Source organism: Williamsoniiplasma lucivorax ATCC 49196, from assembly GCF_000518285.1.
Lineage (GTDB): Bacteria > Bacillota_I > Bacilli_A > Mycoplasmatales > Mycoplasmataceae > Williamsoniiplasma > Williamsoniiplasma lucivorax.
This window is the reverse complement of sequence record NZ_JADH01000012.1, coordinates 1-49,125: the sequence shown is the minus strand read 5'-3', so window position 1 is coordinate 49,125 and position 49,125 is coordinate 1. Positions and strand designations below refer to the sequence as shown.

43 protein-coding genes, 6 tRNA genes and 1 riboswitch are annotated in these 49,125 nt (G+C 30.9%); of the genes, 39 read left to right on the top strand and 10 right to left on the bottom strand.

The annotated features are described in order from the left end of the window. Window positions 1-142: 142 nt before the first annotated feature. The 3 genes from P695_RS0103645 to P695_RS0103635 are packed head-to-tail and all read right to left on the bottom strand — an operon-like array spanning window position 143 to window position 4,694. Entirely contained in the window at window positions 143-2,266 is a 2,124-nt protein-coding gene (locus tag P695_RS0103645; RefSeq protein WP_028126897.1) for a PTS transporter subunit EIIC, read from the bottom strand. A 2-nt stretch (window positions 2,267-2,268) separates the two neighbouring features. Further along, complete coding sequence (locus P695_RS0103640; protein ID WP_028126896.1) at window positions 2,269-3,717, bottom strand: glycoside hydrolase family 1 protein; 1,449 nt, start codon at window positions 3,715-3,717, stop codon at window positions 2,269-2,271. Between the two features lie 2 nt (window positions 3,718-3,719). Continuing rightward, the gene (locus P695_RS0103635; RefSeq protein ID WP_028126895.1) at window positions 3,720-4,694 is read right to left on the bottom strand and encodes an ROK family protein; all 975 of its coding nucleotides are present in this window, start codon (window positions 4,692-4,694) and stop codon (window positions 3,720-3,722) included. 216 nt (window positions 4,695-4,910) lie between these two features. Between P695_RS0103635 and P695_RS0103630 the strand changes: the two genes are divergently transcribed. The 15 genes from P695_RS0103630 (at window position 4,911) to P695_RS0103560 (ending at window position 21,387) form a co-directional block, all read left to right on the top strand. After that, entirely contained in the window at window positions 4,911-5,873 is a 963-nt protein-coding gene (locus P695_RS0103630) for a glycosyltransferase family 2 protein (RefSeq protein ID WP_028126894.1), read from the top strand. Window positions 5,874-5,891: 18 nt separating this feature from the next. Further along, window positions 5,892-6,617, top strand: a complete 726-nt coding sequence (locus P695_RS0103625; protein WP_028126893.1) for an RDD family protein — start codon at window positions 5,892-5,894, stop codon at window positions 6,615-6,617. After that, the gene (locus P695_RS0103620) at window positions 6,610-8,781 is read left to right on the top strand and encodes an ATP-dependent helicase (RefSeq protein WP_028126892.1); all 2,172 of its coding nucleotides are present in this window, start codon (window positions 6,610-6,612) and stop codon (window positions 8,779-8,781) included. The genes P695_RS0103625 and P695_RS0103620 overlap by 8 nt, the downstream gene beginning before the upstream one ends. Window positions 8,782-8,857: 76 nt before the next feature. After that, a complete protein-coding gene (locus P695_RS0103615) occupies window positions 8,858-9,127 on the top strand; it encodes an HPr family phosphocarrier protein (RefSeq protein ID WP_028126891.1) in 270 nt (89 codons plus the stop codon). 68 nt (window positions 9,128-9,195) lie between these two features. Continuing rightward, window positions 9,196-10,173 carry a CPBP family intramembrane glutamic endopeptidase gene (locus tag P695_RS0103610; protein WP_028126890.1) on the top strand — a complete coding sequence of 326 codons (978 nt, stop codon included), beginning with the start codon at window positions 9,196-9,198 and terminating at the stop codon, window positions 10,171-10,173. 9 nt (window positions 10,174-10,182) lie between these two features. Continuing rightward, a complete protein-coding gene (locus P695_RS0103605) occupies window positions 10,183-11,082 on the top strand; it encodes a pseudouridine synthase (RefSeq protein ID WP_028126889.1) in 900 nt (299 codons plus the stop codon). A gap of 29 nt (window positions 11,083-11,111) precedes the next feature. Further along, window positions 11,112-13,097, top strand: coding sequence for a hypothetical protein (locus tag P695_RS05565; protein ID WP_051437379.1), 1,986 nt, complete (start codon window positions 11,112-11,114; stop codon window positions 13,095-13,097). Between the two features lie 71 nt (window positions 13,098-13,168). Continuing rightward, window positions 13,169-15,187: an NAD-dependent DNA ligase LigA gene (gene ligA / locus P695_RS0103595; protein ID WP_035026431.1), complete on the top strand. Its 2,019-nt coding sequence runs from the start codon at window positions 13,169-13,171 to the stop codon at window positions 15,185-15,187. Continuing rightward, window positions 15,177-15,479 carry a hypothetical protein gene (locus tag P695_RS0103590; protein ID WP_035026450.1) on the top strand — a complete coding sequence of 101 codons (303 nt, stop codon included), beginning with the start codon at window positions 15,177-15,179 and terminating at the stop codon, window positions 15,477-15,479. The genes ligA and P695_RS0103590 overlap by 11 nt, the downstream gene beginning before the upstream one ends. Next, complete coding sequence (locus P695_RS0103585; protein WP_035026428.1) at window positions 15,479-16,933, top strand: amidase family protein; 1,455 nt, start codon at window positions 15,479-15,481, stop codon at window positions 16,931-16,933. Before P695_RS0103590 ends, P695_RS0103585 begins: the two co-directional genes overlap by 1 nt. 2 nt (window positions 16,934-16,935) lie before the next feature. Beyond that, window positions 16,936-18,366 (top strand): Asp-tRNA(Asn)/Glu-tRNA(Gln) amidotransferase subunit GatB, encoded by a 1,431-nt coding sequence (gene gatB, locus P695_RS0103580; protein ID WP_028126885.1) that lies wholly within the window; start codon window positions 16,936-16,938, stop codon window positions 18,364-18,366. A gap of 165 nt (window positions 18,367-18,531) precedes the next feature. Continuing rightward, window positions 18,532-19,410 (top strand): Fic family protein, encoded by an 879-nt coding sequence (locus P695_RS0103575; RefSeq protein ID WP_028126884.1) that lies wholly within the window; start codon window positions 18,532-18,534, stop codon window positions 19,408-19,410. Window positions 19,411-19,474: 64 nt separating this feature from the next. Then, window positions 19,475-19,633, top strand: a riboswitch (cobalamin riboswitch). Between the two features lie 166 nt (window positions 19,634-19,799). After that, window positions 19,800-20,381: a hypothetical protein gene (locus P695_RS0103570; protein ID WP_028126883.1), complete on the top strand. Its 582-nt coding sequence runs from the start codon at window positions 19,800-19,802 to the stop codon at window positions 20,379-20,381. Then, the gene (locus P695_RS0103565; RefSeq protein ID WP_028126882.1) at window positions 20,350-20,859 is read left to right on the top strand and encodes a DUF4430 domain-containing protein; all 510 of its coding nucleotides are present in this window, start codon (window positions 20,350-20,352) and stop codon (window positions 20,857-20,859) included. Before P695_RS0103570 ends, P695_RS0103565 begins: the two co-directional genes overlap by 32 nt. A 39-nt stretch (window positions 20,860-20,898) precedes the next feature. Continuing rightward, a complete protein-coding gene (locus P695_RS0103560; RefSeq protein WP_028126881.1) occupies window positions 20,899-21,387 on the top strand; it encodes a hypothetical protein in 489 nt (162 codons plus the stop codon). A gap of 78 nt (window positions 21,388-21,465) precedes the next feature. On the opposite strand, the gene P695_RS05560 is transcribed toward P695_RS0103560, so the two are convergent. After that, on the bottom strand, window positions 21,466-22,242 hold the full coding sequence (locus P695_RS05560; RefSeq protein WP_084331607.1) for a potassium channel family protein: 777 nt from the start codon (window positions 22,240-22,242) through the stop codon (window positions 21,466-21,468). A 107-nt stretch (window positions 22,243-22,349) separates the two neighbouring features. Between P695_RS05560 and P695_RS0103550 the strand changes: the two genes are divergently transcribed. From P695_RS0103550 to P695_RS0103525, 6 genes are all read left to right on the top strand, one after another. Next, window positions 22,350-24,008, top strand: coding sequence for a TrkH family potassium uptake protein (locus P695_RS0103550; protein ID WP_035026426.1), 1,659 nt, complete (start codon window positions 22,350-22,352; stop codon window positions 24,006-24,008). A gap of 9 nt (window positions 24,009-24,017) precedes the next feature. After that, window positions 24,018-24,869 carry a bifunctional 5,10-methylenetetrahydrofolate dehydrogenase/5,10-methenyltetrahydrofolate cyclohydrolase gene (locus tag P695_RS0103545; RefSeq protein ID WP_028126879.1) on the top strand — a complete coding sequence of 284 codons (852 nt, stop codon included), beginning with the start codon at window positions 24,018-24,020 and terminating at the stop codon, window positions 24,867-24,869. Window positions 24,870-25,014: 145 nt separating this feature from the next. Continuing rightward, a tRNA-Asn gene (locus tag P695_RS0103540) sits at window positions 25,015-25,090 on the top strand. Between the two features lie 7 nt (window positions 25,091-25,097). Then, window positions 25,098-25,173: transfer RNA gene (locus tag P695_RS0103535), tRNA-Glu, on the top strand. A gap of 5 nt (window positions 25,174-25,178) precedes the next feature. After that, a tRNA-Val gene (locus P695_RS0103530) sits at window positions 25,179-25,254 on the top strand. Between the two features lie 16 nt (window positions 25,255-25,270). Then, window positions 25,271-25,346: transfer RNA gene (locus P695_RS0103525), tRNA-Thr, on the top strand. 93 nt (window positions 25,347-25,439) lie between these two features. Here the strand turns inward: P695_RS0103525 and P695_RS0103520 are convergent. Together P695_RS0103520 and P695_RS0103515 are read right to left on the bottom strand one after the other, a co-directional pair. Next, window positions 25,440-26,414 (bottom strand): hypothetical protein, encoded by a 975-nt coding sequence (locus P695_RS0103520; RefSeq protein ID WP_028126878.1) that lies wholly within the window; start codon window positions 26,412-26,414, stop codon window positions 25,440-25,442. A 347-nt stretch (window positions 26,415-26,761) separates the two neighbouring features. Then, window positions 26,762-28,015, bottom strand: a complete 1,254-nt coding sequence (locus tag P695_RS0103515) for a hypothetical protein (protein ID WP_028126877.1) — start codon at window positions 28,013-28,015, stop codon at window positions 26,762-26,764. 173 nt (window positions 28,016-28,188) lie between these two features. On the opposite strand from P695_RS0103515, the gene P695_RS05555 reads away from it, so the two are divergent. From P695_RS05555 to P695_RS0103475, 8 genes are all read left to right on the top strand, one after another. Further along, window positions 28,189-29,205: a fructose-bisphosphatase class II gene (locus P695_RS05555; protein ID WP_051437378.1), complete on the top strand. Its 1,017-nt coding sequence runs from the start codon at window positions 28,189-28,191 to the stop codon at window positions 29,203-29,205. 297 nt (window positions 29,206-29,502) lie between these two features. After that, a tRNA-Lys gene (locus tag P695_RS0103505) sits at window positions 29,503-29,578 on the top strand. A gap of 3 nt (window positions 29,579-29,581) precedes the next feature. Continuing rightward, window positions 29,582-29,665 (top strand) — tRNA-Leu (locus P695_RS0103500). A 117-nt stretch (window positions 29,666-29,782) separates the two neighbouring features. After that, entirely contained in the window at window positions 29,783-30,625 is an 843-nt protein-coding gene (locus P695_RS0103495; RefSeq protein ID WP_028126876.1) for a Cof-type HAD-IIB family hydrolase, read from the top strand. A 2-nt stretch (window positions 30,626-30,627) separates the two neighbouring features. Then, window positions 30,628-30,939 (top strand): thioredoxin, encoded by a 312-nt coding sequence (gene trxA, locus P695_RS0103490; protein ID WP_028126875.1) that lies wholly within the window; start codon window positions 30,628-30,630, stop codon window positions 30,937-30,939. A 378-nt stretch (window positions 30,940-31,317) separates the two neighbouring features. Next, window positions 31,318-31,632 carry a thioredoxin family protein gene (locus tag P695_RS0103485; RefSeq protein ID WP_035026424.1) on the top strand — a complete coding sequence of 105 codons (315 nt, stop codon included), beginning with the start codon at window positions 31,318-31,320 and terminating at the stop codon, window positions 31,630-31,632. Window positions 31,633-31,718: 86 nt separating this feature from the next. Next, on the top strand, window positions 31,719-32,519 hold the full coding sequence (locus P695_RS0103480; protein WP_028126873.1) for a pyrroline-5-carboxylate reductase family protein: 801 nt from the start codon (window positions 31,719-31,721) through the stop codon (window positions 32,517-32,519). A 1-nt stretch (window position 32,520) separates the two neighbouring features. Continuing rightward, window positions 32,521-33,363, top strand: coding sequence for a Cof-type HAD-IIB family hydrolase (locus P695_RS0103475; protein ID WP_028126872.1), 843 nt, complete (start codon window positions 32,521-32,523; stop codon window positions 33,361-33,363). 41 nt (window positions 33,364-33,404) lie between these two features. Here the strand turns inward: P695_RS0103475 and P695_RS05550 are convergent, their stop codons facing one another. Genes P695_RS05550 through P695_RS0103460 form a run of 3 tightly spaced genes read right to left on the bottom strand, consistent with a single transcriptional unit; the run spans window position 33,405 to window position 37,320 of the window. Next, window positions 33,405-35,669 carry a PTS fructose transporter subunit IIABC gene (locus P695_RS05550; protein ID WP_084331606.1) on the bottom strand — a complete coding sequence of 755 codons (2,265 nt, stop codon included), beginning with the start codon at window positions 35,667-35,669 and terminating at the stop codon, window positions 33,405-33,407. Window position 35,670: 1 nt separating this feature from the next. After that, window positions 35,671-36,615, bottom strand: a complete 945-nt coding sequence (pfkB, locus tag P695_RS0103465) for a 1-phosphofructokinase (protein ID WP_028126871.1) — start codon at window positions 36,613-36,615, stop codon at window positions 35,671-35,673. Further along, a complete protein-coding gene (locus P695_RS0103460) occupies window positions 36,616-37,320 on the bottom strand; it encodes a DeoR/GlpR family DNA-binding transcription regulator (protein WP_028126870.1) in 705 nt (234 codons plus the stop codon). Window positions 37,321-37,431: 111 nt separating this feature from the next. Between P695_RS0103460 and P695_RS05910 the strand changes: the two genes are divergently transcribed. Further along, entirely contained in the window at window positions 37,432-38,574 is a 1,143-nt protein-coding gene (locus tag P695_RS05910) for an AEC family transporter (protein ID WP_051437377.1), read from the top strand. A gap of 179 nt (window positions 38,575-38,753) precedes the next feature. Here the strand turns inward: P695_RS05910 and P695_RS0103450 are convergent, their stop codons facing one another. Further along, on the bottom strand, window positions 38,754-39,770 hold the full coding sequence (locus P695_RS0103450; protein WP_028126869.1) for an NAD(P)-dependent oxidoreductase: 1,017 nt from the start codon (window positions 39,768-39,770) through the stop codon (window positions 38,754-38,756). 1,119 nt (window positions 39,771-40,889) lie between these two features. On the opposite strand from P695_RS0103450, the gene pyrR reads away from it, so the two are divergent. From pyrR to P695_RS05540, 9 genes are all read left to right on the top strand, one after another. Beyond that, entirely contained in the window at window positions 40,890-41,405 is a 516-nt protein-coding gene (pyrR, locus tag P695_RS0103445) for a bifunctional pyr operon transcriptional regulator/uracil phosphoribosyltransferase PyrR (protein WP_028126868.1), read from the top strand. 31 nt (window positions 41,406-41,436) lie between these two features. Continuing rightward, window positions 41,437-42,357, top strand: coding sequence for an aspartate carbamoyltransferase catalytic subunit (locus P695_RS0103440; protein WP_028126867.1), 921 nt, complete (start codon window positions 41,437-41,439; stop codon window positions 42,355-42,357). Then, a complete protein-coding gene (locus P695_RS0103435) occupies window positions 42,357-43,637 on the top strand; it encodes a dihydroorotase (protein ID WP_028126866.1) in 1,281 nt (426 codons plus the stop codon). Before P695_RS0103440 ends, P695_RS0103435 begins: the two co-directional genes overlap by 1 nt. 1 nt (window position 43,638) lies before the next feature. Then, window positions 43,639-44,577 carry a dihydroorotate dehydrogenase gene (locus tag P695_RS0103430; RefSeq protein ID WP_028126865.1) on the top strand — a complete coding sequence of 313 codons (939 nt, stop codon included), beginning with the start codon at window positions 43,639-43,641 and terminating at the stop codon, window positions 44,575-44,577. Next, a complete protein-coding gene (pyrF, locus tag P695_RS0103425) occupies window positions 44,559-45,257 on the top strand; it encodes an orotidine-5'-phosphate decarboxylase (RefSeq protein ID WP_028126864.1) in 699 nt (232 codons plus the stop codon). Before P695_RS0103430 ends, pyrF begins: the two co-directional genes overlap by 19 nt. Continuing rightward, window positions 45,250-45,870 carry an orotate phosphoribosyltransferase gene (gene pyrE / locus P695_RS0103420; RefSeq protein WP_028126863.1) on the top strand — a complete coding sequence of 207 codons (621 nt, stop codon included), beginning with the start codon at window positions 45,250-45,252 and terminating at the stop codon, window positions 45,868-45,870. Before pyrF ends, pyrE begins: the two co-directional genes overlap by 8 nt. A gap of 76 nt (window positions 45,871-45,946) precedes the next feature. After that, the gene (locus P695_RS0103415; RefSeq protein WP_051437376.1) at window positions 45,947-46,897 is read left to right on the top strand and encodes an alpha/beta hydrolase; all 951 of its coding nucleotides are present in this window, start codon (window positions 45,947-45,949) and stop codon (window positions 46,895-46,897) included. A gap of 195 nt (window positions 46,898-47,092) precedes the next feature. Further along, on the top strand, window positions 47,093-48,649 hold the full coding sequence (locus P695_RS0103410) for a hypothetical protein (RefSeq protein WP_028126861.1): 1,557 nt from the start codon (window positions 47,093-47,095) through the stop codon (window positions 48,647-48,649). 253 nt (window positions 48,650-48,902) lie between these two features. Beyond that, window positions 48,903-49,125, top strand: a 223-nt coding sequence (locus P695_RS05540; RefSeq protein ID WP_035026416.1) for a hypothetical protein, incomplete at its 3' end; no start/stop codon positions are given.

Below are 49,125 nucleotides of genomic sequence, written 5' to 3'. Positions count from 1 at the left end.
TTACCATTGAAATACTCTTTAGCTATTTTTCTTTTAAATTCATCCGAATATATTTTTCTAATTTTCATTTTTCCTCCTTACGCAAAAGGACACCTCCTTTTTCAAGGTGGTGTCCTTAACATACTCTAATCTGATTGAATTTTTAATTTCTTCCCTCTTTTATTTTCATATTTTTCTTTTCTTCTTTGATCATTGTTGATAATTGAATTTCTTCAAGAAGTGGCTGCTCATGTTCAGCTTTATATACTTGATTAATAATATTGGTGTAATTATTTTTCAATTTTTCAAGTGATGCATGCATTTTTTGATCATCAAAAAGTCTATTAATTAATGTAATTGTTTGATTATTAATTGGTGTAATTTCTTGATGTTTCACAACTGCTTGTTGTTTGCATTCTGCAATTTTAGTATTCAACATTGCAATTTTTTCATTTAACTTATTAATTGCTTCTGGTTTTTGTTTCTCAGCTTCTTTTAGAGTTTCTAGTTTAATTTCAGCTTTGTCTAATTTGGCAATTAAATTATTAAGTTTAATATCATTTCTTAAATATTCTTGTTGATTTTTAATATGAGTTTTATCAGCTTGCAACATTGCAATTTCATTTAATTGAGTTTTTAATGTTTCTGGGTCATGATTAACATCTTTTGCCATTCCCACATATTTCAACATTGAATTAGTTACTTTTTTCATCTTCTGTTTAGTGTCGACCTTACCATCTCGTCCATACAAGAAGAAAGTAATTCCGAATGCGGCAGCTGCTGCAATTGCAAATGTTAATAATGTGTAAAGAATTTCTAGCACACCACCATTATTTGGTGATAATGTTCCAGTAATTGTATTCATTAATGCTAGAATTCCCATTCCCCCTTGGCTAAAGTAAGGAACTTCCATTAGCCCAAAGAATAGTCCTCCAGCAGCAGCTCCAATACATCCAAAGATTAAAGCTTTAATTCTTAATAAAGTTACCCCAAAAATCATTGGTTCAGTTACTCCGAACACACAAGGGATAGCAGCATCTAAGGCTGTTTTTTTCAAAAGACGATCTTTAGTTCTGAAAGCAATTCCCAGTCCTGCTCCCATTTGTCCAAAGGCAGCAATTTGGCTCCCCATTAACATTGGGATTGAAAGTTCCATTCCTAAAGTTGGATTCATAATTCATGGCGCCATCACTAACATGACTAAAGCAATATGTGCTCCAGTTATCACCATGAATTGTCAAGCAAAAGCATAGAACATAACACCTAATCCAAATGGGATATCTGCTAGTAAACTTACGGCTTTTCCTAAAATATTTTCAAAAATTCCGATAACTGGACCAAGTGCGACAAACACAAGCACAGTTGTAATAAATAAGGCAATTGCACCAGCAAATAAGTTGTTTAAGGCATTAGGAACAACTTTATCAACACCCATTTTTACATATTTAAATAAGAATGCTGAAGGGACTAAGACAAAAATACTTCCCATGATTGGTCCCATTTTAATTTGTAATCAGCCATCCAATTGACTAACTAAAGGAATGTTTCATCCTTGTACAAGCATTGATGGAGCACAGATCATTAATCCTAACACTGCTCCAAAAACCGGGTTTAATTTTAAGTATTTGAATCCATTGATTAAAATTAAGACCCCGACAAATTGCATGGCTCCTGTTCCACCAATATAGAACATAAGTCCAATAATGAATGTTACTTGACTACCACCTTTAGCAAATCAATCTGCTTGTTGTTGTAAAAAGTTATTGGCTGCAATGATATGCCCTTGATAATTCACAACACTCATTGGTTGAATTGCTGGAATAGCTTTGGTTAACACCAAAATAGCTTGGATTGAAATAATAATTCCTAATCCAATAACAGCCGGCACCATGGGTAGCATAAACCCTTTTAGACAATCAATAACTTTATTTAGTTTACTGATATCTTCAGCTGGTTGTTTGTTCTCGATTTTGAATTCTCCAACCTCATTTGTTGTTGCAGTTGGACTAGAAATGGTTTCTAGATATTTGTTGAAAGCATCAAATACTTTCGGAACTTCCATTCCGATAATAACTTGTAATTCATTACCAAGCCAATTGATCCCTTTCACAAGTCCTTGTTTCTTTTGAGCAATTAGTGCGGAATCATTGACTTTACTTTTATCAATGATTTTAAAACGTAATCTGGTTACACAATGATAAATTTCACCAAAGTTTTCCTTTCCACCAACTGCTTCATATGTTGTTTTTAAAAACTCGTCATATTTATTGTTGGTTTTTTTCGCCATAATTAAATTTCTCCGCTCTCTTTAAATTTTTTAAATCAAGTGAATGATTTTTTCTTGAAACGATCACCAGTTCCTTTGTGATAATCATCATAATCCACATAAACTAGTCCATAGCGTTTTGACATTTCATTAGTTCCAGCAGACACTAAATCGATAACTCCTCACATAGTGTATCCAAACACATTAACCCCATCATCAAGTGCATCTTGGATAGCGACAAAGTGTTCTTTCATATAATCGATTCTGTAATCATCTTCGACAGTTTTTTGATCATTTAATTTTTCATCATGACCAACACCATTTTCAGCAATGAATAATGGTAAGTGGTAACGGTCTCATAAATCGTTTAAAGTAAAACGCAATCCTTGACCATCAATTTGTCATCCTCATTCATTAGCTTTTAAGAATGGGTTTTTCCCCATGCCCATTAAGTTACCATTTGCTTTTTCAATTTCAGCTTTGGAAACTGTTCCAGTCATGTAGTAACTAAATGATAAGAAGTCAACAGGGTTATTTTTTAAAATTGCCATTTCTTGATCATTTGTATCAATTTTGACATTTAATTTTTCAAATAATTTTAACATGTAAGTTGGGTATTCCCCTTTTGCCACCATGTCAAAAAAGAAATAACGCGCAATTTGTTGTTGTTTTTGTCATTCAATCACATTGACTGGATTACAGTCGATTGGGTATGAAGTCATGTTAGCCACCATACATCCAAAGTTTTTCTTTCCTAACATTTCGTGTCCTAAAGCAACAACTTTTGCTTGGGCAATAAATTGGTTATGTAATGTTTGGAAACGTAATTGGTCATAACTTACCCCTGGATGATCTTCTGGGAAGGTTGCACTCATCATTGGTGCAAATGATGAAATATTGATTTCATTAAATGGTAATCAATAATCAACAACATCACCAAATTCTGTAAATAAAGTTTTTGCATATTTAACAAACATGTCAATGACTTGTTTGTTCATTCATCCACCATATTTTTTTCCAATTGGGTATGGTGTATCAAAGTGATGCATTGTTGTCATCACTTTGATGCCTTTTGATTTACAATAGTTAAACAAGTTATGATAAAACTCTAAACCTTTCGCATTTGGTTGGTCTTCATCTCCATTGGGGAAAATTCTTCCTCATGAAATTGACATACGATAAATATCCATTCCAGCTTCAACAAGTAAATCGATATCTTCTTTATAACGATTATAGTGATTTGAACCAAAACGTTTTGGATAATGTAATCCTGCTTTATTTTCAATTGATTTTTCAATATTTGCTCTTGTGAAAGAAGCTAAATTCATCGGCATTGATGCACGATCTTCTAGTGGTGTATAAGGGATCATTTCTGCAACATTTAATGATTTACCATCTTTGTTGTATTCTCCCTCAAATTGATTGGCAGCAGTTGCTCCCCCTCATAAGAAATCTTTTTTTGTAAACTTCATATTTATTCCTCGATATATTCTTTTTCTATAATTGCTAGCATTCCATAACAAGCAGCATCATTTGTCAGCTTGCAAGATTCTAGATAAATTTTTGGTAAAACAGTGTAATCTATTTTTTCCACCTCTTTTTTCAAGGCATCCATAAATATTTTGTTGGCACTAACTCCACCCCCGATTAAAAATTTTTCAGGGTCAAACATATTTAGGTTGATTAAAAAGTTGGTTAATGATTTCACTCAATTATCAAATAACTGGATAGCTAATGGATCATTTTTTTCAACTAGTTCAAAAAATTTAAATCCATCAATGAATTCGCTTGTTTTACTCATCATTTTATATGCCATACAAACCATCACTGTACTTAAAGTTGAGACGGCCAAATTGGAAATGTATGATGTATGTTTATTGATATTTGCAAGAGTTTTTGAAAATTCTCCGGCTTGCAAGTGTGAACCTTTATAAACTTTTTTGTTAATAATGATTCCACCACCCAACGCTGTTCCAACTGTTAAAATAATGGCATTGGTAAGTTTGTTATCTTGTCCATAAACCATTTCTCCAATTGCAGCCGCCTTTCCATCGTTTTCAATGACGATTTCATCAACTAATTTTTGGTTTTTGAAAAAACCTAAAATATCGACATCAACTTCGCAAATTGCTGATTCAGTTAAAACTTTATATTTTTTGTTATCAACAACTCCAGGAATGGAAATTCCGATTTTGACTTTTTCATTTAGTTTTTCAACATAGTTATTGATATTTTCTAAACATTTTATGAGCGGTATGCTTTTGATTAAGTCAGAATCAATTTTAAAATCTGGCAATTCTTGTTTAAGTTTATCCATATCAGAAGAAGCAAAACTGTATTTTTTTGTTCCAATATGGTCAAGCTTATCTCTTGAAACTATTTCATTTTTTTCATTGAATGTGATTACTTTGATAGAAGAACCACCAATGTCAAAACATATTTTTTTCATATTTTTATCTTTCTATATTATTTATTTTATAAGAGCAACAAAGTAAATTACTTTCTAATTTGCGTTCCACTTTCCAAAATTTCTTAAATTTGTAAGAAATTTTGGAATTTTTTCTAATCCAAAAACCCAAAAATTAGTGAGTAAAAAATAATTTTTCAGAGGAAAAAATTAGAAAGTGATAAAATAAAAGATATTAAATAGATTTACGAGGTCACTATGCTAATTAGTTTTATTATTGCTTCACAAGGGAAAGAAGAAAGAATTTTCAAAACTATCAATTCTTTAAAAAAGCAAACAAACAATGATTTTGAAATTTTGTTGATTAATGATGATCCGAACATTGAAAAAGAATCATTATATTTTATTAGAGAACAGTTTGAACAAAATGAAAATGTGACACTTGTTTTAAATAATAAATCACAAGGGTCATCTTCTGATTGAAACACAGCTTTACAATTAGCAAAAGGTGAATATTTTGCCATCATTAAAGAGGGTGATGTTTTAGAACCAATTTTTGTGGAAACTATTCACAATGTTGTGGCAAAAGAATCAAAAAAATTGGACATTATTCAATTTAAACAAGAACTTTTAGGCATTGCTCAAGGTTACAATAATAATGATTTGTTAGAATCTGATCGTGTGTATGATTTGACAAACGAAAAAGAAGTTTATGCTTATATCAATCAAGAGTTATATGGAAAAGTGTTTCGCTTACAATTCTTAAAAGATTTCCGATTAAATTTTAGAAGTTGAAATCGTTTTGATACTTTATTTATTTATCAAGCACTAGGGCATGCGAGAACTTTTTACCAAATTTCTGAAAAGCTAAATACTCATCGTCGAAATGTTTTGAAATACTCTGCCTTTGATTTAGTGAACCAATGACCACATATTTTAAATTATTATCGTCGCATTGGTGCTTATAAAGAATTAAAGGATGAATTAAATTATGCAAATATTTATGGTTTAACTTTTCACTTCTTAAAAATGGTTGCCAAGTTTGATAATAAACAATTGTACAAAAAAGCATTGAAATATGTCAAAACAAAAATGGAAGGTAAATTAATCCCGTTCACCACTGAAAATAAAATCTTTTTAGACCAAAAGAATGAAGAATTTACTAACTACATTTTAGAATTTAATACATTCATTAATAATGAAATTAAAAAAAATAAATAGTGAGGAGTGGTTGGATAGATGAAAAGTCAGCACAATAAATTTACAAAAGATAATACATATGCTGAAAAGCAATATGAAATCGCTAACATCTATCGTGTGTTTTTTGCCAGACTTTTTGATTTATTTTTATTAGCCATTCCTTTTATTGTAGTTAATGCTGTTTGTAAACCAAAACAAGGTGAATGAATCCCATTAATCATTATTGTCAGCTCATCATTTGTTTTTACCGTGATTTACTTCATCATCATTCCTTATTTTTTAAAAGGTAACACGTTGGGTAAATTATTGTTGCAAATTCGCTTGAAACAAAAGGGAAAAAGAAAACCCGATTTGCTACCGCTGTTTTTAAGAGAAAGTTACTTTCTTTTAATTCCTTGACTTGTTGCTTTAATATTTCAAATTATCACTGTTTTGCTTTTGCAAAACAGTGATAAAAATTCTCAATATACAATTTGGATACTGCTTTTGTTAAGAAATGTCGGATTCATCTTTTATGGATTGTGATTGTTCTTTGTCGGGATTAGTATTAAATTACAAAAAACTCAACAAGCGAGTATTGATCTTAAATTTCATATTTATGTTGTTTACAAAGAAGAATTTAAAGGTTGAGTTAAACCAAATAAAGATAAGGTGATGACCAACCAAGACACCCACGTTTCATTAAAAGCACAACCAGGAAATTTAAGCAAAGAGCAAATTGAAGAAATTCAAAACATAGAACACAAAGGAGAGACCAATGAATAGTTTATTAGATAGTTTAAATGAACAACAATTACTAGCTGTTAAAACTACAGATAATCCTTTAAGAATTATTGCTGGAGCAGGTTCTGGGAAAACCCGAGTTATCACAACAAAAATAGCATATTTGATTAATGTCAAAAATATCTTTCCTCGTAAAATTTTGGCGATGACTTTTACCAATAAAGCAGCTAAAGAGATGAAAGAAAGAATTAAAAAAATGTTGGATAATGATAATGTTAATCCTTTCATTTCAACATTTCATGCTTTTTGTGCTCGTGTTTTAAGAGAAGAATGTCAAGCAATTGGGCTTGATAGTAAATTTTTAATTTTGGATGGTAATGACCAAAGATCAATCATTAAGAAAATAATTAAAGAGATGAAATTGAATGATGATGGTTCATTAAATAAATTTGATCGTAAAGCTTTATCAAAAATTAGTTTTTGAAAAAATGAATTAACCGAACCAGACGAAGCTTTAAGTAATTATGAAAATATTGAAGAAAAAGCTTTTGCTAAAATTTATGAAAAATATCAAGAACATTTATTAAAACACAACTCAGTGGATTTTGATGATTTGCAAATTCTGGTTTATAAAATTTTTCGTGATCACCCAGATGTTTTACAAAAATGAAGAGACCGCTTTGATTATGTCATGGTCGATGAGTTTCAAGATACTAATGAAATTCAATTTGATTTAATTAAATTTTTAACCAACGGGAAAAATAACCTAACAGTTGTTGGTGATCCTGACCAAACTATTTATTCATGACGTGGAGCGAAAATCCAAATCATTATGGATTTTCACAAAACTTATGCTAATGCTGTGACTGTTGTTTTAAACGAAAATTACCGTTCAACCAAACAAATTTTAAATTTAGCCAATGATTTCATTGAACATAATAAACAACGTGAAAAGAAAACTATTTTTACGAATAATGCTGGAGGAGAAAAAGCAAAATTAAAAGAATTTGCTTCAAGATATGGTGAGGCTAAATTTGTGGCTAATGAAATTAATCGTTTAGTGACTGAACAAAATTATCGTTTTGGAGATGTTTTTATTCTTTACCGGATTAATGCTTGATCACAAGAATTTGAAAAAACTTTGGACAATGCCAAAATCCCTTATCAACTAATTGGGAGCATCAAATTCAGAGAACGTAAAGTCATTAAAGATTCAATTGCCTTATTAAAATCAGTAGCAATTCGTGATGATTTATCATTGGAAAGAGCACTTAAATTAACTCCCAAAGTTGGTGGAGTCACTATTGAAAAAATTTTTAATTTAGCATCTGAAAAACAACTCCCACTTTTTGATTTAATTATTGATGAAGAAAATAGTATCAAACAAGTTACTAAAAATTTAGATAAGTTAAGAAACACATTTATCCATGCTAAAACAATGTTTGAAGCTAATGAATCAGTTGTCAAGATTTTAAAATATTTAATCATTGAATCAGGTTATGAAACTATTGTCAAAACCTTAGATGATAAAGATCGCAATGAATGAAAAAATATTGAAGCCTTATTTGACCAATTAGAAAACTTTGAAAAAAGTTTTAATCCTGAACTTTATGGTGAAGAAAATATGACTCTGGCTTTCTTACAAGAAGAAAGCTTAGCAAGTAATGAAGATGATGAAACAGAATCTAATCGCGTTTCCTTATTAACAATTCATTCAGCAAAAGGTTTAGAAAACAAAGTCGTTTTTGTAGTTGGTTTAAATCGTGATATTTTTCCATCAAAAAACTCAATGCTGACAATTTCTGAATTTGAAGAAGAACGCAGAGCATTGTATGTTGCTTTAACAAGAGCAAAAGAAGTTTTATATATTAGTTACATTAAAGGTGAGTATTCTCACTTATCAAGCGGAACATTAATTGAATCTAAATTTGTAAAAGAGTTAAATTCTGATCTTTATTCATATGAATCAAATCTTTTTGTCCGCCATGATGGTTCTGTTTTTGGTCAAAACAGAACCAAATTATCCCAACCACTTGAAGAAGTGGTTGAATCAAAGATTAAAGAAAATGATTTAGTGACTCACATCATGTTTGGTGATGGAGTGGTGATTAAAAAATTAGGTAAACAATTACAAATTGCTTTTAATGATCCAAAATATGGTGTGATGGTGATTGCGGCCAACAACCCTGTTTTATCAAAAAAATAAATGTGTATAACATCTTTTACTAATGATACATACAATGTATAATAAGATTGTTGTATAAAAAAGGAGAACTATTAAAATGGTAAAATTTACTGCCAAAATCACTGACCCAGTTGGACTGCATGCAAGACCAGCAGGAATCATGTCGACAGAAGCTTCAAAATTCAAAGCTGACATGACAATCATTTCAGAAGGCCGAAAAGGAAACATTAAATCAATTATGAATCTCATGTCTTTAGCAATCAAAAGTGGTACAGAAATCACTATTGAAACAAATGGACCAGATGAAGAGCAAGCTTTAGCAGGTATGCGTGAAGTGATGATTGCTAATGGAATAATCACCAAATAGTAAAGCAACGCAAAAGTGTTGTTTTTTATTTATGTTAAAATAATTAAAATACATTGAGGTTTTTAAAGATGAACAAAAAAAACGTTTGGGATCAAATATCCATTCCGAGCTCAGAAACTAATGAAAAATATCCATTTTATTTTAAGTTATATAATCCAGCTAACGATGGGATTATTTTTATTGTTACTAGTTTACTGATTCCTTTGCTTTCTTTATTTATGTTTAGATTTATTGGTGGGATGTCAACTAACCAAATTAGTAAAGAAGATAATGCTTTATTAAGTACATTGCATTTTCTAGTGCTTTTGGTTTCAGCACTGATTGGTTTTATTATTTTATTAACCAAAGACCGTAAACTTTTTATTAAATCTGGTTTATTCATTTTTTATGGGTTTCAATTATTTGTTCCATTGTTAGGTTTGGTTTTTGGTAATTTCACTAATTTATTGAATGTTAATCAAGACTGAAATCAAATCATTTTTTTATGATTACAAATTATTGCTGAATTAATAGTAATTATTTTTGCTTTTAAATGAACAATTGATTTAAAGGAAAAAATCATCAGTACATTTAAAAAGGATTGATTAAAACTTTTAATTATCACCATCATTGTCACTGGGCTTTTGATTGGGATTGGGAGTTTTTTATATAATTATCTTGTCCAAGGCACACCACTAGGAGGAACTTCGGCCAATCAGGATGAATTAGTAAAATTAATTCATCATGATGATGTTGCGATTAGAGTGATTTATTGTATCTCTTTATTTGTTTTAACGATTTTAATGGCTCCCTTACTGGAAGAATTAGCTTCGAGACATGCTTGAAGTGTTGGTTGTGGTAATCGCACAGTTGCTTGAATCACGAGTGCTTTATTTTTTGGAATGATCCATGTGTCTTCTGGAGATGTTGAACATATTTTAGGATACATTTTAGCAGGTTGTTTTTTTGCCACAACTTTTAATTTAACAAGAGGTAATGTGACTTACACTTGAATAGTGCACGCTAGTAATAATGCAATCGCTTACATGTTATTGTTTATATCATAAGGAAATAAAATGAGAAAATTTGAAATTAAAAAAAATGATGAAAACCAAACCATTTTAAAATTCTTAAAAAAAGTTTATTCACTAACTCCACTTTCAGTGATTCATAAATGATTACGTAAAGGTGATGTCAAAATTAATGGACAAAGAATCAAGGATAAAACCACAATTTTAAAATTAGCTGATCAAGTGGAAGTTTATGATTCTAGTAAACCAGTGTTAAGAGATAATTTTAAAATTGTGCAAGATTTGAATTTAAAAGTGGTTTATGAAGATGATAATCTTTTGGTTGTTGATAAACCAGCCAATGTAGAAATGCATTCACCAATCAATGAATCATTAGATGATATTGTTAAAACATATTGTTTTAACAAAGGTGAATATAATCCACAAGAAGAAAATTCTTTTGTGGTTTCACATGTTCATCGACTTGATAAATTAACAGCAGGATTAGTGATTTATGCTAAAAACAAAATATCACTTGATATTTTGTTAGAAGCATTCAAGAATCATGATTTGATTGATAAATATTATTTGGCCCAAGTTTATAAACGACATTGAACTGGTGATTTTACTGCTAAAGGTTGAATTGATTATGATCCAGAAATCCAAAAATCACTTTATAGTGAACGTAAAAGAGATTTTTTTAAATCAGCAGAAACTGTTTTTAAATTAATTAAAGAAGAAGGTGATATTCTTTTGATTGAAGCACATTTAATCACTGGGAGAAAACACCAAATCAGAGCTACTTTAGAGTATTTCCAATTACCAATCATTAATGATTTTAGATATGGTGGTCACAAAATCAATCATGATAAAATGATTTTTCTCACAGCTTATAAAATTGTTTTTGGTCAGCTTCCAGGTCAATTAGCATATTTAAACCACAAGGTGGTTGAATTAAAAATATAATAAAATAAAAGAAAAGTAAGGAGGTTAACATGAAAAATAAACATGGCGGATTTCAAAGTGTAATGAGTGCGATGATGGGCGCAATGATTTCAATCGTTGGTGCAATCATCCAATTTTTAATGATTTATTGAATTTTGAAAGCATATGGTTCATCTGTCAATGGGTTTATTCGGATTTCAACTTCTTTATCACTAGCGGCTGCAACTGCTGAAGGTGCTTTGGGAATTTCGACTGTCATTTTATTAATGCGACCAATGGCTAATTCTGATTGAATTTCAGCCAATGAGATTATTTCGACTGCTAAAACCAAATATCGTAAATCAATTATGACGGGAGTTTTAGTGATTGCCTTAATTTCACTTTTATACCCATTAGAAATGGCAGTTGTGCCGAGTATTTTAAATGGAACACCGGTTGGTATTCCAGAAATTATTGCAACTGCTCCACAAGTTCCGGGGGGAATTGTTAAAATTCAAATTTGAGAAATGTTGGGAATTATTTGAATTTTAGGATTTAAACAAATTGTAACTGGTAGTTGTTTTGGAATTTATGAAAACATTATCATGGCCGATCAAAAAGCGGGGATGAAAAAAATCATTATTCTTTTTGCTGACATTGTTGTGTATGGTGCTCTATTTTTAATTTTAAATCGTGCGATTGATAGTCACGAATTTATTCATCCGATTATTCCATTTTTAGTTTTATTGATGTATGGTCCGATTCGTGGATTCATGATGAAATTTTATGTCAAAAGATATTACACTTGAATTAAGTATTATCCCGATTTTAATAACTATGCATTAATTAATTCCACAAATAAAATGTTTTGATCAAATCTTGGTCAAGATGTTTTAGCGAATGCTGATATGATTCTATTATTTGTTGTTTTAGGAACATCGGGATTTAAAATCACTTCATCTCTATCACTTTATTTATTAATTGGAGTGAATCTAAGAGCCACATTAACTAGTTTGATTGTGTCCTTTCGTGAGTACTATGTTTCTGTTTTATCAAAAAATGGAAGGTTAGAATGAGAAGCATATTCTAAATATGAATTGTATACTTTTGTGATTGCTGCCTTTGCTTTTATTTTTATGAGTATGGGAGCTCCTTATATTGTTACTGGGTTGTATGGTCAAATTGTGGCTGGTGATTTTATTGCAACACAATTTTCAACTCCGATGATTGCTGAAAAAAAAGCTGTTGAATTTATTTTCACTAGTCCAGTTTTCTCTGGAATTTATGCTGCCACAATTTCCTTTATTCTTTTATTTCAAGGACAAACTTCTTTGATTCAAGCCAAAGGTAAATTCGGGGAAGTAGGTAAGTCAATCAATATTATTGCAATCTCGTTTATAGCAACAGAATTACTCATTACATTTTTAGTTATGACTTTAACCAAAGCGGAAGATGTGCATTATATTGTGAATACTTTAAAAGCATTTTACATTGTAAAATTAACTTTTATGACCATTAACTATATTTATTTATTACAATATACATGGCGTTTTGTTACTTATAATTCAACAATTAAATACGTTTTTTCTAACTTTTTATCATTAATTTTCCCAGTGATCGCTTCAATTCTTGTTAACATCTTTGTGGTTTCAAAACAGTTTCCATTAGTTTTATTTAATGAGTCAGGGGCTTTTGTAAATGTTGTGACTATTTCTATTATTTTAGGAATCTTCTTAGTTGTGGGAATTATTGGTTTTATTTCAACTTTAATTTTGCCGATTATTTTACGACCACAAGTCGGATTATCGATGTTAATGAGTTTACCAATCTTAAAACAAATTCGTCAAAGTGCGAAAGACCGCTCAAAATTAAAAAGATATTTAGAAGTGGAAATTCACAATCTTGATTTATTAAAAGAACAAAGTGAATTAGTGAATCCAGAATTAGAAATTCATAAAACCAAAAAGAAAAATGTCAAGAAAAATGACCAATTTTTTGAGGAATACACTTCATTTGATAAACCAAAGATTTATAAGATTAAAAGTAGAGCTAAATAGCTCTTTTTGTCTAGCAATTCAAGAAAAAAAACAAGACTTGATATAATCTAATAATAGAAAGCGAGACCTTCATGGAATTAGTTAAAAAACAATTAGAACAATTGAAGAAAAAAATTAACAAATGATCAGAAGAATATTATGTTATAGATGCACCTAGTGTTGATGATGCTGAATATGATTTAGCGATGCAACAGCTAAAAGCACTCGAAGCTCAACATCCAGAATTAATTACCCAAGATTCACCAACGCAAAAAGTTGGTCATGTGGTCAGTGAAAAATTTGCTAAAAATACTCATAAAATTCCAATGTTATCACTGGCTGATGTTTTTAGTTGAGCAGAAGTCGAAAATTTTAATAAACAAATTGCTAAAGTGACGGGCACTTTAGACAACGTGTATTATGCTGAGCTAAAAATTGATGGTCTATCAATTTCTTTAAATTATGAAAATGGTCACTTAATAACAGCCACCACACGTGGGGATGGAGTTGTTGGTGAAAATGTGATTAATAATGTTAAAACTATTAAATCTATTCCCCATCTTATCCCTGACCAAAGCCACATTGAAATTCGTGGCGAAATTTTTTTAGCTAAAAAAGAGTTTGAAAAAATTAATGAACAAAAACTGATTAACCAAGAACCACTTTTTGCCAACCCAAGAAATGCTGCGGCAGGAACTTTGCGTCAACTTGATTCAAGTGTGGTCGCTAGTCGTAATCTTGATGCTTTTTTATATTATTATTTTTCATGAGATGACCAAAGCAAAATTTTAACCCAAAGCGATGCTTTAAAAGAAATTTCCGCACAAGGCTTGAAAATTAATCAAGAAGGTCGTCTTTGCCACAATTTAGCTGAATTAAAAGCATATATTGAAGAGTATACTCATAAGAGAAATGCTTTAGATTATGAAATTGATGGAATTGTTATAAAATTTAATGATTTTAGTTTGTATGATAAAATAGGTTATACAGTCAAAACACCGAAGTGGGCAATTGCTTATAAATTTCCAGCTGAAGTGAAAGAGACTAAACTATTAGATATTTTTCCGACAGTTGGAAGGACTGGGAAAATTACTTACAATGCCAAAGTTGCTCCAGTGCAACTAGCTGGAACAAAAGTGATGGCGGCCACTCTGAACAATGCCCAATGAATTGAGGCAAAAGATTTACGCATTGGTTCACTAGTTAAAATTAAAAAAGCTGGTGATATTATTCCGGGAATTATTGGAGTTGTTGAAAATGAAACTTTTCAACAACTACCAAAATGAAAAAAAACTGAATTTTGTCCAGCTTGTGGAACTAAGTTAGAAAAAATTGCGAATGAAGTTGACCAATTTTGTGTGAACTTTTCTTGCCCCGCGCAGATTTTGAGATCACTTGAACATTTTGCATCTCGCGGGGCAATGGACATTGTTGGGATGGGTGGTTCAACTCTAAAAAAACTTTTTGATGAAAAAATTATTCGTTCGATTGATGATATTTACAAAATTGAAAAGCATAAATATGCCATTATCAATTTTGAAAAAATGGGTGAAAAAAGTTATGCCAATTTAATCCAATCAATTGAAGCATCAAAAAACAAATCATTGGAAAAAGTTTTGTTTGGTTTAGGAATTAGGCATATTGGGGCGAAGATTGCTAAAGTTTTAGCTGCCACCTTTCACAATATTGACCAATTAAGTCAAGCGGACTTTGAGACCTTGTCACAAATTGATTCCATCGGAGAAGTTTTAGCAAAATCACTAGTTTCTTGATTTGAAATCAAAGAAAATATTAATCTCATTGAAGAGTTAAAGGCAGATGGTGTCAACTTCACTTATCAAGGCAACAAAACTGAATTCAATCCCTTAATGGCAAATAAAACATTTGTCATTACTGGTACTTTATCTCAATCAAGAGATGAGTTTAAAAAATTGATTGAACAGTATGGAGGGAAAATTAGCAGTAGTGTTTCAACTAAAACAGATTATGTTTTAGTTGGTGAAAATGCTGGTTCCAAACAAGAAAAAGCCCAAGCCCTCAATGTGAAAATTATTGATGAAACCGAATTTAATCAAATGATAGGAAAGGATGAAGAACAAAATGAAACATAAATATGAATTAACCGAAGAAAACATCATCGAATTAGCAGATGATATTATGCTGGAATTGAATGAAGAAGAAATTGAAGATATTGCATCAACAAATGATTTAATGAAACAAAAATTTTCTAAAGTTTTTGACATTCAAACGATTGGTGTGAGCGCCATGCATTATCCCTTAGAACAACCACACACATTTTTACGTGAAGATGAACCAGCAAGAAATATTGACCAAAAATTTGTGTTAGATAATGCCCCACAAGTGAGTGGAGATTTCGTTGTGATTGAAAAGGTGGTTAAATAATGGATTATCGTAAATTAAATATTAGAGAGTTACACCGATTACTCAAAACTAAAAAAATCACAGCTGTAGAATTAACCCGAAGTGTGATTGAACAAATTCAAAAAGATGATCAACCGAATTTTATGATTACTTTGCCAACAGAACAAATGTTGGAACAAGCACGTTATGTTGATGAACATTTTGATCCTAAAAATTGATTATGTGGAATTCCTTATTTTGCAAAAGATAATTTTTCAACCAAAGGAATTAGAACAACTGCTGGTTCAAAAATTTTGGCTAATTTTATTCCTAATTATGATTCAACAATTGTTGAATTGTTGAATCAAAACCAATCAATTATGGCTGGTAAAGTTGCTTTAGACGAATTAGGAATGGGCGGAACTGGTCTGCATTGTGCATATGGTGAAATTGCCAACCCTTATAATAAAAATCATCAAGTTGGTGGTTCTTCATCTGGTTCTGTTTACGGGGTGGCTAAAGGTTTAGTTCCATTTGCTTTAGGAAGTGATACTGGTGATTCAATTCGTAAGCCAGCCAGTTTTAATGGTGTGGTTGGATTTAAACCAACATATGGAGCGCTATCTCGTTATGGGGTAATTCCTTATGCTCCAAGTTTAGACCACGCTGGGTTTTTTACTCGTAATGTGGAAGATGCCGCGATTTTAGCTGATGCGACATTTAAAAAAGATGATAAGGATTTCACTTCTTTTCAAACTAAAGATGAAAACTTTTATAAAGATATTCATGATTTAAATCCCAAAACTAAATTTGCTTACATCAGAGAAGTTCATGAACATTTACCAGAAAAATTAAGATTAGAATATGAGGCTTTATATGCTAAATTAATTGCTCGCGGTTATGAAGTGAATGGTGTCAATTTTGATCTTGCTTTACTAAATACGATTGGTCCAGTTTACATGATGATTTCTTATCCAGAAGCAATTTCATCACATGCAAATCTTTCAGGAATGGGATTTGGGATGCGTGAAGATGGTAAAAATTATACTGAGATTATGATTAAATCAAGATCGAAATATCTTGGTGAAATTGTCAAACGCCGTTTTGTCATTGGTTCATTAAATTTAAAACAACAAAACCAAGATTTATACTTTTTAAAAGCTAAGCGTGTGCGTCGCTTGATTGCCAATGCTTTAAATGAAATTTTAAAAAATGATGATATTTTAATTCTGCCGCCATCATTTGAACCAGCACCATTAATTGAATCGGCTTTAGAAGCTGATGAACAATCTGAAACTGATTTCTTACATGATGTTTTAGTGATGGGAAATTTTGCTGGAATTCCTTCAATTACGATCCCGTTTACCAAAGAAAACGGGATGCCAATTGGAATCAACTTAAATGCAGCGGTTTATGAAGATAAAAAAGTCTTACAAGCTGCTAAACTTTTAGAAGATATTCTTCGTGTGAAAAAAAGAATTGCAGGTGATGAATAATGATTAATAATTTTGAAGTGATTATTGGAATCGAAAATCACGTAGAACTAAAAACTAAAACCAAGATGTTTTCTTCAGCTGAAGTTGGGTTTGGGGCAATCCCAAACACCATGACTAATGAAGTTGATTTAGGTTATCCCGGGGCAATGCCAACAGTGAATAAAAGAGGGATTGAATTAGCCATCTTAGCTGTGCATGCTTTAAAGATGAAACTAAATCCGTTATTAAAATTTGACCGTAAAAACTATTTCTATCCAGATTTAGTAAAAGGATTTCAAATCACCCAACAATACGACCCAATTGGAACTGAGGGAAGTTTAGAAATTGAAGTTGATGGTGTTAAGAAAAATATTGAAATCGAAAGATTACATATTGAAGAAGACACTGCCAAGCAAATTCATAAAGATGATTTAACATTTATTGATTACAACCGTAGTGGCATTGGTTTGGTTGAAGTAGTGACTAAACCAGTCTTAAGAAGTGCTGATGAGGCAATCGCTTATGTCAATAATTTAAGAGAAATTTTATTATTTTTAGGTGTGAGTGATGTCAAAATGAATGAAGGATCATTACGTTGTGATGTGAACATTTCCCTGCGTCCGTATGGTGCTTATGCATTTTCTAATAAAGTCGAAATTAAAAATTTAAACTCATTGGCAAACATTAAGAAAGCGATTGAATTTGAAATTGAGCGCCAACAAGCAATTTTGCTAAAAAGTGAAACTGTGGTGCAAGAAACTCGCCGATTTGATGAAGCTAGTCAACAAACAGTTGCAATGCGTTCAAAAGTTGGGGCTATTGATTATAAATATTTCACCGAACCAAATATTGCACCAATTCAATTAGACCAAAATTGAATTGACCAAATTATTGCTAATTCCCCAGAATTACCAAATGTGAAAAGACAACGCATGGTTGAACAATTGGGTTTAGATCTTCATGATGTCAATATCATTTTATCAAGTTTAGAATTAACCAACTTTTTTGAAGCCACTTTAGCCTTAACCAGTGATGCCAATAAAGTGATTAAGTTTTTAATTGGTGATGTTTTTTCTGAATTAAACAAAGATAATTTGACCATTGACCAAATTAAATTAACACCACAAAACTTAGCTGATTTAGTCAATCATTTAAACAATGGCATCATCTCTTCTAAACATGTTAAAACCATTTTACCAATCATTATGAATGATGATACAAAAACTGTTGATCAAATTATTGAAGAAAACAACTTAAAATTAATTAGTGATTCAGTGGAAATCGAAAGATTATTAAAACCATTATTAGAATCAAATCAAGAATTATTAAAACAATTTGATGAGCGTCCAGAACGTGTGATTAAAACCATTATGGGATTACTGATGAAAGAAACTCAAGGTAATGTTAATCCAGATATTGCTAACGAAATTCTCTTAAAACATTTAGGTAACTAACAATTTAATTACAAAAAATCTGAGTTATTGCTCAGATTTTTTGTACTTTATTTTTTCATTTTTATTAAACAAAATTGGGGCTTTCGCTTAATAAATAATCAAGGTTTTGGTGTTGTGAAAATGGTATAATTAAACTATAAAAAAATTAGAAAAAAGAGGTTCATTTTGAAACAAATTAGTCATCAATTAGTAAGGTTTTTTGAAAAAGAAATCGGCTATAACACAAATAAAATTGAAAATGAAAACCTAACTTTAAAAGCATATAAAAATTATTATTATTCATCACCCATCCCCGATGTTTTGGACCGAACTATCCTGGAAACATTAAATATTGATGAACTTTACCGTTTTTTTAATAAAATAGAAATTCAAAATTACAAAACAATTATTACTCAAGATTTTGTTAATTTTGATTTTGATCAAATTCAAGTGACCAAAGATTTTAGTATTCAAATCAACAAAAAACTATTAAACAACTTAACAATTTATCCTTTTAACCAATATTTCACTAAAGCATTTGCCCAATATTTAGACAAGCAAGATCAAACTTTTAAAACACACAATGTTTTAGGTGAATTAAGAAAAAGTGATTTATGAAAAGAGATTGATGGGGAATTAATCAAATTTTATGGTTATCAAAATCTTGAACATCAAGTTGATGAAATTTTTCAAAATTTAAATAAAGATTTACAGGATGCTAAAAGGGATGAAGAAAAATATCAAGCCATTAATTTATTTCATTTAAATTTTGAATTGTTACATCCATTTGCTGAAGGGAATGGGAGAACGGGCAGAATTTTAGTTGATATTTTATGTCTTCAAAATAATTTATTTCCACTTAATTTTTCTGGTGCTAATAATGACGAAGGTTATTTTTCTAATATTAAAAACATTTTATTTGTTAAACAACAAAAACAAGATTTTGCATTATTTAAAACAGAACCTTTAGCCTGAAAAGATTACAGAAAAAAAGTTTATCAAGAAACACTGTCATTACTGAAAAATAAATATAACATAACATCTGTGATGCAAATGTTTTCATAATATAGTAAAAGCGTTTCAGAAACTTAGGTTTTATTTTGACTTAAAATGTGAGAAAATTAAGCAGTAATAAAAACAGAAAACTAGTGTTAAGGGAATTTGGTTTAAAGCCAAAACTGTGCCAGCAACTGTAAAGAGGATTGATTATCAAAACCATTGGGCAACTGAGAAGGTGATAATCGAAGTGAATCTGAGTCAGGATACCTACTACTTTTCTCAATTATTCTTTTCCCTGGTCAGGAAAAGTTGGTTAAATAAACTTTTACCAAAAAACGACCACGATTTATTCAAATCGTGTTTTTATTTAAGAAATTTAAAGTGATAAATTTTATAACAATGGTTTTGATTCATTTTTATTTTTTATGTGGAGCAAGAAAGGATCAAAGGAGCTTATGAATTATAAATTAACAACAATCAGAATTGCTTTTATTGGTGTCTATATTGCCTTAATTTATGGATTGAAATTGGCTTTATCCTTTATTCCTAATGTCGAAGTTGTTACTTTACTAATGACGATGGGGGCAGTTTATATGCCTTACTGAGCCGTTATTCTTTCTGTAATGAGTTTTAATTTGTTAGAACTAGTCACTTATGGATTTGGTGATTGATGAGTCTTTTATATGTTAGTTTGACCATTACTAGTCACTATTTGTTCTCTTTTTAAAAAAAGCATTTTAAAACACTGATGAATTGCGGTGATTATTATGACATTATTTGGTTTCCTTTTTGGAACATTAAATACAGGAGTGAGAATGTTTTTTTATGGCTTTAATGGAGCAATGGCTTATTGAGTTGCTGGATTTACTTTTGATCTTGTTCATGGGGTTGCAAACATGTTGGTTGGTGTTGCTCTCACAGTTCCAGTGATGAAGGTGATGAATATTTATATGCCAAGAATTTTTAATAAACCATGAAAAATAGAAAAGAAATGAGATATCGAAAATGACAAACCCGCCATCGAACAAAGGACTTAAAATTGCTGTCATTATTATGGCTATCATTCTTGTGATTGGATTTGCTTTTACAGCCTTTGGTTTTATTCAATTTCAGAAATTTAAATCGCAAATAAAAGACAGAAGCCCAATTAAATTAGTGATGAGAAGTCATAAAAAATTTAACAAACAAGGCAACCCAACAAATTATAAAGTTCGTATTTTAGAAAATGAACCAGGATATTTAGAATTTAGTGAAACATTAGATTCTAAGTGATTTGGTGAAACTGCTGCAGATTATTTATGAGAAAACAGAACCGATGAAAAAATCAAAATGAACCTTAGATACCCTGTTATTGGGTTATTTCTAGATGGGATTAATGGTCTTGAAACAGATAGTAAAAACAAAGACTATTGAATGTATGAAAGCAATGTGGCTGGTATGAAATCTTTGAATGACACCTTTCTTGTAGATTTTATTTTGATTGATTTCACATATGAAAGATACACCCCTTCTTAAAACCAAAGCTAAACAATAAATAAAAAGGAACTATAAAAAATGATAGCTAAATCAACTCAAACATCATCACCAACAAGTGATACACCACAACAACCAGCTAATAAAAAATTTAAAATTGCCATTATTATTATGGCCGTTATGCTTGTTATCGCCTTTGCTTTATCAGCATTTGCGTTTATAAAATATCATAATTTAAAATCACAACTAAAAGATCGTCAAACCAAATTAGTCTTAAGAACATTTAAAAAGGTAGATGTAAACAATCAACCAACTAGTTTTGCAACTCCAATTAAAGAGGGAGAGGATGGTTATCTAAATTTTAACAAATTGTTAGACTCTAAATGATTTGGTGAAACAGTTTTAGATTACTTTAAAGCAAATAAAGAAACATTAAAAGTGGGTTTTGATAATTTTGGCATGTGTCTACAATTAATGGGCTTTCAAGCAAAACTGGGCCAACTAGTCCACCAACATGAGGAATCTTTTGAGAAGTGGATGCTAACACAACTGGAACTAGCGTTGGATTAGGAGATATTTTTCTAGTAGATTTTGTAAATATTGATTTCACATATACAAAATGAGCATCATAAAAAAAATCCATTAGGATTATTTTTTTCTTGTATCTTCAAGAATGACTGTTTGGTAACCTTCACCAAGAGCAATTGAAGTTGTTCTTCCAGAAAGAGTTGGTTCTTGCATTTCACCTTGAATTTTTAGGGCTAATTCATTAATTACTCCCGGTTTAGAAAGAATAACTACAATATCATCTAGTTTTAAAACTGTGTAATCATCAGGAATTAAAATTTTCCCCTTACGTTTAATTTGAATAATGATGAAATCTTTAGAAGCTGACAAGCCAGCTTCTTGTAATGTTTTACCAATGATTTCATAAGATTTAATGAATAAACTTGTTGAAATATATTCATCATCAATTGATTGCACTTCAATATCAGCATCAATATCAAATGTCGCACGAGTCGCAACAATTTTTCCAGCAATAATATCTGGAGTAATAATTTGGTTTTCATTTAAACCTAAGGCCATTAAAATACGTTTATGTTTTTCATCACGAGCTTTAACAAAGATTTTTTTAACTTTTAAATCAACTAAGTTTAAAACAGTCATTAATGATGATTCAATATTTGAACCAGTGGCAACCACCACCCCATCAAATTGTGAGATTCCTTGTTTGGCTAAACTATTTTTATTTGTTGAGTCCAAAATGATTGTGTCAACATCATCAAAACCAAAAATGGCTTTTTCCAATTTCTCAGGGTCATTATCAAAAATGGTCACTTGTTGTTTTTTATTAGTTAAAGTTGTTAAGACTGAAATTCCAAAATTAGAAGCACCAATAATGGCAAAACTTTTTTTCTTAATCATATAAACCTCCGTTTATTTCCGAATATAATTATACCAAATCTCTAAATATTGTATAATTATCTATTATATAATTAACTAGATTCCATATTTTAGAAAGGAGGCAATTAGTGAAAACTTCTAAACCTTCCAAAAAAAGCAAGAAAAGCAAAAACATCCAAATTGATGAAGAACAGCATAAACTTTATAAAATTAATGAAGCCGAAAAAGAAATTCTTCACGATGAAAGAAAGAGCCGCAACGAACTACTTTTTAGAAAATTAAAAAAAGCATGACCATTATCAAAAATTTCTGGACGTATTTTTTTAATTTATTTTTTGGTTGTGATGCTGGGTGGATTTTTATTAAGTATTCCTGGTGTGCTTTCTAACACCGGATCAAGATATAATTGAAATTTTCTTTTAGGAGTTTTCACAGCTTCATCTGCCTTTTCAGATACTGGTATTAATATTTTAAATGTCTCAGCTGATTACTCATTTTGAGGACAATTAATCACTATCATTTTAATTGAGGCTGGCGGAATCGGAATTTTAACTTTTAAGATTGTCTTGTTCTTAGCGATTCAACGTAAAATTTCTTTAAATGACACAATCATTGCTAAAACTGAACGTGGTTCATCAACAACTTCTTCAACCATTGAAATTATTCGTGATGGGTTTATTTGGTTAACTATTGTGCAATTAACTGCTGCTTTTATTTTGTTCTTTGCTTTTTTCTTTGAAGAACCAGCCAACATTAATGGAGTAGTTTCACCATATCATAATTTTTCTAAATCATTGTGATTTGCAATTTATCATTCAACATCAGCTGTTAATAATGCTGGTTTTGATATTATTTCAAATGCTTCACTCCAACCTTATAATGTTGCTGGACACCATTCATATTTAATTCAAATTGTTTTCTTGCTTGAATGAGTAATTGGGGGGCTAGGTTACCCAACATTTCACGATATTCGTAAAAAAATCAAAGCAAGAAAACAAGGGCGCAAAGTTCCATTTAGTCTCTTTACTAAATTAAACTTTTGTATTTATTCGTTTTTATTTGTCGCAGGACCATTAATGATTTTTGCTAGTGAATTTGCTAACCAAGAAACTTCATTTATTTTCCACCCCGCAAAAGATAATGTTGTTGATCCAACTGTTTTTAAACCTTGATGAGAATCAATGATGGATATCATTTTTAATACCACATCATCTCGTAATGCTGGGTTTTCAACTATTCCAATCAATGATTTCAATGCTGGTTCAAAAACCATTTTATCAATCTTAATGTTTATTGGTTCAGCTCCATCATCAACTGCTGGGGGAATTCGAACCACAACTTTTGCAATTTTATTACTAGCGACTTGAGCTGTTGTACGAAATAATAATAAAACCACCGCTTTCAAAAAAACCATCCCTGAAGATACTGTCAAAAGAGCATTTGCTGTTTTATTCTTGTCCCTTTTCATCGTGTTGTTGGCTGTGATTATGATTTTCATTGATTCATGACAATCATTAAAAGCGGTGAGTGATTATGGACCTGAAAGCGTTGGTAACGCCACAATTATTGAAATTCTCACCTTGATTACATCCGCTTTCGGAACCGTGGGAATGAATCCATTTAACACAGAACAAATGTTGTATGGATTAGGAACATTGTCTAAAATCGTAGTGATTGTGGTCATGTTTTTAGGACAATTAGGGATTTCAAATACATTGCTTGTTTTTGTGAAACCTTCGCAAAAGAAAAACTATGGTTATCTTGATGAAGAAGTTGTGATTGGTTAGGTGAGAGTTATGCAAATTTTAGATGGGAAAAAAATCGCTGCTAAGCGTCGCGCAATCTTAAAAACACAAATTAGTGAAGATTTTAAGACATACCAAAGAGCTCCCAAATTGGTGATTCTTTTAATTGGTGGTGACGAACCAAGTTTGATTTATGTGAAACACAAATTAGTCGCTGCCCAAGAGGTGGGAATTGAAGCTGAATTGCTAACTTTTGATGCAAAAGTTAGTACAACAACCATTTATACTGAAATTGAAAAACTTAACAATGACCCAACTGTTGATGGCATTCTTTTGCAATTACCAATTCCCAAAAAATTTAATGAAGAAGATTATTTACAAGCAATTGACCCATTAAAAGATGCTGATGGTTTTAACTACCAAAACCAAGGTAAAATGTTACAAGGTTATGATTCAATTTTTCCATCAACACCACTTGGGGTTATTAATTTATTAAGTGAATACCAGATTGATGTGCAAGGGATGAATGCAACTGTCATTGGAACTTCAAACATTGTTGGTAAACCATTGTGTGTGATGCTTTCTAATTTGGGGGCAACTGTTACGATGTGTAATATTAATACTAAAAAGATTCTTGATCATACAATTAATGCTGATTTAATTATTTCAGCTACTGGCAGCAAATTTATTGTCAAAGAAAAAATGGTTAAAGTAGGTGCTGTTGTTGTGGATGTTGGTATTATTCGTGACCAAAAAACTCAAAAATTAGTTGGTGATGTTGATTTTGAACATGTGGCGCAAAAAACTAGTTTTATTACCCCAGTTCCTGGGGGTGTTGGGCCAATGACTATTGTGACATTGTTGGAAAACACTCATAAACTTTACTTGAAACACGTAAAATAAATAAAATATTTTAAAATAGTTTCTAAACAATGTTAAGTTAAATTAGTTCTTGTTTGTTAAGCTGAAAAAAATGAAAATAAACAATTTACAAGAACCTAATCTTGTGTTATTATCTTAAAGTCTTAAAAGATAAAAGCGTAAAAATGGCTTTTTAGCTCAGTTGGTAGAGCAACCGGCTGTTAACCGGTTTGTCACAGGTTCAAGTCCTGTAAAAGCCGCCATTTTTATGGCCTGTTGGTGAAGTGGTTAACACACACGGTTTTCATCCGTGGATACACGGGTTCGAGCCCCGTACAGGCTACCATTTTCGGAGTATTAGCTCAGTTGGGAGAGCCCCTGCCTTACAAGCAGGTTGTCGGCGGTTCGAGCCCGTCATACTCCACCATTTTTTTTATTATTATGCTGACTTAGCTCAGTTGGTAGAGCAACTGACTTGTAATCAGTAGGTCGTAGGTTCGACTCCTATAGTCAGCACCATTAAAAAACTAAAAACAACATTTCAAATGTTGTTTTTTTTGTTGTTAAAAAAGCTTCCAAAAAATTAACAAGAAAGTAGGTTTTTTTAAGCTTTTAAATATATAAAATATATGTTTCCCTTCCGAATGCAACTAATTTTTGTGTTCAATCATGAGCCCATATTTTAATTGAAAGTAAATATTTTTTGTTCTCTTGTTGAGTTAAAACTAAATCATAATTACTTTGCAGATTTGTTTTAAAATTATGCTTTCTAATTAAAGTTCCTGCTTGGTATTTATCTATGGCTGGCAACTTGATCAAATTAGTTTGATAGAACTGATGATCAAGTTCATTTTCAATTGCATAATTTTCAATTTCAATTTGTTGTTCTAATGCTTGTCGATTAGCTTTTAAAATTTCATCAAAAGGTATATTTTTTTGGTCAGTTAGCCCGAATGTTCTTTGGAACATAAATTTTTTAGTTCCATTCATCAGAAAGTTTTTTTGTTGTTCTAGAATTTGTTCATAATTTTTCACTTCTTCTAAATTGAGTAATGATTTTTGTTTATTTATCTCGTCAATACTTATTTCATTAATATCGATTGTGTCCAAAGCCTTGCTTTTTAAATCTGCAGTCAGTAATTCTTCGTTTTTTAAGTTTTGAACTGCAATATGATGAATTAAATTATGATTGCCAAACACGACTGTACCAACCCCACCAATCAAGGCAAAAAGCAAGGAAACAACTAGTGTTAATCAAATTGCTCATTTTCATTTGGTTGATTTTATGGTTTTAATTAATTTGGTGCAATGAATTTTGCTCAATCAACTTTTATTGATAACTAGTGACATTTTAGTGCTTCATAACATAACAATTATGAAGCACGGTGTTAGACCAAGAATGATAAAAACAATTGAACTAGCCTCTCAAAAATCAAAATTGTTATATAAAATTATACTTACTCAAACCACGGCAATAATTCCAAAAATGACGATTGCCAATAAAATGATTGTTAAAAGCATCATCAAAACTTGGGTGATGATTTTTTTAAAATGGTTTTGCTTTGGTTGCTGATTAAGTGGCTGCATATAAACATTCCGTGTGTTTTAACCAAAAGGTATTATAGTGTTCTTGATCAATAATGTTGAAATTGAAATTTCAACAAAAATGCTTGTTTTGTTGTTCTATAAGGAAAAACATCTGACTTAAATCTTTAAGTCAACTACTTATTTTTTTTAATAATTTTCTCTTCATTTTTTTCTTTTTAATTGTTCCCGCAATAAATACTATCACTAAAAAAATTTTTAAAACAAAAAAAGTTAAAAATGTGAAAAAAATATCTTTTTCAATGCAAAACCAATAGTTTTTGCATTTTTGGAAGATAAATTTTACAAAAACCAACCCTTTTAGATTGGCTTAAAAGTTGGTTTTATTTTTAGATGTATAAAATAAATAATTCTCCACCCACAGCAACAGTTTTTTGAGTTCAATTATTTGGTGAAACTTTAATCAATAAACTGTATTTTTTATTTTCTTTTTGTTCTAAAAGGAAAGTGTATTTATTTTGCATATCTCATTTAAAGTTATGTTTACGAATTAAAGTTCCGACCTTCGTGCGATCAGTTGTCGGCATTGTTTGGAAATGTGTTTGATAAAACATGCTATTCAAATCATTATCAACTTTGTAATCCTCAATTTCAATAGAGTTTTCCAAAGTTGTGCGATTATCTCGAATAATTTGATCTGTTATACCCGAAGAGTCTCTTGGATTTTGCGTTAAAACTTGAGCAGAATTTTGATGTGTTTGAATCTCTGCTCGAACATCTTGCAATTGCTTTTGGAGTTTTTCGATTTCTTCAATAACAGCAGCAGTCATTTGTTTTGTTTGTTCTTCTAGAATTTTTTGAAAAATTACTAAGCTTTTAGCTTTTAGAAGATTTGCTCTTTGAATAATCCCATCAATTGTTACTTTAGTAATATCAAGGGAATCAACGGCAGGCACTCTAATGTTGGCAGTCACAATTTGTTCATTTTTTAAAGTTTTGTTAGTTACGTAATGAATTAAGCTATTGTTACCAGTAATAATCGTTCCGCCCCCACCAACTAAACCTAATAAGATGGTGGCAATTAATAGTAATCCAATTCATAATTTTCATTTGATGGCTTTGATTTTTGCTTTGTTTTCCATTCAATTGATGTTGATAAACATTTGCTTACTTCAATTAAAAAGTATTTTAACAATTAAAAAGAAACTAATCATTAAAAGTGGTGACACACCAATAAGTAAAAAAGCAATTGAACTGGCTTCTCAAAAATCAAAACTACTATATAAAACAATGGAATATCAAATGACTGCAATTGGTCACAAAATAGCAAAGATAAATAAACTTGTCATCAGCAAAATAATTAATGGTTGAAAAACTAAAGTTATTCAACCAAGAATTTTGGCTTGGCGAGTAATAGTGTCAGTATAAACAACACCATATTCTTTACAATTTTTTTCTGCAATCAAATTAATTGGTTCTAAACTATTTAAAATTTGCACACAATTTTGTCCTTCAGAGATTTGTTTTTGAAATGTTTGTTTGTATGTGGCAACAATTTGTTTGCGCTCTTTTTTCAGTAAAAAAAGAGCTTGGCTTAAATCTTTAAGTCAGTTATTTAATCTTTTTGGGATTTTGTTTTTCATTTTCCGTTTTCTCTATTAGTCTTCTCAAAATAGATACTATCATTTAAAAAATTCTGTGTTTTTAAAACACTTAAAAAATTAAAAAATATTTTTGCCTTCAAGTTTTTTAAAACAGGTGGAGAAACTTTATATTGTTGAGAAAAAATGCTTTAATTTAACTAAAGCAGGTAACGATGAATAAAGACATTATTTTATTAAGAACAGTAGAAGTAGCAGCAATTGCTTCGTATAAATACATTGGTAAAAAGGACAAAAACACTTTAGATGGAGCAGCTGTCGAAGCAATGGAAGTTGTTTTAAAATCAGCTGAAGGATTTAGTGTGAAAGTGATTAATGGTGAAGGGGAATTAGATGAGGCGCCAATGTTGTATTCAGGACAAATTCTAGGTGACCAAAGCAATCAAAAACATATGTTTGATGTGTGCGTTGATCCAGTTGAAGGAACTAATCCAGCAGCTTATAATTTTGCTGGTTCAATTGCCACAATTGCGATTAGTCGTTTAAATACAATGTTAAAACTTCCAGAAATGTACATGGAAAAACTCTTTGTTTCTAGTCAATTTAAAGATTGTGCAGATTTAAAGCAAGGGATTATTGCTTGTGTGGAAAAAATGCAAGCTAAATCACAAAAAAAAGATTTAAAAGCCATTGTTTTAGATAAACCAAGACACACAGACATTATCAAACAATTTGATGAACTTGGTGTGATTGTGCGGTTGATCAAAGATGGCGATGTGCTAGCAGCAATTGATGTGGTGAACGGAGAAGCTGATTTTGTTTATGGGATTGGAGGAGCTCCTGAGGGTGGTTTGATGGCATCACTAGCGATTTCATCAGGATGTAAAATGGTGGCTAAATTAGTGAGTTATAACCAAGTTTGACCAAACGAAAAAGAAACTGCCACCAGAGTCCAAAAAGAAAGTGAAGCATTAGCTCAAGCCAAGTTATCATTTGGTCAAATTTTAACTGATATTGACTTAATCAATGACCCCAGAACCAGGTTTTTTGCAGCTGGAATTACTGCTGGAGGAACTTTAAAGGCGATTGACTATCTCAATGGTAAATATTATGTTTCAGCATTCATGAGCAGTCATGGAGTGATTAGAAACATTAAATCAATTTATGATATGGATCAAATTAATAGTTTAAAACCAGAAATCAAATATTTATTTGATAAATACAAAAGATAAAACTTTTGGGTTTTATAACACAAATTAAATTATTTTTTCAATCAAAAAAACACTCTGATGAGTGTTTTTCCATTAGTAAACTTATAAGAGGAACAACAACATTAATATTGTTAAGAGTTTTGTGAGAAAAAATGATAATAACCCACACTTTCAATATATCATAAAAGTTCTTTATTGGGGTTGAAAAACTCAGATAAATTTCAAGAAATTGTTTCAGACCCGTTCCATTAAAAAAACCGCACTTTTTTTCTTTTTTATGCTTTTAGAATATGTTATTATTTAATAGGTCTCTTATTTGACTCGTTAGCTCAGCAGGTAGAGCAACTGGCTTTTAACCAGTGGGTCCGGAGTTCGAATCTCCGACGAGTCACCATCTGCGGGATTGGCGGAACTGGCAGACGCACTAGACTTAGGATCTAGCGTCTTTGACGTAAGGGTTCGACTCCCTTATCCCGCACCAATTAAAAATCAAACCAACCTCAAGGTTGGTTTTTTGCTCTTATTTTGTTAAAATTGTATAAATTATTAAAGTCAGATATTGTTATAATAGTATTAGTTATATGAGGAGGCAATATTAATGTCATATAATAAAAAAGCACTAGTTTTTTCCGACTTAGATGGAACTTTGTTAGCTGACAATCACTACTTTTCTAGTTTGACTAAACAAGTTGTGAAGAAAATGTATGACCAAGGAATGATGGTTATCATTGTGACCGCGAGACAAACCAACGATGTACTTCAACAAGGCCGTCGCCTGGGAATTGATAAATTTGGGGGTATCGTTGTTGGAAATAATGGCTCACAAATTTATAACTTTAAAACCCAAGAATGAATTTTGAACGAATATGTTCCAAGAAATATTATTGAAGATGTTTTTACAAAACACTTCAATAAGTTCAAAGCCAAATTGCATTTCTATTCTGACACATCAACTTATGTGTTTAATGAAGGAAAAAATTCTTTATATTGAGCACAAGTACAAGGGAGCGATTATGTTGTTGCTCATAATGTGGAAGAAATTAGAGAAGAAATCACACATTTTACAATGGTTTTAAATAGCAATACGACCGAAGCAGAATCAGAAGCTTTTGTAGAAGAAGTGAAAAAATCATATCATGGTCAAGTTGAAATTATTATTTACACTGATCGTGTGATTGAAATTGCACCTTTAAAAGTCAGCAAAGGAAATGCTGTGAAAGTGATTAATCAATATTTACAAGTTGATCCAAAAATCACAAAAACTTACGCTTTTGGTGATAGCTATAATGACTTTTCAATGTTTATGGCAGTTGATGAAGCAGTGGCAATGGAAAATGCCGTTCCGGAATTAAAACAAATTTCTCACAATATAACTCGATTTAACAATCAAGAAAATGGGGTTGCTCATTATATCTTAGACAATATCCTAAAGGAGGACTAAAAATGTCAAAAATTATTACAGTTACATCAAAACAACAATTTGATGAAATTATCGCTAACAACAAAAAAGTGTTAGTTGATTTTAAAGCAGTGTGATGTGGACCTTGCAAAATGTTACACCCAGTTCTAGAACAATTAGCAAGCAAAATTACAGATGCTGTGATTGTTGAAGTTGATGTTGATGACAACAAAGACTTAGCATTAGAACACAAAATCATGTCAATTCCGGCAATTCACATTTATGAAAACCAACAATTAAAAACACAAAAAACTGGTTTTATGCCAATGGCACAATTACAAGAATTACTTAAATAAAACAAAAAACTAATCCCAAACTCAATCAACTAAAGAGTTTGGGATTAGTTTTTTATTGGGGATTTTGTATAAGTTTGTGTCTTTCATCTAATAATGTTTCTGGTTTCTCATAAAACTTATGGATTACTTTCTGATTCTGCAAAGCTAGGGTTTACAAAACATATGCTAAAAATGGTTTCAACATTTATAAAATAAGTATTAATTTGTAATATTCTCAATCATGGTTTAACATTTCAAGCCTTGAGATTGATATAATATTAATAGTTATATGAGAAGTAAAAAAGTCATCATACAACTTAAAATATCTTTATCAGATAACTAAAGTAATGTATTAAAATGATACTAATGCGATAATTAGTAGATTTTCAAGGAGACAATATGTCAAAAATTATCAAAATTTCATCAAAAGATCAATTTGATGAAATCATTGCTAAAAACGAAAAAGTTTTAGCAGCTTTTAGAGCCACTTGGTGTGGAACTTGTCAAATGTTAAAACCAGTTTTGGATCAATTATCAGATAAATTAGAAAAAGATTTAATTGTGATTGATGCTGATGTGGATGAAAACCCAGAATTAGTAGCAAAACAAGAAATTATGGCCACTCCAACTCTTTTACTTTTTGAAAAACAAAATTTAAAATGAAGAAACACAGGCTTTGTGCCATTAGCAAAACTTGAAGAAATGGTAAAATAAGTAAAGCAACAACCAAGGAAAAATAAATTTGAAATTTATTTTTCCTTGTTTATTTAAGCTTTATTTTTTATGAGGGAGAACAGAAGATGAAAATTGGTTTTATTGGTTTAGGACATATGGGTGGTTCAATGATTAAGGGGATAAGTAATTGTGAACAAATCATTGGTTATCACTATGATGCTGATAAAAGCAAAGTTTTATCAGCCAAATTAGCAATTGAAGTGATCACAGATTTAAATAATTTTGTCGATCAAGTCGATTTAATTGTTTTATCAGTGCGCACAAATATTGTTGAAACAATGATTGCACAAATCAAAAAACTTGTTCCACACAAAATTATTTTAAGTGTTGTTTCGGGTTTAACCATTGAAAAAATGCTGGAGATGTTTGATAATTCCCAACAAAAAATTGTTCGTATTATGCCTAATTTAAATGCTGAAATTCAAATGAGCGCCACTGGTGTTTGTTATACTGATAATTTCAGTAAGATAGAAAAAGATACCATTAATAACTTCATTAAAAACTTTGGTAAAGTTTATGAAATCCCAGAAGAGCAATTTGAAATCTTTACCATTCTTGGCGGAGTGAGTCCCGCTTGATTTTTCAAAATAATTAATGTTATGGAAGAAATTGGAGTGCAACATGGCATGGATAAAACGCTTGCTAAACAAGTCGCTGTGCAATCAGGAATTGGTAGTTTACAAAACTTAAGTCAAAATTCTGCGTCTTCAATTGAACTTGTCAATCAAGTAGCTGTGCCTGGTGGGATCACTATTGAATCTTTAAAAGTTTTAAACGAACATCATTTTGATGAGATAATTAAAAAAGCAGCAAATAAAGCTTTAGAAAAAGAACACCAAACTTTTTCTAAAAAAAGAGGAAATTAAGATGATTAAAATGATCGTAGTTGATATTGATGGAACAATATATAATAAAAGAAAAATTAATGATATTGATAAAAAGGCCATTGCTGATGCTCAAGCAAATGGTTTGTTATTTACTATTGCCACTGGGAGAAGTGTGAGAAATATTCAACCAATTACTAAAGAATTAGCTTTAGAAAATTTTGATGTCCCAATCATTGGTCATAATGGTTGTCAACTTTACAAGTTTCATAAAAATGGTACTTTCGAAATTATTTATGATTGTAATTTTGAAAAAGCAGAAGCTGATCAACTTTTTGCTTTAGCAAGACAACATAAAGTGCATATTTATGCATATAGTTGTAATCCTGATATCGCTTATTTAACTAACGCCTCTAATCCGATGTTTGTGCCTTTTGCGATTGCATCAAAAAGAAAAAGTTATACATATAATGAAAAAACATTTCATTTATCACCAGTTTCAAAATTAATTGTCTTTGGTAAAAAAGCGAAGATGATTGCTTTTAGAAAAGATGTGGTTGCTCTAGGATTTCCAACATTTTCTTTTTCACAAACAACTAATGCTCGACAAAATATTGAAGTGGTTCCGAAAGGGGTTAACAAAGCTAAAGGGATTGAATTTGTTGCCAAACAATTCAATATTAAACCTGAAGAAATTATGTTTTTTGGCGATGGTGAAAATGATGTTGATGCCTTAAAATGAGTTGGGGTGGGTGTTGCTATGGGTAATGCCAAACCAGAAGTGCAAAAACATGCTAATAAAGTGACTGACACTGTATTCAATGCTGGTGTTGGCCAAGAAATTAATAAAGTATTAAAGCTACATAAAAAGCATAACCAAAAATAAAAGACTATCTTCTCATCATAGAAGATAGTCATTTTTTATAATTAATTTTGATTAGCTTTGATTGCCTTTTTCTCGGCACGAATTCTTTCTTTTTCAAGCATTGTTTGTTGATGCAATGTTTGTTTTGCTTTTAATTCCAATTCAAAATTTTTGTATTTTGTAAGTTTTTCTTTTAAGTTTTTTAGTTTTTCTTCAGCATTCTTTAAATCAAGATTGCCTTGGAAATGTTTAATTTTTAATTCAAGATTTTCTTTAACACCATTTGTAGAATCTAATGTTAGTTTTCCTTTTTTAATATCTTTTGATCTTCATAATCCTAAAACTGTCGCACTAATTAAACTTGAACCAATTAGGATTGATAAAGCAACCCCAATCCCAACTCCAATTGAAGCAGAGGTTAAAGTACCCCCATCAATTAATGATGTATTTAATAAAGCAAAAACGAAGATTCCTCCATGAGGAGCACCTAATTTAATTTTTAGTAATCCAACCAGTAATCCAATAATTGCCCCCCCAAGCATCGCACTGAAAGCCACACGTTTTGGATCTTTTACCATGAATGGAATTGCTCCTTCTGAAATAAAGCAAGCACCCATTAATCAGTTGGCTTTGGCAGCATCACGATCTTTTGCTGTTCAAGTTTTTGGGAAAATAATTGTTGACATTGCAATCATTAATGGTGGTAACATTCCAGCCAGCATCGATGCTGCCATAATAATTGTTTGCTCATGTGTAGTATCATTTTGCACCAATTTTCCACCAACTGATAAAACTCCTAAACTATAAGCAATTTTATTAACTGGTCCGCCCATATCAACACACATCATAAAGCCAATTAATGTTGAGACTATTAAGATTAAATCATGTGCTGCTAATCATTTGATGCCATCACTGATTGCTCCCATTAAATATCCTAAAGGAATATTTAAAACAAACATTGTAATAGCAATTGATAACAATGAGACAACGGGGATAAAGACAATATCTCTCACCCCAGCTAATGATTTGGGGAATTTATTCATTGCTTTAGTTCAGCCATAAACATATAAAGCAGCTAAGTAAGCCCCAATGATGGCTCCAATGAACCCAGATTCTTGAACTATAAATCCAGGAATTAATTTTCCTCATAGATTATCTCAAGCGCCAGCTCCACCATAAGCAAAGCCCATAATATTTGATGAGAATAATCCTGCCAAAATTCCTGGCATCAATCCTTGCACACCAACTATTGAGTAAGCAATATATCCACCTAAAATTGGCACCATCATACTCATTGATAATTTACCAATCGCTGAGAATCAACCAGCAGCTGCACTTTGGACTCCGAAGTCACCTCCAGAACTACCATTCCCAATGGCAAAATCAATTAAGAAACCAATCCCTAAAATGATCCCTCCAGCCACGACAAATGGAAGCATTCTCGAAATTCCGCCAAGCAGATTTCCCTTGAAATCTAAGAATTTTTTCAAGGTTAATTCACCAACTTGTTGGTGTCCTCCAACTGCTTGGATTGTTTTTAAATTTTTATTAGTTGCAAACTTGGTAATCAACTCTGTACCGTTAAAAATTGCATCTTTCGTATGAGTGTCAATCACTTGTTTTCCATTCAATCTTGATAAGCCTTCCAATGCTTTATCATGAGCTAAAATAATTACTTTAGCATGATTAATATCATCTTGAGTTAATTTATTTTCAATTCCTCGACGACCTTGGGTTTCAATTTTTACAGTCATTCCTAATGACTTAGCATATTCTTCTAATTTTTCTGCTGCCATGTAAGTATGAGCAATCCCAGTTGGACAAGCAGTGATTCCAATCACATCATAATGTCCGTTAGCTGCAATTTCTTTCTTTTCTTCTTTGTGAGTGAAAATTGTTTTTAAATCTTTAATTGATTTTGCTTTTCTCAATTTTGTTTGAACTTCTGGTTTCATTAAGAAACCTGATAATCCAGCTAAAGCTGTCAGATGTTCATCCCCATCTTCCCCGTTTGTCATAATCATAAACACCAAATCAACTGGTTGATTATCAAGTGCTTGTCAATCGATTTTGTTTTTTAATTTAACAAAAGCGATTGCAGATTTTAAAACAGTTTTATTTAGGACGTGCGGGATACTAATTCCATCACCAACCCCAGTTGAAGCTTCAGATTCTCTTTTGTAAATGGCAGTTTTAAAATCTGCCATAGATTTAATAAATTTTTGTTCTTTAAGTTTTTTTGTTAAAAAATTAATAACTTCATCTTTAGATTTTAAATCTTCTTCAAAAAAACTAATCTCTTTATTAAACAAATCTTGTAGTTCCATTCTATCCTCCTATTTTTTCAATATTTATTTGATCAACTAATTCTTCGATCATTTCTTTAGTTGCAATTCATTTAGTAAATGCAGTAGCACCACCGCTAGCTGCGGCATATTGTAATGTTTGTTCAATCGTTAGTTTTTTGGCTAAACCATAAACAAACCCAGCTAACATACTATCCCCGGCACCAACAGAATTCATTAATTCACCATGAGCAATTCCGACTTTATAAATATTTTTTTTGTTATCAAAAAAAAGACTTCCTTGACTCCCCATACTCACTAGAATATTCTGGGCACCTAATGTTTGCAATTGCCTAACCATTGGTTTAATCTCTTCTAAATTCATCTTTGGTTTAAATTCTAAATTTAGAGTTGAACAAATCTCTTCTAAATTTGGTTTGATTAAATATGGTTTGGCTTTTAAAGCATTTAATAATAATTCTTTATTTGCATCGCAAATGAAAATTGCATCTTTTTCGTTTGCGAGTTGACCAAGTTCTTGGTAAATTGTTGAAGAGATACCTCTTGCAACACTGCCTGTTAAAACAACAATATCTTCTTTTTTAAGATTTTCTTTTAAGAAAAAGATGAGTTGGTTTAAAATTTCTGTTTGTGTTTCAAAACCAAGCCCATTAAGTTCTGTTTCTTGTTTTGAAGCCAAATTTTTTATTTTGTAATTAACTCTTGTTGAACCACTATTTAAAAAGAATTTTGTCTTTAAATTGATTTCTTTAAATTTATCGAAAAAAATATCTTTATTTTTTTCACCCAAAATTCCTATTGCCATAGTTTGAACACCAAGGTTATTTAAAATTACTCCAGCATTAATTCCTTTTCCACCAACAACTTGGTATTCATCTTGATAATAATTAGTCACAGAAAGTTCTAATTTTTGATTAGTCAAAATGATGTGATCAATCGCTGGGTTTAATGTTAATGTATAAATCATTTAATTTCCCTCGCTAATTAATGCTATTTCTTTTTTATCACTGAATTTGACAAATGATTTTGAGTTCATTTTTGAACTATCACCTAAACCAAAAGTAAATTGTGAATTTTTTATAGCTGTTCTTTTAATTTCTGCTTCATCTTCATCAGTTGTGTAAAAATTAAAAGCACTATCAATGGCATTGATTCCTAAAAAAGCGACATCAAAATTATATTTAGTTAAAGCTTGAATAGTTTCAATACCACAAATTGCCCCAGTTGATAATTTTAATTTCCCAGGTAGCAAATAAATGTCTCGAATGGCATTTTTTGCCAAAATCTGAGCATTGATAATTGAATTAGTATAAACCTTATTGTTATATTCTGGTTTAATTAATTCAGCCAAATAATAAGTACTTGATCCAGCATCTAAAAAGATTGTTTCTAGTGGCTTGATACAAGCTAATGCTTTTTGAGCAATATTTCTTTTTGCTTCAATATTTAAAGCAAGTTTTTCATGTAAATTAGTCTCTAAGATTGATTTTTCTTTAATTGTAGCAGCCCCACCATGAACCCTTCTTAATTTAGATTCATTATGTAAGTCTGTTAAATCTCTTCTTAGCGTGGTGAAAGGAATCCCTAGTTCTTTGGAGATTAATTCATTTGTACAATAACCTTTTTGGTTCACAAAATCTAAAATTAATTTTATTCTCTCTTCACGTAGCATCACTTCACCTCATTTTTAATCATAAACCATAAAGGGCATAAAACAACCAAAAACAACCAAAATAAGAAAATTTGTATTAAGAGTAAAGAGGTGTGTATACTATGAAATAGTATGACTATAAAAGATTTAATAAATAACACCTTTGGTAATTTTGGATTTTGAGGACTCTTAGTAGCGGTCATTTTAATCATTGCTTTAGGTTTTCTTTTTCAAAGAAAAAAATTTCTAACTAATAATTGAGAAAAAATTATTGTCAAAATTGTGGTTTATCTCGCTTTACCTTTAATGGTTTTTAATAGTTTTTTAGTTGATATTGATAGTGCGAAATTAACTGAAGCATTTGTTTCAATGGGGATTGGTATTATTTATGCCACTCTAGCCACTTTTGGTTCCCATTTTTTCTTTTATAAAGTTAGACCTTCTGCAAAAATTTCTTTGGCAATGGTCGTAGCTTTTCCTTCAGCACTATATTTTGGTTATCCAATTCTAGCCGCAACCTTCCCTGGTAAAGATAAAGAACTCTTAACGATGTCAAGTATGTTTTTAGTTTCTTTTCATGTGTTTTTAGCAACCGCTGCACTTTATTACTTTAAAAAACCAATTTTGGATAAACAAGCAATAGCTGATGATCTAAATAAAGAAAAATATAAATATAAATTTAGTTGAGAAAATTGCAAGGCAATTGTTTTAAATCCGATTTTAATTGCAACTACTTTAGGATTTATTCTTTGAATTTCTCAACTAATTCCGGGTATTGCTTTTGTGCCTAATCTTGAAGAGGGTGGAAAAATGGTATCAATCACAAGAATTGATGCCTACATTCCTGGAGTTGGAAAATTATTGTCAACACTTGGTGCTCTAGCAAGCCCACTAGCTTGGTTTGCAATTGGGGCAGTGATTGCTAAAAGTGATTTGATAGTTGCTTTGAAAAACAAAATCGTTTGGTACACAGTGTTTATCAAAAATATGTTAATTCCTTTTTTAACTCTTTTGCTTGTTTCCTTGTTTGCCTGAATTGGTTATGCAACTGGTGGTTTTCAAATTTCTACCATGTTGTTAATGTTGCTGGTTGCAATTATCGCTAGTCCCACAGCCACAGCCATTGTTGGTTATGCGATTGTTTATGAACGAGAACCAACTTTGGTTTCTGAAGCAACATCACTCACAATTTTAGCTTCAATAGTTACTCTACCATTTTGAGTCATTGTTAGTGGATTAATTGGAATATCAATTGGCATTTTTGGTGCTATTTAATTAGGATTGAGATATATAACACAAAATTAATTAAGTAATATTAAGATTTACAAAAGGCGTGAATATTAAAGCCATTAAAAGAAAATTAACTAAAAAAATATGACCCGTAATGGAATCATATTTTTTTAGTTTTTTATTTCCTTTATTGAACTTGTTAAATTTAAATACATTAAGTAATGTTATTTTTGAACAGGGTTTAGTGCAGTTTCACAAGTTCCTGTTTTTATTAGTTCATCAAGATTTTTGAATGAAATGTCAGCCATATTTTTCACAGCTTCATCTGTAAAGTAAGCCACATGCGGAGAAATAAGCAATCTTGGGTATAGTGAAATTGCTTCTTCTAAAGTTGGATTCAATTTTTTAATAGCATCCATTGTTAATTGTTTGTTAATTAAACTTGATTCATTATCAAAAACATCACATGCATAACCAAAGATTTTATTAGCTTTAATTGCTTCCACAGCATCTTTTAAGTTAACTAATGGTGCTCTTGAAACATTGACGATTGAACTCATTGGTTTCATTTTACTAATAAAGTCTTTATTAATTAAATTATCGTTTTGACCTTTAAAATATGGCACATGAATGGAAACAAGATCTGATTGTTTAATTAATTCATCCTGTGTGACATAAGTTAAAACTTCTTCGGCATGTTTATTTGGGTATAGGTCATAACCAATAACTTTAGCTCCCACACCTTTTCAATATTTAGCAGCTTCATAACCAATTCTTCCAGTTCCTAAAATTCCAATTGTTAAATTGCTAAATTCTCTAGCAAACATATTTTCATCAACTTTGAAATTTCCATTTCTTGTTTGATCAAACATATAAGCATTTTTTCTAATTAAACTCACTCCATCTGCAAAAGCAAGTGAAGCTACAGCTGTTGGTGAGTAAGCAGGCACTCTTCCCACAATGTATCCTAAATCTGATGCTGCTTTTAAATCAACATGGTCAAAACCAGCAGTTCTAGTGACAACGTATTTTACACCTTTGCTTTTGTAGAATTCCAACACTTTTTTACTTGCATTACAGTTAACAAATAAAATAACGGCATCGGTTCCTTCGGGTAAAACTTTCATATTTTCTTCTGTTAATAAATCATTTGTAAAAGATAATTCAAAATTATATTTTTCATTTGATTTTTTGAAGATTTCTATTTCTGGTTTTTGCATACCATAGCAAAATATTTTCATATATTTCAACTCCATTTCTATTTCAATTATAAATTATAACTCACTTTTTTATTGTGATTTCTGTGAGTTTGGAAATAAAAATGGCATTTAAAAAGTAAAGAAAAGCTAAAGGGTCAACAAAATATCACAAGTCATTGTTCAGATAATAACAATATAAAAATAATCACAAACCAAATCCCAAAAAATCACAAACCCAGTATTTATATGAGGCTTTGCTTGATTTATATGATTATTAACCAATCATTTAAGCAATCATTTTTGGATTAATTTAGCTTATTTTTTAAAATTTAGATCGATTATAAAGATTTAAAATCTCTTGTTGTTCTGGCTTGGATTAAAGAATTTAAAAGTATTTGTATACCTTTGCAGAATTTTAAGTAAAACATAAATCAACAAATTTGTTGATTTAGAAAATTAAACTTACAAAGTATTGATTTTTCCACTTGAAGAATAAAGGGTTTTTATTGACAAGAGTATAATATGCAAGATATTTTTCAGTAAATAAAGATTTAAAAACAAAAAAAGAACAGCTAAAGAGTAAACAAAAGATGCGGATATTAGTACTAAATTATGCAAAATGGACTTGAAAAAAAGAAAGGCAAAAGTTAAAAAAAGAGGAACAATTCCTTAATGCTCTTTTGTTTTTATAAGTTATCAAAAATGACCAAAAATCAAACCACAAAAACCACAAAACCACTATAAATAGGTGGTTTTTACATGATTTAAATGATTATTAAACAACCATCTAATTAATCATTTTTTACTAGATTTATTATATTTCAATAGCTGAGATATAGTTGATTATTATTTGTATAAGTGGGGGTTGAGGCAACTAAAACAGTGCTTTCTCATGATCAAACAACATTACCGATCATTGTCTTCATCAAATTAAAGATAAGTCTTCTTGCCATGCTCTAAGTTGAAAGATAATAAAATTAAAACATTTGCATTAGTTATTTACAAATCATGATCAAAGTAGCATACTAATATTTGGAAGTAATCCTTTAATTGAGTCCAGAGAGGCAAAAAAGGAATGTAAGATATTCAATCAGACATTTTATTTTGCCTACTCAATTATTTGAGTAGGCATTTTTGATGGAATACTTCTTCAGGAGCAAAATGAATAAAACATTATTAGACCAACAAGCAATCCAGCGAGCAATTAGTCGTATGTGTCATGAAATTATTGAAAGTGCCAAAGGCACAACTGATTTAGTTTTGGCAGGCATTAAGACTAACGGCATTTTTATTGCTCAACGCATAGCTGAAAAAATTGCACAAATTGAAAATGTGAAAATCCCTGTTATCGAATTAGATATTTCTGATTTTCGCGATGACATGCGTAAAACATCAAATAATTTTACAATTGCTAAAAATTTAAATAATTTAAAAGTTGTGATTGTTGATGATGTTTTATTCACAGGACGTACAGTGCGTGCAGCATTAGATTGCATTTTAACAAACTATCGTCCTCAAAAAATTGCCTTAGCTGTCTTAGTTGACCGCGGACATCGAGAATTACCCATTAGAGCAGATTTTGTTGGAAAGAACATTCCAACATCATTCAACGAAAGAGTTGAAGTTCAATTATCAGAAATTGATAATCAAGACTTGATTCAAATCGTGAGTGATTAATCTGTTCTTTTTTTATAAATTAGGAGAAAAAATGAAAACACAATTAAAACACTTATTAACTATTGAACAATTAAGTAATGAACAAATTATGGAATTAATCAATTTAGCAGAAAAATTTAAAATAGCAGATCAAAAAGGTGAACACCAAAAAGTTAAACAACAAACATTCGTTGCTAATTTATTTTTTGAAACATCAACCCGAACTCACAAAAGTTTTGAAGTGGCAGAAAAAAAATTAGGGCTGGAAACAATTAATTTAAATGCGATTTCTAGTGCAGTGCAAAAAGGTGAAAGTTTATACGATACAGTATTGACGATGGATGCGATTGGAATGGATGCCGTTGTGATTCGTCATAGTCAAGTGGAATACTACCAAGAATTAGTGGCATCTAAAACAATCAATTTATCAATTATTAATGGGGGAGATGGATCAGGAGAACACCCGACTCAATCATTATTAGACTTGATGACAATTTATGAAGAATTTCATCATTTTGAAGGTTTAAAAGTGGCGATTGTTGGTGATTTAAAACATTCACGAGTAGCTCGTTCAAATATGAAAATTTTAAAACGTTTAGGAGCAGACATTTATTTTGCAGGACCACAAGAATGATATATTGCCAAAGAGTTTAATCAATTTGGTCAGTTTATTGATCTTGATACAATGATTGATCAATTAGATGTGGTGATGTTTTTAAGAGTGCAATTAGAACGTCACGACCCAACTGAATTTGAACAAATTAGTTTTTTAGAAAAATATGGTTTATCAAATGAACGCTATGCCAAATTAAAAGACAAAGCGATTGTGATGCACCCATGCCCAGTCAATCGTGATGTGGAAATGGGTAGTGCTACAATTGAAGCGCCCAAATCTAGATTAGTTGCGCAAATGGCTAATGGTGTTTTTATGAGAATGGCAATTTTAAAAACAATCTTCAAGGATAAATTTTAATGAGTATCTTACTAAAAAAGATTAGTTTCATTGAAGATCGAAAACTAGTGATTAAAGACATTTTGATTGAAGGTGAGTTGATTAGCAAAATTCAAAATGTAATTGAACCAAACGCAACAACAGAAGTGATTGAATGTCAAAACTTCTTTTTAACACCAGGTTTAATTGATGTGCATACCCATACGAGAACACCAGGTTTTGAATACAAAGAAGATTTACATTCCTTTAATCAAGCAGCATTGCATGGCGGAGTGACTATTGCTCTAGCAATGGCGAATACCAATCCGATTCCAGATAATCCAGCAACTTATCAAATGATTCAGAAGTTACTTGATGAGAATTCGGTGATTAAAATTTATCAAATGGGAGCTGTCACTAATGGTTTAAAAAGTGTCCAATTAGTTGATTTTAAAGCAATGAAACAAGTTGGTGCAAATTGATTTTCCAATGATGGTTTTGGTATTCAAAATACCAAAACCATGAATAAAATCTTAAAAGAGATGGCCAAAAATGATGTTTTGATTTCCACCCATCTTGAAACCGAAGCAATCAAAGAAAAAGGAATGGTTGATCAAACTAGTTTTACAATAAAACATGACATTCCTACTTTTGACCAAGCTTCAGAATACTTGCAGTTAGGAAGAGATCTTGAATTATTAAAAGGCAAAACAGTTCGCTATCATGCCGGGCATATTTCCACCAAAGAAGCAGTTGATTTGATTCGCCAAGCAAAAATGCATGGCATCAATATCACATGTGAAGTGACACCAAACCACTTACTATTAACTTCTGAAATCATTCAAACGGATAATGGGATTTATAAAATTAATCCACCACTCCGTAGTGAAACTGATCGTCTGGCTTTACTGGTGGGTTTACAAGATGGAACGATTGATTGTATTGCCACTGATCACGCACCACACGCGATAGAAGAAAAAAACCAACCAATTAGTGATGCTTTGTTTGGAATGGTTGGGATTGAGTTTGCATTTAGTTTGATGTACACCCATTTAGTCAAAACTGGCATTTTATCAATGGTGCAATTACTTGATAAAATGCATACTAATCCAAATCACATTTTTAGATTGAATGCTAATGACATCAAAGTTGGTGCAAGTGCTAATTTGGTGGTTTGAGATTTAAATAAAAAATATAAAATTAGCAAAAAAACTTTGCAATCAAAACAAAGTAATACACCATTCCTCGAACAAGAAGTATATGGGGAAAACCAATTGGTCATCATTAAGGGAACAAAAGTTTTTGGCAAGGAAGGTAAATAAGATGAAAACAAAATTAACAACAAAAATTGGGGATTTAACGTTAAAAAACCCATTGATTATTGCCGCTGGACCATTAGTTTATGGCGAAGATTTAGATACATTTTTAGATATTAAAACATTAGGAGCAATTACTACTAAAACAATTACACTAGCACCCAGAAGTGGAAATACTGGTCAAAAACTTTTACATTACCATGGTGGTTTTATTAATTCAATTGGCTTAAAAAATGTTGGGGTGGAAGCATTTATTGCCAAAAAAATGGCGTTTTTAAAAACTGTTGATACACCATTGATTGTTAGTGTGGCTGGTAATTCTGAAAGTGAATTAGTCCAAATCATTCAAACGTTAAATAATGAAGAAAGAATTGATGCGATTGAAATCAATTTATCTTGTCCAAATGTCAACAATAACCATATTGTTTTTGATAGTAATCCTGAATATGTTTACCAAATCTTAACTAAGTTAAGAGCTTTAACTCAGAAGAAGCTTTTTGTGAAATTAAGTCCTAATGCTTATACGATTGTTGAAGTGGCGAAAAGTTGTCAAAGAGCTGGCGTTGATGCATTAGTAATGATTAATACTTTACCAGGAATGCGATTTAATTTAACAACTAGAGCCTCAGAATTTGTCAATGGGGCTGGTGGATTAAGCGGGTTTGCGATTAAACCATTGGCTTTAAAATTAGTTTATGATGTCTCAAATGCTGTTGATTTACCAATTATTGGAGTTGGTGGAATTAGCACCACTGAAGATGTTTTGGAAATGTTAATTGCTGGAGCTAGTTGTGTTGGCATCGGGACTGCCATTATGAAAGATCCAATTGTGATTAGCAAAATTTTAAATGAATTACCGATCAAATTAAAAGAACTAGGAATTGATTCAATTGAAAAATTAATTAAAGAAGTGAGGGAGACAAGAAAATGAAATCAAAACCAATAATCGCTTTAGACTTTGCTGATGAAAAACAATTAAATGATTTTTTAAAGCAATTTAAAAATGAAAAATTATTTTTAAAAGTTGGTTTAGAACTATTTACCAAATGTGGTCCGCAAGTTTTAATTGCTTTAAAAAATCAAGGGCATCAATTATTTATTGATTTGAAATTACATGATATTCCCAACACTGTTGAAAATGCTGTGCGCAACCTGGTCAAACTCAACCCAGAAATCATTACTGTCCATGCTGCTGGGGGGATTGAGATGTTAAAAAATTTAAAAACAATTGTTGATCAAGAAGGGGCACCAACCAAAATTTTTGGAGTCACAATTTTGACTTCAATTAGTCAAGATGTTTTATTCAGACAATGAAAAGTTAATAAAACAATTAAAGAACAAACACTGGATTTTGCTGAGATAGTCAAAACAGCTAATTTAGATGGTGTGGTTTGTTCGCCTTGAGAAGTTGTGGCACTGAAACAAAAATTCGGTCAAGAATTTTTATGTTTAACCCCCGGGATTCGCAACAAAGCGAGTCATAGTGATCAAAAAAGAGTAGCGACTGTTGAACAAACTCGAGATTTTGGCAGTGATTATATTGTTGTTGGTCGGGAAATCACCAATAGTGACAATCCTTATCAAACTTATTTAGAAATCAAAAAGGAATGAGAAAAAGATGCATAAAAAACAAGCAATTATTCAAGCCTTATTTAAGGCTGAGGCAATCCAATTAAATTTTAAAAATTACTTCACTTGAACAAGTGGAATTAAGAGTCCAATTTATTGTGATACACGTTTATTAACTGGTGATGTCCGAGCTCGTGAAAAAGTTGTTGATGCTTTTATTGAAAGCATCAACAAAAATTATCCTGGAACTAAGTTGATTGCTGGTGTGGCAAGTTCGGGAATTAGCTGAGCAGCAATGATTGCTCAAAAAATGCGCTTACCAATGGTTTATGTGCGTAGTGCAGCGAAAGGATATGGAGCTGGGAGACAAATTGAAGGGATTTATCAACCACAACAAAAAGTTGTGGTGATTGAAGATTTGATTTCGACTGGTTCTAGTTGCTTAAATACAGTCACTGTTTTACAAGCTGCCGGGTTAGAAGTGTTAGGTGTGCAATCAATTATGACTTATGGTTTAGAAAAAGCAAAACATAATTTTGAAAACCATGCGACAATCTTAAATTCATTGGTTTCAGTGCATGATTTAATTGATTATTTTAATCAACATCATTTACATAATCAGCAAGAAATTGCAGAATTAGAAAATTTTTTGTTATTCCTTGATAAGTAAAAACAAAAAATTTTTATAATTTATAATCATTAAGTAAATGAATGGTTGCATGATTAACATGCAAGGGAGGATTACGATGCATAAATTTGCTTATAACTGATGAAGGATGTTAATTGTTATCATAACCTTGCCATTTTCGCTCGTGATCGCTTTGATTTTTAAACATAAGTTTTTAAAATATTGTTTCACCTATGAACGAAACAATAACATCCAAGAATTTTTAGCGGATTTAGATGATAAACAAATGGATTTAGAAATCCCAATTGATTTTATTGAAACTTTTAAAATCAAAACTGATCAAGGTGAAATTAGTGCCTTAAAATTAGTTAATAATAATCCTGAGAAATGAGTCATTGGGTTACATGGTTGAACTGAAAATAAATATTTGGGGTTGCGCTTAGTGATGCATTTTTATAATCTTGGGTATAGTATTTTAACTTTTGATAGTTTTGCTCATGGGGCCAGTTATGGAGAGAAAACCGATATTGGTTATTCAAGCATTGTCATGATTGATGAAATCATTAACTATCTTAAAAAAACTTACCAAGCTAAAGAATTGGGTTTAATTGGCAATAGTATGGGTGCTTCAACAGCTATTTTATATGGCCAAAAAGGTGTGCACCAAAAAGCAATTAAATGAATTATTGCCGATTGCGGTTTTGCTAATTTAGATCATCAATTAAATTGGCGCAGCAACCAATTATCCAAACTAAATTGAATGTTTACTAATTTGTTTATTCGTGCTGGTTTTCAAAAAGCAACCGGTTTAGATCCGCGAACTTATGATTTAATACCAAACATTACTTACCCAACACCAACAATGTTTGTTCATTCTAAAAGTGATTCTTTTATTCCTTATCAAGCAAGTGAAACCATGTATCAAATAAGAAACAACCCCAAAGACCTTTTATGATTACCAACTGGTCCTGAACATGTTCGGGTTTTAGCAGATTTAAATGAAGAATACCAAGAAAAAATTCAACTTTTTTTAAAACAAAAAACAAGAAATAATGAACATCTAAAATAAAATTGACAGAAAAAGAGCGTTTCTTTTTCTGTCAATTTTACTTCACAAGCACAATAGGGCTTGTTTTTTATTGATTAATTGATTTGAATAACTACTAACCACTAAAAAAATTTTTAAAAAAAGACGTTTTGTTTTACACAAGAAAATAAAAATCTATAGTATTACATCTTGGACATTTTACAAAAGGAGAAAATTATGAAAAAAATATTAAGTTCATTAGGAAGTATTGGGATAATGGGTTTTGCTTGTTCAAGCACTGTTGCCTGCATTAATCGTCACAAAGATTCTAGAATAGACATTTCAAAAATAGAGGACATTGTTATTAGAGGGGGAATGAATCTTGATCAAATCAAAATTATAATTCAAACCAAACTAGATACTTTAATTCAAGGGGGAACTAAGTTAGTTTTAGATACAGATTATACAATTACTATGCCAGATGATGGTGCGAGAGCAAGTGCACAAATTACTATTGCTTCTAGTAAAAACTCAAAATTAATTAAGAACACATTAGTAATTACTATTCAAGCACCATTGGAAACACCACTTTTAGATACTTTAAGAGCAAAAATTGGAGCAGCCAAAACAGCTCTTGGTTCTATTACTGGTGTAAAAAAAGCACAATCAGATAAAGAAGCCTTGCAAACTGCAATTAACATCGCTGAAAGCATTAATAGTGAAGATGGAGTTGGTGATGCAACAGCAACATTAAACATTGCTATTAATACCTTTAACGATGCTACCACACCACTTTTAGAAGCTTTAGCAACAGCTATTGGAGTAGCTAAAACAACTCTTAATAATGGTGTAAAGAAAGCACAAATTGCTAAAGATGCCTTGCAAGCTGCAATTGACACAGCCGAAAGAATTAGTAGTGAAGATACAGCCCGAGATGGCAAAACAGCATTGGTTCAAGCAGTTAATGTGTTTAATGGTGTAACCACCCCAAAATACGATGCCTTGCAAGCGGAAATTACAAAAGCTCAAAAATCTCTTGTAGAACACTCAACAGCAACATCTGGTGCTAAATGAATTTTTCAAACTGCCATTAATGTGGCTAAAAAAATTGCTAGTGAAGATGAAGTTGGTGATGCAAAAGCAACATTGACTGCTGCTATTAGTACTTTCGAAAGTTCTGTAAAGACGCAATTAATTGCTGAAGTAAGAAAATTAATTACCTCAAGATTATTAACATCTAATCCAATTGCAACCAGTGTTTTGCAACAAAAGATTCAAGATGTTGAAGATATGCAAGATGAGACAGAATTCAGTACAATGAATGCTATTTTAGAAACTGCTATTAAAGATTTTAAAAAAGCAATCATAACACCAGAAACATCAAGTTTCGTTGCTTTACAAAATTCACACGACGCTGCTTGTGACCTACTTTATTCAGTTGAAGGAAGAAAAAAATCTCCAGCAGTTAAACAAGAATTAGGTCGTTTGATTCGAGTTTGTGAAGAAGCTACAACAACTACAGAAGCAGAAAGTCTTAAGACACAATTAGATGCTGCAATTATTAATTTTAGAGAACAACCAGCTGCACCTAATTTAAATGCGTTAAAAGATTTAATCAATGATGCAGAAGTGCACGAACCTCAAGGTCAAAGTACAACAAAGACTCAAGTAGAAAATGAATTAATAAATGCATTGGACCATGCACGAAGTATTAATGAGGAAATTCGAGCAGAGGCAGCTTTGACCCGTTTAAGAAATGCTCTTAATGCTTTAATTTCTAGTAAAACAAATTAAAAATTCAAGACTTAGAAGCCAATTAATTAATTCTATGTTAAATTAAAATTTTTGATATGGCAAAGAACTAATATTGCTCACAAAAAAACACCAAACAAGAAACAAAAATAAACAAAAAAAATGTTTATTTTTGTGATAATGATGGTGTTTTTTTGTTTTTTGGTTGCTAACTAAAAGACCAAAAAACAAAAAATTTTTAAAAATTAGCAAATTTCACCAACTTTTTCCTAATCTATAATGGAGGGTCTCAAAAATGACATCAAATAACAAACCAGAAACAAAAACTATGAACTCTGTGGAAAAAAATTCTATTGAATACAAATTGCAAGTTGATTATGCCCGCAAAACTGTAGCTTCCAACTTTGATCAAATTAAATCATCAGCATTTAGGATAAGTGCTGATGTAAATGATGGTAAAATTAAATACACAAAGCAAGAAGTTAAACAATTAAGAGCTTTGATTGAACAAGGGAGTA